The 57,671-nt window shown below is 63.8% G+C and carries 40 protein-coding genes (2 of these 40 cut by a window edge); 30 read left to right on the forward strand and 10 right to left on the reverse strand.

The genetic code is table 11. The features are described 5' to 3' along the window. The 3 genes from B0E51_RS10205 to B0E51_RS10215 all read left to right on the forward strand — a co-directional run. On the forward strand, positions 1-204 hold the end of the coding sequence (locus B0E51_RS10205; protein WP_077444803.1) for an efflux RND transporter periplasmic adaptor subunit. 1,065 nt of this gene lie to the left of the window's left edge; only the last 204 of its 1,269 coding nucleotides appear in the window; its start codon lies beyond the left edge, outside the window; its stop codon occupies positions 202-204. 166 nt (positions 205-370) lie between these two features. Then, the gene (locus tag B0E51_RS10210) at positions 371-3,604 is read left to right on the forward strand and encodes an efflux RND transporter permease subunit (protein WP_077444804.1); all 3,234 of its coding nucleotides are present in this window, start codon (positions 371-373) and stop codon (positions 3,602-3,604) included. Positions 3,605-3,780: 176 nt separating this feature from the next. After that, positions 3,781-6,906: an efflux RND transporter permease subunit gene (locus tag B0E51_RS10215; protein ID WP_077444805.1), complete on the forward strand. Its 3,126-nt coding sequence runs from the start codon at positions 3,781-3,783 to the stop codon at positions 6,904-6,906. Here B0E51_RS10215 and B0E51_RS19215 read toward each other — a convergent pair. Further along, the gene (locus B0E51_RS19215) at positions 6,890-7,273 is read right to left on the reverse strand and encodes a hypothetical protein (RefSeq protein WP_143525874.1); all 384 of its coding nucleotides are present in this window, start codon (positions 7,271-7,273) and stop codon (positions 6,890-6,892) included. The two genes, B0E51_RS10215 and B0E51_RS19215, sit on opposite strands and share 17 nt — an antisense overlap. A 195-nt stretch (positions 7,274-7,468) precedes the next feature. Continuing rightward, positions 7,469-7,852, reverse strand: a complete 384-nt coding sequence (locus tag B0E51_RS10225) for a hypothetical protein (protein ID WP_077444807.1) — start codon at positions 7,850-7,852, stop codon at positions 7,469-7,471. Positions 7,853-8,217: 365 nt separating this feature from the next. On the opposite strand from B0E51_RS10225, the gene B0E51_RS10235 reads away from it, so the two are divergent. Then, positions 8,218-10,443 carry an NADP-dependent isocitrate dehydrogenase gene (locus B0E51_RS10235; RefSeq protein WP_077444809.1) on the forward strand — a complete coding sequence of 742 codons (2,226 nt, stop codon included), beginning with the start codon at positions 8,218-8,220 and terminating at the stop codon, positions 10,441-10,443. A gap of 178 nt (positions 10,444-10,621) precedes the next feature. Then, complete coding sequence (locus B0E51_RS10240; protein WP_077444810.1) at positions 10,622-11,710, forward strand: TraB/GumN family protein; 1,089 nt, start codon at positions 10,622-10,624, stop codon at positions 11,708-11,710. On the opposite strand, the gene B0E51_RS10245 is transcribed toward B0E51_RS10240, so the two are convergent. Both B0E51_RS10245 and B0E51_RS10250 read right to left on the reverse strand, forming a co-directional pair. Then, positions 11,711-12,658: an aldo/keto reductase gene (locus B0E51_RS10245; protein WP_077444811.1), complete on the reverse strand. Its 948-nt coding sequence runs from the start codon at positions 12,656-12,658 to the stop codon at positions 11,711-11,713. 104 nt (positions 12,659-12,762) lie between these two features. Then, on the reverse strand, positions 12,763-12,942 hold the full coding sequence (locus B0E51_RS10250; protein WP_077444812.1) for a hypothetical protein: 180 nt from the start codon (positions 12,940-12,942) through the stop codon (positions 12,763-12,765). Positions 12,943-13,049: 107 nt separating this feature from the next. Between B0E51_RS10250 and B0E51_RS10255 the strand changes: the two genes are divergently transcribed. The 5 genes from B0E51_RS10255 to B0E51_RS10275 all read left to right on the forward strand — a co-directional run bounded on the left by B0E51_RS10255 (position 13,050) and on the right by B0E51_RS10275 (position 17,486). After that, positions 13,050-13,970 carry a LysR substrate-binding domain-containing protein gene (locus tag B0E51_RS10255; RefSeq protein ID WP_077444813.1) on the forward strand — a complete coding sequence of 307 codons (921 nt, stop codon included), beginning with the start codon at positions 13,050-13,052 and terminating at the stop codon, positions 13,968-13,970. 71 nt (positions 13,971-14,041) lie between these two features. Further along, positions 14,042-15,154, forward strand: coding sequence for an S-(hydroxymethyl)glutathione dehydrogenase/class III alcohol dehydrogenase (locus tag B0E51_RS10260; protein WP_077444814.1), 1,113 nt, complete (start codon positions 14,042-14,044; stop codon positions 15,152-15,154). A gap of 102 nt (positions 15,155-15,256) precedes the next feature. Then, positions 15,257-15,919, forward strand: a complete 663-nt coding sequence (locus B0E51_RS10265) for an NYN domain-containing protein (RefSeq protein WP_077444815.1) — start codon at positions 15,257-15,259, stop codon at positions 15,917-15,919. 77 nt (positions 15,920-15,996) lie between these two features. Continuing rightward, on the forward strand, positions 15,997-16,926 hold the full coding sequence (locus tag B0E51_RS10270; RefSeq protein ID WP_217333098.1) for a methyltransferase: 930 nt from the start codon (positions 15,997-15,999) through the stop codon (positions 16,924-16,926). Positions 16,927-16,949: 23 nt separating this feature from the next. After that, positions 16,950-17,486, forward strand: coding sequence for a pseudouridine synthase (locus B0E51_RS10275; protein ID WP_077444816.1), 537 nt, complete (start codon positions 16,950-16,952; stop codon positions 17,484-17,486). 19 nt (positions 17,487-17,505) lie between these two features. Here B0E51_RS10275 and B0E51_RS10280 read toward each other — a convergent pair whose 3' ends face one another. After that, entirely contained in the window at positions 17,506-18,303 is a 798-nt protein-coding gene (locus B0E51_RS10280) for a TatD family hydrolase (RefSeq protein ID WP_077444817.1), read from the reverse strand. A 488-nt stretch (positions 18,304-18,791) separates the two neighbouring features. Here B0E51_RS10280 and B0E51_RS10285 point away from each other — a divergent pair, with 488 nt between their 5' ends. The 19 genes from B0E51_RS10285 to B0E51_RS10375 all read left to right on the forward strand — a co-directional run bounded on the left by B0E51_RS10285 (position 18,792) and on the right by B0E51_RS10375 (position 45,697). Beyond that, a complete protein-coding gene (locus B0E51_RS10285; RefSeq protein ID WP_143525875.1) occupies positions 18,792-19,238 on the forward strand; it encodes a hypothetical protein in 447 nt (148 codons plus the stop codon). Further along, positions 19,235-21,256, forward strand: coding sequence for a PA domain-containing protein (locus tag B0E51_RS10290; protein ID WP_077444819.1), 2,022 nt, complete (start codon positions 19,235-19,237; stop codon positions 21,254-21,256). The genes B0E51_RS10285 and B0E51_RS10290 overlap by 4 nt, the downstream gene beginning before the upstream one ends. Positions 21,257-21,837: 581 nt before the next feature. Then, entirely contained in the window at positions 21,838-23,853 is a 2,016-nt protein-coding gene (locus B0E51_RS10295; protein WP_077444820.1) for a S8 family serine peptidase, read from the forward strand. Between the two features lie 255 nt (positions 23,854-24,108). After that, on the forward strand, positions 24,109-28,398 hold the full coding sequence (locus B0E51_RS19660; RefSeq protein WP_168172621.1) for an ESPR-type extended signal peptide-containing protein: 4,290 nt from the start codon (positions 24,109-24,111) through the stop codon (positions 28,396-28,398). A gap of 269 nt (positions 28,399-28,667) precedes the next feature. Then, entirely contained in the window at positions 28,668-30,656 is a 1,989-nt protein-coding gene (locus tag B0E51_RS10305) for a tetratricopeptide repeat-containing sulfotransferase family protein (protein ID WP_168172622.1), read from the forward strand. Between the two features lie 298 nt (positions 30,657-30,954). Continuing rightward, positions 30,955-32,688 carry a type II secretion system ATPase GspE gene (gene gspE / locus B0E51_RS10310; RefSeq protein ID WP_077444823.1) on the forward strand — a complete coding sequence of 578 codons (1,734 nt, stop codon included), beginning with the start codon at positions 30,955-30,957 and terminating at the stop codon, positions 32,686-32,688. A 1-nt stretch (position 32,689) separates the two neighbouring features. Then, on the forward strand, positions 32,690-33,907 hold the full coding sequence (gene gspF, locus B0E51_RS10315; protein WP_077444824.1) for a type II secretion system inner membrane protein GspF: 1,218 nt from the start codon (positions 32,690-32,692) through the stop codon (positions 33,905-33,907). Positions 33,908-33,941: 34 nt separating this feature from the next. Then, the gene (gspG, locus tag B0E51_RS10320) at positions 33,942-34,367 is read left to right on the forward strand and encodes a type II secretion system major pseudopilin GspG (RefSeq protein WP_077444825.1); all 426 of its coding nucleotides are present in this window, start codon (positions 33,942-33,944) and stop codon (positions 34,365-34,367) included. 3 nt (positions 34,368-34,370) lie between these two features. After that, positions 34,371-34,829, forward strand: coding sequence for a GspH/FimT family pseudopilin (locus tag B0E51_RS10325; RefSeq protein ID WP_077444826.1), 459 nt, complete (start codon positions 34,371-34,373; stop codon positions 34,827-34,829). Next, a complete protein-coding gene (locus B0E51_RS10330) occupies positions 34,826-35,260 on the forward strand; it encodes a prepilin-type N-terminal cleavage/methylation domain-containing protein (RefSeq protein WP_077444827.1) in 435 nt (144 codons plus the stop codon). Before B0E51_RS10325 ends, B0E51_RS10330 begins: the two co-directional genes overlap by 4 nt. After that, positions 35,257-35,925, forward strand: coding sequence for a prepilin-type N-terminal cleavage/methylation domain-containing protein (locus tag B0E51_RS10335; protein ID WP_077444828.1), 669 nt, complete (start codon positions 35,257-35,259; stop codon positions 35,923-35,925). The genes B0E51_RS10330 and B0E51_RS10335 overlap by 4 nt, the downstream gene beginning before the upstream one ends. Then, complete coding sequence (locus B0E51_RS10340) at positions 35,922-36,800, forward strand: type II secretion system protein GspK (RefSeq protein ID WP_077444829.1); 879 nt, start codon at positions 35,922-35,924, stop codon at positions 36,798-36,800. The genes B0E51_RS10335 and B0E51_RS10340 overlap by 4 nt, the downstream gene beginning before the upstream one ends. Next, the gene (locus B0E51_RS10345) at positions 36,797-37,987 is read left to right on the forward strand and encodes a PilN domain-containing protein (protein WP_077444830.1); all 1,191 of its coding nucleotides are present in this window, start codon (positions 36,797-36,799) and stop codon (positions 37,985-37,987) included. The genes B0E51_RS10340 and B0E51_RS10345 overlap by 4 nt, the downstream gene beginning before the upstream one ends. Further along, complete coding sequence (gspM, locus tag B0E51_RS10350; protein WP_077444831.1) at positions 37,984-38,652, forward strand: type II secretion system protein GspM; 669 nt, start codon at positions 37,984-37,986, stop codon at positions 38,650-38,652. The genes B0E51_RS10345 and gspM overlap by 4 nt, the downstream gene beginning before the upstream one ends. Then, the gene (locus B0E51_RS10355; RefSeq protein ID WP_077444832.1) at positions 38,649-39,374 is read left to right on the forward strand and encodes a hypothetical protein; all 726 of its coding nucleotides are present in this window, start codon (positions 38,649-38,651) and stop codon (positions 39,372-39,374) included. The genes gspM and B0E51_RS10355 overlap by 4 nt, the downstream gene beginning before the upstream one ends. Before the next feature lie 3 nt (positions 39,375-39,377). Continuing rightward, entirely contained in the window at positions 39,378-41,789 is a 2,412-nt protein-coding gene (gene gspD / locus B0E51_RS10360) for a type II secretion system secretin GspD (protein WP_077444833.1), read from the forward strand. Between the two features lie 91 nt (positions 41,790-41,880). Continuing rightward, on the forward strand, positions 41,881-44,394 hold the full coding sequence (gene hrpB / locus B0E51_RS10365) for an ATP-dependent helicase HrpB (protein WP_077444997.1): 2,514 nt from the start codon (positions 41,881-41,883) through the stop codon (positions 44,392-44,394). Positions 44,395-44,458: 64 nt separating this feature from the next. Beyond that, on the forward strand, positions 44,459-45,151 hold the full coding sequence (locus B0E51_RS10370; RefSeq protein WP_077444834.1) for a metalloregulator ArsR/SmtB family transcription factor: 693 nt from the start codon (positions 44,459-44,461) through the stop codon (positions 45,149-45,151). A 201-nt stretch (positions 45,152-45,352) separates the two neighbouring features. Next, on the forward strand, positions 45,353-45,697 hold the full coding sequence (locus B0E51_RS10375; RefSeq protein ID WP_077444835.1) for a DUF1161 domain-containing protein: 345 nt from the start codon (positions 45,353-45,355) through the stop codon (positions 45,695-45,697). Positions 45,698-45,786: 89 nt separating this feature from the next. Here B0E51_RS10375 and B0E51_RS10380 read toward each other — a convergent pair whose 3' ends face one another. Further along, on the reverse strand, positions 45,787-46,725 hold the full coding sequence (locus B0E51_RS10380) for a DUF2167 domain-containing protein (RefSeq protein WP_077444836.1): 939 nt from the start codon (positions 46,723-46,725) through the stop codon (positions 45,787-45,789). Positions 46,726-47,059: 334 nt separating this feature from the next. Then, positions 47,060-49,720 (reverse strand): PKD domain-containing protein, encoded by a 2,661-nt coding sequence (locus B0E51_RS10385; protein ID WP_077444837.1) that lies wholly within the window; start codon positions 49,718-49,720, stop codon positions 47,060-47,062. Between the two features lie 793 nt (positions 49,721-50,513). Here B0E51_RS10385 and B0E51_RS10390 point away from each other — a divergent pair. Next, positions 50,514-51,749 carry a TIGR03862 family flavoprotein gene (locus tag B0E51_RS10390; RefSeq protein ID WP_077444838.1) on the forward strand — a complete coding sequence of 412 codons (1,236 nt, stop codon included), beginning with the start codon at positions 50,514-50,516 and terminating at the stop codon, positions 51,747-51,749. 18 nt (positions 51,750-51,767) lie between these two features. On the opposite strand, the gene B0E51_RS10395 is transcribed toward B0E51_RS10390, so the two are convergent. The 3 genes in view from B0E51_RS10395 to B0E51_RS10405 are tightly spaced (at most 7 nt apart) and all read right to left on the reverse strand, a layout consistent with a single transcriptional unit that may run on beyond the window. Then, entirely contained in the window at positions 51,768-53,222 is a 1,455-nt protein-coding gene (locus tag B0E51_RS10395) for an efflux transporter outer membrane subunit (protein WP_254424494.1), read from the reverse strand. Continuing rightward, positions 53,219-56,524, reverse strand: coding sequence for an efflux RND transporter permease subunit (locus B0E51_RS10400; protein ID WP_077444999.1), 3,306 nt, complete (start codon positions 56,522-56,524; stop codon positions 53,219-53,221). Before B0E51_RS10400 ends, B0E51_RS10395 begins: the two co-directional genes overlap by 4 nt. A gap of 7 nt (positions 56,525-56,531) precedes the next feature. Further along, on the reverse strand, positions 56,532-57,671 hold the 3' end of the coding sequence (locus B0E51_RS10405) for an efflux RND transporter permease subunit (protein ID WP_077444839.1). Its footprint extends 1,980 nt past the window's final position; the window shows 1,140 of its 3,120 coding nt (coding positions 1,981-3,120); its start codon lies beyond the right edge, outside the window; the stop codon is at positions 56,532-56,534.

Here is a 57,671-nt window from a genome sequence, read left to right on the forward strand (position 1 = left end):
GAAGTGGGCGCCAGCCACGTGATGATCAGCAAGGGTCTGGCGGTGGGTGACCAGGTGGTCACCGAGGGCCAGTTCCGGCTCAAGCCCGGCAGCAAGGTGCAGGCGCTGAAACCCGGCGAAGTACCGGCAGCGCCTTCCGCCGCCGAGCTGCAGAAGTCCAAGCAGAACGGTCAGAAGGGTGGTGGCCGCCGTGGCGGTGGCTGACAAGCTGCGCTTCGTGTTGCGGGTGATGCCGGCGTATTCGCCGCTCACCTGCAGCGGCCGGCTCATGCGAAATCTGCATCCATGCCGTCCTGATTCGCCCGGATTTGATGCCGTACTTCCATTGATGGTCGACCACGACCACGCCTACTGACGGTTGCGACGCCCCATGGGATTTTCGACGCTCTTCATTCGCCGGCCGATTGCCACCTCGCTGCTGATGGTGGCGATCCTGCTGCTCGGCATCCTCGGTTACCGCCAGCTGCCGGTGTCGGCGCTGCCGGAGATCGAGGCGCCCAGCCTGGTGGTGACCACGCAATATCCGGGTGCCAGTGCCGCCACCATGGCTTCGCTGGTGACCACGCCGCTGGAGCGCAACCTCGGTCAGATCTCCGGCTTGTCGATGATGACTTCCGATTCGTCGGCCGGTCTGTCGACGATCGTGCTGCAGTTCAACATGGATCGCGACATCGATATCGCGGCGCAGGACGTGCAGTCGGCGCTGAACCAGGCACGCGGCACGCTGCCCAGCACGCTGCCGTATCCACCGGTGTACAACCGGGTGAATCCGGCCGATGCACCAATCCTCACGCTGGAGCTCACTTCCGACAGCCTGCCGCTGCGCGATGTGAACAACTACGCCGATTCGATCCTGGCGCAGAAGCTGTCGCAGGTGCAGGGCGTTGGTCTGGTGTCGATCGCCGGCAACGTGCGCCCGGCCGTGCGCGTGCAGGTGAATCCGGCGCAGCTGTCGAATCTCGGCATGACCATGGAGGACGTGCGCAGTGCGCTCACCCAGGCCAACGTGAACGCGCCGAAGGGCACGCTGAACGGCGCCACGCAGAGCTACAGCATCGGCACCAATGACCAGCTGGCCACCGCCGCGGAATACAAGAACACCATCATCAGTTACCAGAACAATTCGGCGGTGCGTCTCTCCGACGTGGCCAACGTGGTGGATGGTGCGGAGAACGACCAGCTCGCCGCATGGGCGAACGGCAAGCCGGCGGTACTGCTGGATATCCGTCGTCAGCCCGGCGCGAACATCGTGCAGACGGTGGAGTCGATTCGGCAGATCCTGCCGCAGTTGCGCGCGGTGCTGCCGGCCAATGTGCATCTGGATGTGTTTGCCGACCGCACGGTGACCATCCGCGCCTCGGTGCACGATGTGGAGTTCACCCTGCTGTTGACCATCTTCCTGGTGGTGGCGGTGATCTTCGTGTTCCTGCGCCGGTTGTGGGCCACCGTGATTCCGTCGGTGGCGGTGCCGCTGTCGCTGCTGGGCACGTTCGGCGTGATGGCCTTCACCGGCATGTCGCTGGACAATCTCTCGCTGATGGCGCTCACCGTCGCTACCGGCTTCGTGGTGGACGATGCGATCGTGATGATCGAGAACATCGTGCGCTACATCGAACAGGGCAAGGACGGCAAGGAAGCGGCCGAGATCGGTGCGAAGGAGATCGGCTTCACCGTGCTGTCGCTGACCGTGTCGCTGGTCGCGGTGTTCCTGCCGCTGCTGCTGATGCCAGGCGTCACCGGCCGGCTGTTCCACGAATTCGCGTGGGTGCTGACCATCGCGGTGACCATCTCGATGCTGGTGTCGCTGACCCTGACCCCGATGATGTGCGCCTACCTGCTCAAGGCCGACCAGTTGCCCGAGGGTGACGACGCGCATGAACGTCATGCCGCAGCCGGCAAGAAGAACCTGTGGACGCGCACCGTCAACGTCTACGAGAGCTCGCTGGACTGGGTGCTCGATCATCGTCCGCTGACCATGCTGGTAGCCGGCGCCGCGGTAGTGCTTACCGTGTTCCTGTACATCGTGATTCCCAAGGGTCTGCTGCCCGAACAGGACACCGGCCTGATCACCGGCGTGGTACAGGCAGATCAGAACGTGGCGTTCCCGCAGATGGAGCAACGTACCCAGGCGGTGGCCGAGGCGTTGCGCAAACAGGCCGGTGTGGCCGGTGTGGCGGCCTTCATCGGCGCCGGTTCGGTCAACCCCACGCTCAACCAGGGCCAGCTCAGCATTGTGCTGAAGGATCGCGGCGATCGCGCCAGTCTGGACACGATGGTGGCGAACCTGCAGGCTGCAGCGGCAGGCATTCCTGGCATCGCGTTGTACCTCAAGCCGGTGCAGGACGTGACACTCGACAGCCAGGTGTCTGCCACCGAATACCAGTACTCGATGTCGGACGTGAACGCTACGGAGTTGTCCGGTTATGCCAACCAGATGACCCAGGCGATGCGTCAGCGCCCGGAGCTGGCCGACGTCGGCAACAATCTTGCTGACCAGGGCACGGCGCTGAAGCTGACCATCGATCGCGACAAGGCCAGTCGGCTCGGCGTGCCGGTGCAGACCATCGACGACACACTGTACGACTCGTTCGGCCAGCGCCAGATCTCGACCATCTTCACCCAGCTCAACCAGTACCGCGTGGTGCTCGAAGTGGCGCCGCAGTTTCGCACCAGCACCTCGCTGCTGAATCAGTTGGCGGTGAAGAGCAACGGCAATGGTGCGCTCACCGGCAGCAATGCGACCAGTTTCGGCCAGGCCGCGTCGAGCAATTCGTCGACCAGCACCGGCATCAATGTCGCCAATACCGGTGTGATCATCGGCACCGGCAGCATCATTCCGATTGCCTCGCTGGCGACGTCGGAGGTCACCACCTCGCCGCTGGTGGTAAGCCATCAGCAGCAGCTGCCTGCGGTGACGGTTTCGTTCAACCTGGCACCGGGCTATTCGCTGTCGCAGGCGGTGGATGCGATTCACGATATCGAGAAGCAGATGAACTTCCCGCCACAGGTGCGTGGCCAGTTCATCGGCAAGGCGGCGGAGTTTTCCTCGAGCCTCGGTGATGAAGTACTGCTGCTGCTCGCGGCGATCATCGTGATCTACATCGTGCTGGGCGTGCTGTACGAGAGCTACATCCACCCGCTGACGATCATTTCCACGTTGCCGCCGGCGGGTGTCGGCGCGCTGCTGGCGCTGATCCTGTGCGGCATGAGCCTGTCGGTGGACGGCATCGTCGGCATCGTGCTGCTGATCGGTATCGTCAAGAAGAACGCGATCATGATGATCGACTTCGCGATCGAGGCGAAGCGCACCGGCCTCAACGCGCACGATGCGATCCGCCGCGCCTGCCTGCTGCGCTTCCGTCCGATCATGATGACCACCGCAGCCGCGATGCTCGGCGCGCTGCCGCTGGCGCTGGGTAACGGCATCGGTTCGGAACTGCGTCGGCCGCTCGGCGTATCGATTGTCGGTGGCCTGCTTTTGTCGCAGCTGGTGACGCTGTACACCACGCCGGTGATCTATCTGTACATGGAGCGTTTCTCCGACTGGCTCGCCGCGCGCCGCGAACAGCGTGCACTCCGGCACGCGAGCCAGGACGCTGCGTGATGCAGCCCATGTTCCACCGGGACCCCGCCATCGCGGGAGTCCCTGGTGGACAATGAAGCAGTTGGCCGCTCATCTCCGTATCACTCAACCATTTTGCGGTTGATGCGTTAGCACGGGATGAGACTTTCACGCGCCGCCTGGCATAACGTCATCCGTACCCTGGTCAAGCTTGATCCATGAATATCTCCGGACCGTTCATCCGCCGCCCGATCGGCACCTCGCTGCTGGCGATCGGCGTCTTCGTGATCGGCGTGATCTGCTACGCGTTGCTTGGTGTCGCCGCACTGCCGGACATGCAGCTTCCGGTGATCTTCGTCCAGGCCAGCCAGGCCGGCGCCAGTGCCGGCAACATGGCCTCCACCGTCGCCGCGCCATTGGAGCGTCATCTGGGCCAGGTACCGGGCATCGACACGATGCGCTCGTCCAGTTCGCTGGGCAGCACCCAGGTGTTCCTGATGTTCAACACCAGTCGCAACCTGGATGCCGCCGCGCGCGACGTGCAGGCGGCGATCAATGCGGCGCAGTCGGATTTGCCGTCCGGACTCAACAACCCGCCCAGCTACGAGAAGGCCAATCCGAACGACGATCCGATCATTGCCTTCGCGCTGACGTCAGACACGCAGTCCACGCGCGACCTGTACGACGTCGCCGATTCGCTGCTGGCGCAGCGGCTGCGTCAGCTCGAGGGTGTGGCTTCGGTGGATATTGCCGGTGCCTCGACGCCGGCGGTGCGCGTCGACGTGAATCTGCGCGCACTCAATGCGATGGGTTTGTCGCCGGACGATCTGCGCAACTCGCTGATCGCGGCCAACGTGACCTCGCCGCAAGGCTTTCTGAGCGACGGCCATACCACCATGGCGGTGACCGCGAATGACGCCCTGCACGACGCCGATGATTTCGCCAAGCTGATCATTTCCAACCAGAAGGGCGTGGCGGTAAGGCTGTCCGACGTGGCCAAGGTGTATGACGGCACCCAGGACGCGTATCAGGCAGCCTGGTTCCAGGGCAAGCCGGCGATCCTGATGTACGTCTACAAGCAGTCCAATGCGAACATCATCGGCACGGTGGATAGGGTCAAGGCCACCATCCCTGAACTGCGCAGTTATCTGCAGCCGGGTACCACGCTGACTTCCTATTTCGACGGCACGCCGACCATCCGCGCGTCGCTGCACGAGGTACAGGCCACGTTGCTGATCAGCCTGGCGATGGTGGTGCTGACGATGGCGCTGTTCCTGCGTCGGCTGGCGCCCACACTGATCGCGGCGGCGGCGGTGCCGCTGTCGCTGGCCGGTGCGGCCACGCTGATGTATGTGCTTGGCTACACCCTCAACAACCTCACCTTGCTTGCGCTGGTGATCGCGATCGGTTTCGTCGTCGACGATGCGATCGTGGTGATCGAGAACATCGTGCGGCATATCGATCAGGGCATGACGCGGATGCAGGCGGCACTGGCCGGTGCGCGCGAGATCGGCTTCACCATCGTCTCGATCACCGGTTCGTTGATTGCGGTGTTCATCCCGCTGCTGTTCATGGGCGGCATCACCGGCATGTTCTTCAAGGAATTCACGATGACGCTGGTAGCGGCAATCGTGATCTCGGCGGTGGTGTCGTTGACCCTGACGCCATCCATGTGTGGTCATTTCATGCGGGGGCATCGGCAGGCCGCCGAATCGTCGCGCTGGGGTCTGGCCATCGACCGCTTTCACGAACACATGCTTGCGGTCTACGTCCGTGCGTTGAATTTCTCGCTGCGACATGCCCTGCTGCTGTCGCTGACGCCGCTGATCCTGATCGGCGTCACCATGTTCCTGTTCACGCAGGTCAAGACCAGCCTGTTTCCGCCGCAGGACACCGGCCTGATCCGCGGTCGCGCGACGTCGGGCGCCACGGTGTCGTTCCAGGATTCGGTCAATCGTCAGCAGCGCCTGATCGACATGCTGCTGAGGGATCATGACGTGGCCACAGTGGGCTCTCGTCTCGGCAGCAGCCGGCAGGGTGCCAGCGGCTTCTTCGACATCCAGCTGAAGACCCATGCCGAGGGGCGCAAGGACGACACTTTCGCGGCGCTGGCGCGGCTCAGCGCTAAGGCAGCGAAGTATCCCGACCTGAACGTGCGTCTGCGCCCGATCCAGGATCTACCCAGCTTCAGCGGTGGCGGCACCAGTCAGGGCGCGCAGTATCAGATCTCGCTGCAGGGCGACGATCTGGCTGAATTGCAGGCATGGCTGCCGAAGCTGGTCACCGAACTGAAGAAGAATCCGCAACTGAGGGATGTGGGCAGCGACGTGGACGATGCCGGCCTCGAGCAGGATATCGTGGTCGACCGCGACAAGGCTTCGCGGCTGGGGCTCTCGATGGGCACCATCGATGGCGCGTTATACGACGCCTTTGGCCAGCGTCAGGTATCGACCATCTACTCCGACCTCAACCAGTACAAGGTGGTGATCAACGCATTGCCGAACCAGACGGCGTCGCCGGCCTCGCTGGACAGCACCTATGTACGTTCGACCAACAACAAGATGATTCCGCTGACCGCGTTCGCGCACCAGCAGGCCGGTCTGGCACCCACCCAGGTGACCCACGAGAACCAGCAGACCACAATGGATCTCAGTTTCAATGTGGCGCCGGGCGTGAGTCAGGGCGAGGCGTTGCAGGTGATCCAGGCCACCGCCAAGAACATGCGCATGCCGGGCGACATCAAGCTCAACGTGGGCGGTGATTTTCGTCGCTTTCAGCAATCGCAGAGCGGCATGCTGTGGCTGGTGCTGGGTGCGGTGCTCACTGTCTATATCGTGCTCGGCATGCTGTACGAAAGCCTGATTCACCCGGTGACGATCCTGTCCACCCTGCCTGCGGCTGGCGTGGGCGCACTGCTGGCGTTGTGGCTCACCAATACCGAGTTGTCGGTGATTGCGCAGATCGCGATGGTGCTGTTGATCGGCATCGTCAAGAAAAACGCGATCATGATGATCGACTTCGCTCTTGTTGCCGAACGCGAGCACGGCAAGAATCCGTTGGAGGCCGCGCGCGAAGCCTGCATCGTACGCTTCCGCCCGATCATGATGACCACGATGGTCGCGATCCTTGCCGCCTTGCCGATCGCGATCGGCCTCGGTGAAGGCTCCGAACTGCGCCGCCCGCTCGGTATCGCCCTGATTGGCGGCCTGCTGATCTCGCAAAGCCTCACCCTGCTCAGCACCCCGGCGCTGTACGTGATCTTCTCGTGTCTCGCCGCTCACTGGAAAAGCTGGCGGTTGAGCCGGCAGGAGCGTTCGCGCCGGATCATCACCGTGCGCGGTTGATGACTCGTGTATGGCACGTCAATTCTGGGTCTGCCCCAGTGGATGTTGTATGTGCGGTTTTGCCTTCATGCACACGGCTTGTTAACCCCATGCTGGGTATCACTACATCCATTCCACCAATGCAGATGCGTTTGTTGTTCGCCCGAAGCAGGAGATTTTCAATGAAGATGACTCGCCATACCCTGATGTGCACCATCTCGCTGGGCGCCATATTGGCCCTGAGCGCGTGTGGCAAAACCGACGACTCGGCTTCGCAAGTACCCGCAACGCCACCTCCAGCAGCCACCGCGGCTGCGCCGACAATGGCGCCGGCGCCCAGCGCTTCCACCCAGTCACCGGCTGCCAGTGGTTCCGCGATGACGCCCATGGGCAGCGGTTCTTCCGCGCAGCCACCCGCCAGCGGTGGGTCTTCAGGCTCGGGGAATTGAATCAAGGCAGCGCGACCAAGGCCGTGATTTCTTCGACGATTGAGCGCCTGAGGTAATTCAAGACAGGAACGCGGCTTGGCCGCGTTCCTGTTTACGCGAGGCGACGTGAATCCCCTTGCGTGGCGAGCGTGGATTCATGGCGTGAAAGCCGCCAACGTCGATGTGGTGGCTTCAGTTTGCAGCGACAGACCGGTGCAGGCGTGGAACTGTGCAGCCAGCTGCCGATGCAGCGTCGCACGTTCGGCCGGTGTGCGGTCGACACTGTGCAGTTCCACGTGCCGCCATGCGGCTACGCTGGCCAGCTGCGGCCCCATCACCTCCGAATGCCGCCGGCTGTCGCCCTGCCAGAACACGGCGACCCAGCCTTCTTCCTGTTCGGCATGCGACTCGTCGACCGGCAGGATCAGCGTGCCGTCCTGCAGCGACAGCGCACATTCGTGGCCATCGGCATGCTGGCAGGTATACAGCGGCTGCAATCCGGCGATGAAATCGACGATGGACTGACTGAGGCGACTCATTGCGTTTCCTTGTCCGTGTGAGAGGTGTCCTGGCGTTGTGGCGTGGAATCCGTCGTACCGAAGTGACTGGTGCGGGCCCTCCATGCCCGATGCATGGTACTGGTACGCCCCATGTTCTCGCGCGGACCCTTGTCTCAATGCAGTGGCTCGATGGCTATTTGCCTGCACGGTGGTGCCAGCGGCGCTTTCCCCGCCCCGACGAAAACGCGACAATGGGAGGCTTCCATGAACTCCGGTCAACCCTGCTGGAGTGGCTTCGGATGATGCCGGGCATTGCAGACATGGTGCGCCATGCGGTCTGGCGCGGCATCAGGCGGCAGCCCTCCATCCCTGAAATGCGCTAGCCAACGAGGTCAATGCAGACAATGTCCACCACGCCAACGATCATCTACACGCTGACCGATGAAGCCCCGTTCCTGGCCACGCAATCGCTGCTGCCGATCATCGATGCCTTCACCAGCACCGCGGGCATCAAGGTGGAGACGCGTGACATCTCGCTGGCCGGACGGATCATCGCGCTGTTCCCGGAATTTCTTCAGGACGATCAGAAAATCGCCGATGACCTGGCAGAGCTGGGCCAGCTCGCCACCACGCCGGAAGCGAACATCATCAAGCTGCCGAATATCAGCGCCTCGATGCCCCAGCTGAAGGCGGCGATCAAGGAACTGCAGCAGCACGGTTACGCGCTGCCGGATTATCCGGATGAGCCGAAGGACGCGTCGGAAAAGGACGTCAAGGCGCGCTATGACCGGGTCAAGGGCAGTGCAGTGAACCCGGTGCTGCGCGAGGGCAATTCCGATCGTCGCGCACCGGCCTCGGTCAAGAACTATGCCCGCAAGCACCCGCACAAGATGGGCGCATGGAGTCAGGATTCGAAGACCCATGTGTCGCACATGGAGTCAGGTGACTTCTATGGCACCGAGAAATCCGCACTGATCGCGCGGGCCGGCAACGTCAGCATCGAGTGGTTCGGCAAGGACGGCAGCCACACCGTGCTGAAGCCGAAGACTGCCTTGCTGGCCGGCGAGATCATCGACGCCGCGGTGATGAGCAAGCGCGCGCTGGCCAGCTTCATCGACGCGCAGATTGCGGACGCGAAGCAGCAGGGCGTGCTGTTCTCCGTGCATCTGAAGGCGACCATGATGAAGGTCTCCGACCCGATCATGTTCGGTGTGGTGATCAGCGAGTTCTACCGCGACGTGCTGGCGAAGCACGCGGCGGTGCTGAAGCAGGTCGGCTTCAATCCGAACAACGGCATCGGCGACCTGTATGCGCGCATCGCCTTGTTGCCGGACGCGCAGCAGGCACAGATCAAGGCCGATATCGACGCGGAGTACGCGCAGCGTCCGGGTCTGGCGATGGTCAATTCCGACAAGGGCATCACCAGCCTGCACGTGTCCAGCGACGTGATCATCGATGCATCGATGCCGGCGATGATCCGCGACTCCGGCAAGATGTGGAATGCCGAAGGCAAGTTGCAGGACATCAAGGCGGTGATTCCGGATCGCTCTTACGCCGACGTCTATCAGGTGGTGATCGACGATTGCAAGGCGCACGGCGCGTACGATCCGGCGACCATGGGCAGCGTGCCGAACGTGGGCCTGATGGCGCAGGCGGCCGAGGAGTACGGCTCGCACGACAAGACCTTCCAGATTGCCGCCGATGGTGCGGTGAAGGTGCTCGACGAAGCCGGCGCCGTGCTGTTGCAGCACGATGTCGAGGCGGGCGATATCTGGCGCATGTGCCAGACCAAGGATGCACCGATCCAGGACTGGGTGAAGCTGGCGGTGAGCCGTGCGAGGCATACCCCGGCGGTGTTCTGGCTGGATGCCGCGCGCGCACATGATGCGCAGGTGATCGCCAAGGTCGAGCACTACCTGAAGGATTACGACATCAGCGGTCTGGACATCCGCATCCTGACGCCGGTGGAGGCGACGAAGTTCTCGCTGGAACGCATCCGCCAGGGGCTGGATACGATTTCCGTCACCGGCAACGTGCTGCGCGACTACCTGACCGATCTGTTCCCGATCATGGAGCTGGGTACCAGCGCCAAGATGCTCTCGATCGTGCCGCTGATGGCGGGCGGTGGCCTGTTCGAAACCGGTGCGGGAGGTTCCGCGCCCAAGCACGTCCAGCAGTTCCTGGAAGAGAACTATCTGCGCTGGGATTCGCTGGGCGAGTTTCTCGCCATGGCGGCCTCGCTCGAGCATCTCGGCAGCCGCTACGACAATGTCGATGCCGGTGTACTGGCGAAAACGCTTGACCAGGCCAATGGCAAATTCCTGAACAACAACAAGTCGCCGTCGCGCAAGGTGGGCGAGCTGGACAACCGCGGCAGTCATTTCTACCTGGCGCTGTACTGGGCGCAGGCGCTGGCGATGCAGGATACGCATGCCGCGTTGAAGGCAAGGTTCGTCCCGCTGGCCAGGGCGCTGGAGGAGAACGAGGCGAAGATCATCGACGAACTCACCCGGGTACAAGGCCAGCCGGTGGACATCGGCGGCTACTACCATCCGGATCTCACCCGGGTCAGTCAGGCGATGCGCCCTAGTGCGACCTTCAATGCTGCCTTGGCGACGCTTTCGGCCTGAGGCGAGTCGTGCCGATATGGTCACCATACGGGTGACGAAAGCAGGGAAACGGGGCGTCTTGTGGCGCCCCGTTTTCATTTTGCGGGTGGTGCATGTGCGTGTCTGCCTGCCGTCGGCAACGTGCGGGTCAGGAATGCCCTGCCACAATGACTGCAGTTGAGAGAGTGGAGTCATCCGGATGCGTCTGTCGCCTGTTGCCTTGCTGTTCGCGCTGAGTGGCTTTGCGCCGTTGTTCGCGCAATCGACAGCGGCCCCTGCGTCATCGGCGGCGGTGCAGCCGGATGCGGCCGAGCTGGCGACCGTGGTCGTCAGTGGTGCGATGCCTGGCCCGGGCATGTGGAAGGTATCCAGGGGCAATCATGTGATGTGGGTGCTGGGCACCTTGTCACCGTTGCCGCGGAACATGCAATGGCAGTCGCGGGATGTGGCACAGGTCATCAGCAAGTCGCAACAGGTGCTGTTGTCACCGAGCATCAAGTTGAAGGTGAATGCGGGTTTTTTCGGGAAGCTCTTCCTGCTGCCTTCGGCGTATAGCGCACGCAAGAACGACAATGGCGAGACGTTGCAGCAGATCCTGCCTGCGCCGCTATATGCACGCTGGGAGGTACTCAAGCAGAAGTATCTTGGCAACGGCGACGCCGTCGAGCGCTGGCGGCCGATCTTTGCAGCGGAGGAGCTGCACAACAAGGCGATCAAGGCCAACGGCCTGAGCAAGTCCGGCGAGATCAATGCCACCGTGGAAGCGCTGGCCAAGCAATACGGTGTGGAGCAGACCGCCGTGAAATACCAGGTAGTCATCGAGCAGCCGCGTGCGGCGATCAGGACCTTCAAGAGTTCCGGTCTGGGCAGCGTGGCCTGTTTCAGCCACACGCTCGACAGCATCGAGCAGGACATGCCTGCGATAAAGGCGCGCGCGAACGCCTGGGCCACCGGCGACATGCAGGCCTTGCGCCAGCTGCCCGACAGCGATCGCCATGATGCCTGTGTTTCCGAGGTCACCAGCGCGGACTTTGCACACCAACTCGGGCTCAACGACATACCGGACCGGCTCAAGGCGGTGTGGCTTGCCGCTGCGCGTGCGGCGCTGAATCGCAACACGCAGACCTTCGCCATGCTGCCGATGCGCGAACTGTTGTTGCCAACGGGCTATCTCGCCCAGCTCAAGGCCCAGGGTTATGCGGTGGAGTCACCGGAAGAGCAGGAGGCAGATCCCGCCACGGACAGCAGTACCAGCGCCCCTGCGAATGCTGGTAGCTCGCCGGAGTGATCAGTCGGCGCTGGCCAGATCCAGCTGCGCGATCTCGTCGTGGCTCAGTTGCAATCGAACGGCGCCGAGCAGTTCGTGCAGCTGTTCCACGCTGGTGGCGCTGGCGATCGGCGCGGTGATGCCCGGTCGCGCGATCAACCATGCCAACGCGACTTGTGCCGGCGTGGCGTGTTGGGCAGCGGCAATGGCGTCGAGCGCGGCGAGCACCTGCAGGCCATGCGGGTTCAGGTACTTTTTCACCGCACCGCCGCGCGCATTGCTCCTGGCCAGATCGGCTTCGCTGCGGTATTTGCCGGTGAGGAAGCCGCTGGCCAGCGCGTAGTAGCTGATCACGCCGATGTTCTCCGCACGGATCAGCGGCTCCAGTTCCTTTTCGTAGCCATCGCGACTGACCAGGTTGTATTCCGGCTGCATGCTTTCGTAACGTGGCAGGCCATGCTGCTTCGATACCGCCAGCGCATCGGCAAAGCGTGCGGCGCCGTAGTTGGATGCGCCGATCACGCGCACCTTGCCGGCTTCGATCAGTCGCGCGAACGCACCCAGCGTTTCGGCCAGCGGCACGCTGGCATCGTCCTCATGCGCCTGGTACAGGTCGATGTGGTCGGTCTGCAAACGCTGCAGCGAGCCGTCTACCGCCTGCAGGATATTCACCGGCGACAGGCCGGGATGCTCCGCCCACTTCGCCACCTTGGTGGCGATCACTACCTGGTCGCGCTTGCCGCTCTGCTTCAACCAGCGACCGATGATGGTCTCCGACTCGCCGCCGCGGTTGCCCGGTACCCGGGCCGAATACACGTCGGCGGTATCGATCAGGTTGCCGCCGGCATCGACGAACGCATCGAGCAGTTCGAACGAACGCTTTTCGTCGGCGCTCCACCCGAACACGTTGCCGCCGAAGGCGAGCGGAGCGACGGACAACGACGATTTGCCAAGTGGACGCTTCTGCACGGGACACCTCGGATGATCGGGAGCAGCAAGCATGCACGTGTCCGGGCAAAAGGAACGTGATGTATCCGGAGGTGGTTGCGTGCCGGACCCTGGTCGGGGGCGGCTCAGCGCGGCCCGACGAGTCGCGGCCAGATGGATGCGCAGCACATCGGCGCGATTGACTTGAGCTTCCTGACGACAGTTTTGCGCCGATCCGGCTCGGTGCGCGTATCGGGCCGCCAGGCCAGATCGGTATGGCTGATGTGACCATGCAGGGACAGCAGATCTTTCCAGAGCGAGTTCATGGGGAGACTCCGGGGAAGCGCAGTGGCTTGTGGTGTACTCAAGATACGCGTGCAGCAGGGCGCCAAAAAGCGATATATTCGCAAGCCAGACTTGAGGAAAATTCAAGATGGGAAAGCTGCCGCTGGGCCTGCTGCAACAGTTCGTGCTGGTCGCCCGGCTGGGCAATCTGTCGCGCGCGGCGACGCAGGCGAATCTCACCGTCAGCGCGCTCAGCCACCAGATGCGCCAGCTGGAAGAGCGGCTGGAGCGGCGCCTGTTCGAACGCGGACCGCGCGGCGTGACACTGACCGTCGAAGGTTGCAGCCTGCTCGAGGCAGTGGGCGAACATTTCGACGGCATCGAACATGCGCTGTCGCGCTATCACCAGCGCCGCCACGACGCGCTCACGCTCAGCGCCAGCCCCGGCATCATCTCGAGCTGGCTGATGCCGCGGTTGCCGCGGCTGGTTGCCGTGCATCCTGATCTGGAGCTCAGCCTGCAGTCGAGTTCGGTCCTGGTGAATTTCGAGCGTGAGCCGGTCGACGTCGGCTTGCGCTATGGACGTGGCAACTGGCCCGGCGTGCACAGCGAGCAGCTGTTCGGCGAATGGATTGCGCCGGTCGCCGCGCCTGCCCTGATGGCGCGGATGGAAGGTGTCGATCCCCATGACCTGTCGCGCTGGCCGTTGCTCGGGGAGCCGAGCTCCTCCACGCGCTGGAGCGACTGGTTCGGCTGTACCGGCGGCACGCCACCGGCGCGTTATGTGGCGCAGTTCGACAGTCTCGACGCGTTGCGCCATGCGGCGCTGGAGGGGCTTGGTGTGGCACTGGGACGGATGGTGACGTCGAAGTCGCTGATCGATGCCGGGCGATTGCAGGTGTTGGGCAAAAACTACCTGGCGGTGAAGGAGGCGTACTGGCTGGTTTATCCGCCACGCTCGCAGGAGCATCGCGGCCTCCAGCTGTTCCGCGAATGGCTGCTGGCCGAGGCGGACGACTACCGCCGGCAGATGTCGGCGTTTCGACCCGACGACACGGCAGTGGGCTGATGCGGTTTCGCAAAGCAGGCGGACACGTCATCATCATGAGTCGTTGCAGATCCGTCGCCAGGAGTTGATCCATGAAGTCACGTGCCGCCGTTGCCTGGGAAGCCGGCAAGCCACTCACGATCGAGCATGTCGATGTCGCGGGGCCAAAGGCTGGCGAAGTGCTGGTGCGCATCGTCGCGACCGGCGTCTGCCACACCGATGCGTTTACCCTGTCCGGTGCCGATCCGGAAGGCATGTTCCCGGTGATCCTCGGGCACGAGGGTGGCGGCATCGTCGAGGAAGTCGGCGAAGGTGTCACCTCGCTCAAGCTCGGCGATCACGTGATCCCGCTGTACACGCCCGAATGCGGCGAGTGCAAGTTCTGCCGGTCCGGCAAGACCAACCTGTGCCAGAAGATCCGCGTCACTCAGGGCAACGGCCTGATGCCGGACGGCACCTCGCGCTTCTCGCTCAACGGCCAACCGCTGCTGCATTATATGGGCACCAGCACGTTCAGCGAATACACCGTGCTGCCGGAGATCTCGCTGGCGAAGATCAATCCGGCCGCGCCGCTGGAGAAGGTGTGTCTGCTGGGTTGCGGCATCACCACCGGCATTGGAGCCGTGCTCAACACGGCGAAGGTCGAGCCCGGTGCGTCGGTAGCGGTATTCGGCTTGGGCGGCATCGGCCTGTCGGTGGTGCAGGGTGCGGTGATGGCGAAGGCAGGGCGCATCGTGGTGGTCGATACCAACCCGGCGAAGTTCGAGATGGCCAGGTTGCTCGGCGCCACCGACTGCATCAATCCCAAGGATTATCCGGACACGCCGATCCAGCAGGTGATCGTGGATCTCACCGACGGTGGTGTCGACTATTCGTTCGAATGCATCGGCAATGTGCATGTGATGCGCGCGGCGTTGGAGTGTTGCCACAAGGGCTGGGGCGAGTCGGTCATCATCGGTGTGGCCGGCGCGGGGCAGGAAATCAGCACGCGGCCGTTCCAGCTGGTCACGGGGCGCGTGTGGCGCGGCTCCGCGTTCGGCGGCGTGAAAGGCCGCTCGCAGCTGCCCGGCTATGTCGATCGCTACATGGCTGGCGAGATCCGCATCGACGAGATGATCACCGAGGTGCTGCCGTTGGAGCGCATCAACGAGGCATTCGAGCTGATGCACGCGGGCAAGGTGATCCGTTCGGTGATTCGCTACTGACAGGAGCTGCCGAAGCTCTAGAATAAGCACGCGCCGCCAGCCCCATTCTGCTGGTGGCGTTCATCCCGCTTCGCCATGCCAGCACATCCATAAGGTTGCCCAATGAACCGCACCGCCATTCTCGTCGACGGCGCTTTTTTTCTTGCCCGCTACCGCAAGGTCTACGGCGAGCGTGATGCAGGTGACGCGCGCACGGTGGCGAAAACCGTATTCAGCATGGCGCTGGAGCATCTGAAGGCGGTCGACCGACCGCGCGAATCGCTGTATCGCATCTTCTTCTACGATTGCCCGCCACTGGAGAAGAGCTTCATCAAGCCGGTCAGCGGCGACAGCATCGACTTCGGCCGCACCGGTCCTGCCGCGTTCCGGCGCGAGCTGCACGATCAGCTGCGCCGCCAACGCAAGATGGCGCTCAGACTGGGTCGGCTGGCCGAACGAGGGGAATGGCAGCTCAAGCGCAATGCCTATCAGCAACTGCGCGACGGCAATCTGCATTGGGACGATCTCGGCGACGAACATTTCGAGCCGGACATGCGCCAGACCCAGGTCGACATGAAGATCGGCATCGACATTGCGGCGCTGACCTACAAGAAACTGGTTGACCAGATCATCCTGATCGCCGGCGACGCGGATTTCATTCCGGCGGCGAAATTGGCGCGCTACGAGGGCATCGATTTCATCCTCGACCCGATGTGGCAGGGCATCGCGCCGGATCTGCACGAACACATCGACGGTCTGCAGTCGGTCTGTCCGCGACCGTTTTGAAGCTTCCACCGGATCTGCACACCGCTGTCGTCAGTATGATGTCTAGTCGGAATGGTCAGCAAGCCAAGGAGTCAACGATGAATCGCGGAACACAAGCGGCAAACGTGGGTCTGGCATTGGCAGTCGCACTGCTCGGTCTTTGCCTGGCCCGATCTGGCGCGGTGGCTGCGCAAATCGTGCCGGCTGCATCGGTCGAGTCGGATCAGCCGGCCAACGAACTGGTGCCGCCGACCAGTGCCAGCGATTTCACCTCCGCCCAATTGGACAGCGTGCTGGCCGGCAGCTGGCGTTCGGCTCCGAACCGTGCCCGTGATGTGTATCGCCATCCCAAGGCCACTTTGCAGTTTTTCGGCATCCGGCCGGATCAGACGGTGATCGAGATCACTCCCGGTGGTGGCTGGTACAGCGAGATCCTGGCCCCGTTGTTGCACGACAACGGACATTATGTGGCTGCGGTGCAGGCGCCTGCCGGCGATGGCGAAGCGAAGCGCGACAATGGCGGGCTTCGCGCGAAATTTGCCGCCGATCAGGCCGAGTATGGCAAGGCAAAGATTGTCGAGTTCGATCCAAAGGCGCCGGTGCTCGGTGCGCCTGGTTCGGCTGATCTGGTGCTGACCTTCCGCAACGTGCACAACTGGGTGATGGCTGATACCGCACCGGCGATGTTCAAGGCGTTCTTCGCGGTGCTGCGGCCCGGTGGCGTGCTTGGCGTGGTCGATCATCGCGCGGATGACAGCGCCTCGCTGGCAACAGTGAAGCAGAGCGGCTATCTGCCGACCCGCTACGTGGTAAAGCTGGCTGCCGAGGCAGGCTTCACGCTGGACGAGAGCAGCGAGATCAACGCCAACCCGAAGGACACCAAGGACTATCCGAAGGGCGTGTGGACGTTGCCGCCCACGCTCACGCTGGGTGAGCAGGACAAGGCCAAATATCTGGCGATCGGCGAATCCGACCGGATGACCCTGCGCTTCGTGAAGCCGTCGACGCCGGCTGCTACGACGCCCTGAGGCAACTGGCGCCGCGTACCGTCATGCTGATCGCCCTGAACAAGCCGTACGGCGTGCTGTGCCAGTTCACCGATGCGGGTGGCCGCCGAACGCTGGCCGAGTTCGTCAGGCAAAAGGACGTCTATGCGGCTGGTCGTCTGGATCATGACAGCGAAGGTCTGCTGCTGTTGACGGATGATGGCCGCCTGGCGCATCGACTGACCGATCCGCGTCACAAGCAGACCAAGACTTATCTTGTGCAGGTCGATGGCGGGATCGACGAGATGGCGCTGTCGGTACTGCGTCGCGGTGTGCCGCTGAACGATGGTCCGACTTTGCCTGCGACTGCCGAGCCTGCCGCTGAGCCGGACTGGCTGTGGCCGCGTGATCCGCCGGTGCGTTTCCGCAAGAGCATTCCCACCAGCTGGTTGAGCCTCACTATTCGCGAAGGCCGCAATCGCCAGGTGCGGCGGATGACTGCCGCAGTCGGCTTTCCGACCCTGCGACTGATACGCGTGTGTATTGGCGAGCATGCACTGGGTGGCCTGGCGCCCGGCGAGATACGTACTCTCTTGCCCTAGAAGCGCACAGGGTGCTTTCCTACATGGTTGCTGACAGACTGAAAAATGCCTCGGCAGTCGCGGTGCTGTTCGCTGCAGTGATTTCCACCGGTTCGCCGCGATCGCGGGCGACCTCCTCGCAGATGTGTTTCAGATACATCGGCTCATTGCGCCGGTGCGCCGGCTGCGGGCGCACCGTGCGTGGCAGCAGATACGGCGCATCGGTTTCGATCATCAGCCGGTTGGCCGGGATCTCGCGTACGAGTTCGCGCAGATGGGTGCCGCGGCGTTCGTCGCAGATCCAGCCGGTGATGCCGATATGGCAGTCCAGCGCGAGATAGTCGCGTAGCGCTTCGCCGGTATCGGTAAAGCAATGCACCACGGCCGCCGGCACCTTGTCGCGATAGCGCCGCAGCAGTGCAATGAAATCCCCGTGCGCATCACGCTGATGCAGGAATAGCGGTTTCTGCGCATCCACCGCAATCTGCAGCTGACGTTCGAAAACCTGCAACTGCACCTCGCGTGGCGAGTAGTTGCGGTTGTAGTCCAGCCCGGTCTCGCCGACCGCACGCACGGCAGGATCCCGGGCCAGTTCGCGCAGCACGGCATCGGTGGCGTCGTCGTAGTCGATTGCGTGATGCGGATGCACCCCGGCAGTCGCATACAACGTGCCCGGATGGGTTTTGGCCAGAGCCAGGGCGTGCCTGCTGCCGTCACGCGAAGCGCCGGTGACGATCATCTGGCTAACGCCATGCGTACGCGCACGTTGCAGCACGGCATCGAAATCGTGGTGGAACGACTCGTGGCTGAGATTGGCGCCGATATCGAGTAACAGCATGGTTTCAGGTCATGACCGGGCAGCCGATTTTCGCAGACGCATGCCTTTGCGCAAGCGCGCATCCCTCTTGCGGCGCAACAGAGTGTCGATAGACAGCCACAAGAAATTGCGTTGACGCACGCAAGAAATTGCTGATAGCTTCGATGACACGGTTCGCAGATTTCGGAATCGCGATTCGGATGGGCCGGGAGCCAGAACATCGACGGCGGTGCAGACGAGTCTGCGCCGGGGCAGATCGTCGACCTCATGGCAGGTCGGGATGTACGGAGGTCGGGACGTGGGTGTGGCAGAGCGGGCCGTGAGGCGACCTCGACACATTCGGGGCAACGGCTATCGCTGACGTGCACGGCGCAACGGGCGCCGGTTCGCGCATGGCGTACTCACGCAAACCAGAAGCTCAAGTCGACGCAATTCAGGGGCGTAGGAGGAGTGCGCCCTGATTTTTGGTGCCGGTTGACGGCGCTTTTCAACGGGAGGGTTTTGCATTGATGAAGAACGTAATGACTCAGGCGGCGGCTGTGATGCTGATCGGCCTGTTCGCCAGTGTGGCGATAGCGGCAGACAAGAAGCCGGCACAGCCGGCGCAGCAGGTGACGGCTTCCGGCGGTTCCATGCAGGTGGCCTTCTTTGATCCGGTCACCAAACAGCTGCGTGCGCCGACGCCCGAAGAAGCGGCGGCATTCGCCAAGTCGGTTGAGCTCAACCGCCAGCGCCAGGCCCTGCTGCCCAGCACCAGTGGTCGGCCGCGCAATGAGCAAGAGGCACTGAAGACACTGCGCAAGGTGCGTGTGAACGGTGTCGAGCTGGAGCTGATGGATACCCCGGAGAGTGAAATGAGCAACGTGGTCGGCAAGCGTGATGCGCAAGGCCAACTTGTGGCCGTGCATCCGGGCGACAGCGTGCAGCATGCCGGCGTCGCGGAGGTGATCCAATGATCCGTCGCAGCAAGCTTTTCAGTGCCTTGATGATGGCGGGCCTGCTCGGTGTGGGCGGCGGCGCGGTAGCGGCCGACATCCAGATCATCAACAAGGACAAGGCCGGCATCGGCCTCAACGATACGACGCCAGCCACACCGGTCGGCGGCAACCAGGGCACTACCCGTGGTGAGCAGGCACGTATCGTCTTCACCTTCGCCGCCAATATGTGGGGCGCCGTGCTCAAGAGCACCGTGCCTGTTCAGGTCGATGCCAATTTCGGCGCTCTGCAGTGCGATGCCAACGGTACCGTGCTCGGTTCAACCGGCACGCTGGGCTATGCCAACTTTACCGATGCCAATACCTTGCCGGCAGGTGCGAAGTTGAACCTGTGGTACTCGGGCGCCCTGACGAACGCGTTTCTGGGCAGCGATGCAACACCGGCACAGTCGGACATGAGCATGTCGTTCAACGGCGCCTTGGGCACCGCTACTTGCCTGCCGGATTCGGGCTGGTACTTCGGCCTCGACGGCAAGACGCCTGCCGGCAAGTCCAACCTGCTCAACGTGATGTTGCACGAGATGGGGCACGGTCTGGGCTTTGCCGGTCGTACCACGCTCACCAGCGGCGCGCTTTCCGGCAGCAAGAACGACATCTATTCGTCTTACGTCTACGACAACACCAACAACAAGTATTGGGGTGATCTGAGCAATGCGCAGCGCAAGGTGTCTGCGCTGGCCGATGGCAAGCTCGTCTTCCGCGGCCCCAACGTCATGGCGGAGGCACCACTGGCGCTGGGTGCGCCGCCGGTGCTGAAGGCAAATACGCCGGCAGGTTCCGTAGGCGAGTTCGAGTACGCGGTGGCCGCGTTTGGTCCGGTACCGACCGCGCAGAACTTCGCCGGCACGGTCGTCGTGGGAGTCTCGGGCGCCGATTCGCAAGGTTGCACCGCACTCGACAATGCAGCGGATATTGCAGGACATGTCGCGATCGTCGATCGTGGCACCTGCAGTTTTCAGCTGAAGTCGGTCAACGCCCAGGCTGCCGGCGCCACGGCGGTGATCCTGGCCAACAACACGACAGGCGTCTTGACCCCGGGTGCTGATGCGGCATACGCCGATCCAGTCATCCCGACGGTGCTGATCAGCCAGGCCGACGGCGCCAGCCTCAAGCAGCACGCTGCGGATGCGTCCGTGAGTCTCGGCTTCGGCAACGGCTTGGCCGGCACGGATGCAGTGGGTGCCGTGATGATCTATGCGCCGACGACACTGGCCTCGGGTTCGTCGTTCTCGCATTACGACACACGTCTGTCGCCGAATGCGTTGATGGAGTACGCCGAGAGTTCGGATCTGAAGGGTCACATCAATCTCGACCTCACCCCGGCGCTGTTCAAGGACGAGGGCTGGCAGCTCAACGAAACCGGACAGATGCTGTTGACCTGCAATACCGGCGTACCGACCTGGATTCCGGGCGGCATCGTGATCGGCGCCAACGTGTATGCCAATGCCAAGGCGATTGCCGCTGCGGCCGCCCATTTCGGGATTTACCGCACGTCGATGTTGGCCTATGCGGCCGATCTTGCCGCTCAGCAACTGATCTCGGCGCCGCAGGCCAGCAGCCTGAATGCCTGCCTCAGCGATGCCGAGTTGCACAAGCAGTTCAATGCCTGGGGCAACGGCGTGGATGATCCGACCGTTCCGACAGGGCCGGTCGCGATCGAGCTGACCAATGCAATTGCGCTCGGTGGTCAGTCCGGTACTGCAGGTGGTGCGAGCCTCTACAAGCTGGAGGTGCCGGCGGGCGCGCTCGCGCTGACCTTGCGTACCCTTGGCGGTACCGGCGACGTGTCGCTGTTCGTGAAGATCGGTGCCGAACCGAGCGAGACCAGCAACGACTTCAAGTCAGTCCATGCAGGCACCAACAGCGAGTCGGTTGCGATCGCCAGGCCGGTGGCAGGGACTTACTACGTCAAGGTGGTCGGGGTGACGGCGTTCTCGGGTGTCACGGTGCAGGGCAGCTACACCAAGACGGTGCAGTAAGTCAGATCGTCGTGGCGAACGCGTTGCGCTGATGCAGGAACGGAAGCTCTTGCATCAGCGCAATCTGCAACAGGCACTCAAGCAGGTACGGGTGTATCGCGCACGACCTGTCGGGGTCATAGGCGCGTGACCTCGCGCTACTTCGCACTGATCCCGTCGCTGTGAATCAGCAGATGGATGCCATTCGCACGCGCACGTTGCGACACGGCATCGATTTCCTGCGAGGCGATCTGTGTGCGGGCGGATGCCGATATTCAACAGCTGTCTGATTACCGCGTGCATCAAAGATCTTCACTGCCACCACTCGTGAACTCGAAGCGTCGTGCCTGGCGTCGCGCTGCAACATTTCGATAGCACAGCGCCTTCAGCAAAATCATGCGGTAAATCGCAATTTCCAATTGACCTTCGCGAAAAGCGGATGCTAGATTCGCAAGACTATGCGATCACATGACGTGATTCGCAAGAAATGACGTATGCACTTCTCAGTGAACGTCAGGGCGTGGAACGGGGGTTTCACGCGGCAGGGTTTCCATCGACATGCTCGCGGAAAAGCCAATCATCAAAATCGGGGATCTATCGCAATGGTGAATAGTTTGGGGATCAAGGGGCTGCTGGCAGCCTCCATCGCAATCACTTTTTCTGTCTCGGCCTTTGCAGGCGATGTAACTCCGGTGGCATCCGCCAGCCCGGGGCTGGTCGCGAAATTCAATGTCAGCGCGTTGCGTACTGAAGGAAGCTACGATCGCTTCATCGTCAGGTATCGCACGGATTCCACTGAGCAGGGCAACCAGGCGGCCGCCGTGCAGAACATCAAGGCGGCTGTCGGGCGTGCGGCACTGAACCACGTCACGCTGTCGAGCAACGTGCCCGCCGTGAGCTACCAGCGAAAACTCGCGACCGGTGCCGATCTGGTGACCACCTCGCGCAAGCTGAGCCAGGCCGAGGCCGCTGCACTCATCCAGTCCATTGCGGCTGATCCGGCAGTGGCCTATGTCGCCCCGGACGTGCTCCGTCATGCCGTACGTGACATCCCGGCGTCTGACACCGTGCAGCCGACTGCCTTCACCCCGAACGACCCAAACTTCGCGAAGTATCAAACGGATTATCTGCCGGGTGACGGCACGTTGACGACGACGAACAAGGTTGCCAACTATGGCGGCGCCAACGTCACGGGCGCCTGGGATCTCGCCGATGGCACCGGCGTCACCATTGCGATACTCGATACCGGCATCGTCAAGCATGCCGACATCAATACCTCGCTGGGCGATGCTGGCTACGATTTCATCATTGATTCCTTCGTGTCCGGACGTACCTCCGATGGCCGCGTAGCCGGTGGCTGGGATCTGGGCGACTGGACCACGGGCACCAAGTACAAGGCGACCAACGGTGGCTGTGTGGATGCCAACAACCCGGCCGAAAACAGCTCCTGGCATGGCAGCCACGTGGCCAGTGCCAGTGGTGCCGAATACACCAACAACAGTGCTGGCATGGCGGGCATTGCCTACAAGGCCAAGGTAGTCCCGGTCCGCGTGCTGGGCCACTGCGGTGGCTACGACAGCGACATCAATGACGCCATCGTATGGGCGGCGGGCGGTCATGTGGACGGGATTCCGGACAATCCGAATCCGGCGCAGGTGATCAACATGAGCCTGGGTGGCGAAGGTGCATGCTCGGCTGAAGACGATGCCGCCATCGCGATTGCCAAGGCCAATGCCCTGGGTGCCTCGGTGGTGGTGGCAGCCGGCAACGATGGCGATGACGTTGCCAACAGTTCACCAGCAAGTTGCCCGGGTGCGATCACGATCGCTGCGACCGGTGTGACCAGCAGGCTTACCTTTTATTCCAACTACAACATCCCGGGCGAGAATGTCGTGACACTCGGCGCGTTCGGTGGCGGCGTCTATCCAGATGATGCGGCAACCGGCGCCCAGTTGAATCCGGAAGGCTTCGCCTGGCAGGCCATCAACACGGGCACAACCACACCAAAGGCCAGCCCGGGTGGCGATACCTACGGTGGCATGGCAGGTACGTCGCAGGCCACGCCGCATGTCACCGGTACGGTGGCGCTGATGCAGAGCGCACGTATCGGCGCAGGCCTGCGTCTGCTGACGCCGGCTGAAGTGCGCAGCATCCTGCAGGCGACGGCTCGTATCCCCAACGTGACCCCGGATGCGGCCAAGACCTTCGGTGCCGGCATTCTGGATGCAGGTGCTGCCGTGGCTGCTGCTGCGACTTATGGCACCGGTGGTGATGGCGGTGGCAATCAGGACAGCTCCATCCCGCTCGCCAATGGCGTCACGTTGACGGGTCAGTCCGGAGCGGCCGGTTCCAGCACCGTCTACAAGCTGGATGTGCCGGCGGGTTCACTTGCATTGACTCTGCGTACCCTTGGTGGCACAGGCAACGTATCCATCTACGTCAAGGCGGGTTCCGCCGGCAGTGCCAGCAACTACGACTTCAAGTCGTCGGCAAGCTCCGGCAATGCCGAGTCGGTGGCGATCTCGCGCCCGGTGGCTGCAACCTACTACGTCACGGTGGTGGGTGAATCCGCTTACAGCGGAGTGAGTGTGCTCGGCAGCTACGTCGTGGCCAAGTAAGCCTCTTCGTCACGGCAAACCCGGGACTCCGCCCGTCTGGGCGGAGTCCCGCATGGTCCAACTGACCAGATACCAATGGCGAGGTTGGCAGCTGCGCCTGTGCACCGTCAGGTCAGGCAGTCCAGACATGCAGGTTTGCGTCATGCACATCACGAAGACCTGTCCGGTGACAGGCACAAATCACGTCATCTGGCGCCTGCTTGCTGCGGCAAGTGCATGCCAGATTCGAAAAACTCTTGGTGGGGGAAGTGTGTCTTGAACAAGATCTACAGCAAGGTATGGAACAAGTCGCTGGGCATGCTCGTGGTTGCTTCCGAGTTCGCCAAGACGAATGGCAACAGTGGCGTATCCAAACGATTGAGGGCCGCTGTGACAATAGCGGGCGTTGCCATGGCACTAGGCGCCGCACCTGCCATGGCTGCCGACCATGTCATCGCACCGGATCGCACGCACGCAGCCTTGGTGCAGCCGAGTGACGCGACGACGACGTCACATCTCTTCTCGGCGGACGGTGCGACGGATGGCAGCGAAGATGCGTTGGCGTTAGGTGAGCACGCGGTAGCCGCGGGAGCGAGCAGCTTCGCGATCGGCGATGAGAGTGCAACCTACGGCTACGGCGCAGCTGCGTATGGCAACAACGGCGTGGCGATCGGTGCGGGCAGCGGTGCACTGAGCGACAACACGACGGCCGTGGGCTGGGGCGCCAATGCGGTCAACGTCAACAGCACGGCACTGGGCTATGGCAGTGCGGCGATGGCGGACAACAGCGTGGCACTGGGTGCGGGCTCGCAAGCGGATCGCGCGAACAGCGTGTCGGTGGGCACGATGGGCAACGAACGCCAGGTCACCAACGTGGCCGCGGGTACGCAATCCACGGATGCGGTGAACAAGGGGCAGCTGGATACCACCAATGCGGCGGTGGCACAGAACACGACGAACATTGCGACTAACGCGTCGTCGATCAACGCGATCAACAGCACGGCGGTTTTCTACACCAGTGCCGGTCGTACGGCGGTGGTGCTGGGCAACGGCACGACGCCGGTGGCTCTAGGCAATGTGGCCGCAGGCGCCGTGAATGCCAGCAGCACTGATGCAGTGAACGGCAGCCAGCTCAACAGCACGAACCAGACGGTGGCGCAGTTGGCTGGCCAGACAGCGATGGCCTCGCATCTGTTTGCGGCGGACGGTGCGACGGACGGTAGCGAAGATGCGTTGGCACTGGGCGAGCACGCGGTGGCGGCGGGAGCGAGCAGCTTTGCGATCGGTGACGAGAGCGCGACCTACGGTTACGGCGCAGCGGCGTACGGCAACAACGGCGTGGCGATCGGTGCGGGCAGCGGTGCACTGAGCGACAACACGACAGCGTTGGGCTGGGGTGCCAATGCGGTAAACATCAACAGCATGGCGCTGGGCTATGGCAGTGCGGCGATGGCGGACAACAGCGTGGCGCTGGGTGCAGGCTCGCAAGCGGATCGCGCGAACAGCGTGTCGGTGGGCACGGTGGGCGGCGAACGCCAGGTGACCAATGTCGCAGCCGGCAATCTCACGGCGGGCAGCACCGATGCGGTAAACGGCGATCAGCTCAACAGCACCAACCAGGCAGTGACGCAGAACAGTGCGAGCATCGCGACCAATACGGCATCGATCAACACGATCAACAGCACTGCAGTGTTCTATACCAATGCCGGTCGCACAGCAGTGGTACTGGGCAACGGCACGACGCCGGTGACGGTGGGCAATGTGGCGGCCGGTACGGCCGGTACGGATGCGGTGAACGTTAGCCAGCTGAACGCACTGACGGCAACGACGACGACGGCGTCGCACCTGTTCGCGGCGGATGGTGCGACGGACGGCAGCGAAGATGCCTTGGCGCTGGGCGAGCATGCGGTGGCGGCGGGAGCGAGCAGCTTCGCGATCGGTGATGAGAGTACCTCCTACGGCTACGGCGCGCTGGCCAATGGCGCCAATACTGTGGCGTTGGGTACAGGCAGTTTCGCATGGGGTGACAACGCCTCGGCCGTGGGCTCGTTGGCCAGTGCGGTAGGCGCGAGCAGCACGGCGATCGGCTACGGCAGTGTGGCTCAGGGCAACCAGAGCGTGGCCACGGGCAGCAATGCACAGGCCAGCGGTGACGGTAGTGTGGCGACGGGCAGTGACAGCAATGCCAGCGCGGACAGTGCTGCGGCCTATGGCAACGCCGCGCAGGCGACGGCTGAGTATGCAACGGCAGTAGGTGCGGAGAGCGAGGCTTCCGGCGAGCAGAGCGCCGCCTTCGGCGCTGGCAGTGTGGCCAGCGGTGACGGCAGCGTGGCGTCCGGCGTGTTGAGCGAAGCCAGTGGCGTGGAGTCGACGGCAATGGGCTACTACAGCCTGGCGTCGGGTCTGGTATCGACTGCGCTCGGTGCCGAGAGCGTTTCCAGTGGCCTGACTTCGGTGGCAGTGGGCTTCAACGCGGTTGCATCAAGTGACTACGCGACGGCCGTGGGTGGCTTGTCGACGGCGTCGGGCCACAACAGCACGGCACTGGGCAACTCCGCGCAAGCGGTTGCCGATGATGCGGTGGCGCTGGGTGCGGATTCGGTGGCTGATCGTGCCAACACGGTCTCGGTGGGGAGTGCCGGCAAGGAACGTCAGATCACCAATGTGGCGGATGGCACTGCTGATACGGACGCGGTGAACGTGAGGCAGCTGAATTCGCTGACGACCTCGACGGCGATAGCATCGCATCTGTTCGCGGCAGACGGTGCGACGGACGGCAGCGAAGATGCGCTGGCATTGGGCGAGCACTCGGTGGCGGCGGGAGCGAGCAGCTTCGCGATCGGCGATGAGAGTGCAACCTACGGCTACGGCGCAGCGGCTTACGGCAACAACGGCGTGGCGATCGGTGCGGGCAGCGGTGCACTGAGCGACAACACGACAGCCGTGGGCTGGGGCGCCAATGCGGTCAACGTCAACAGCACGGCGCTGGGTTATGGCAGCGCAGCGACGGCCGACAACAGCGTGGCGCTGGGCGCGGGCTCGCAGGCGGATCGCGCGAACAGCGTGTCAGTGGGCACGGTGGGTGGCGAGCGCCAGGTCACCAATGTGGCCGCGGGTGAAGTGAGTGACAGCAGCACCGACGCGGTGAACGGAAGCCAGCTCAACAGCACCAATCAGGCGGTGGCGCAGAACAGTGCCGCCATCGCCACCATCAACAGCACGGCGGTCTTCTACACCGACGCGAGCCGCACGACGGTGATGCTGGGCGACGGCAGTACACCGGTGACGGTGACCAACGTGGCGGATGGCAACGCGGCTCATGACGCGGTGAACAAGGGACAGCTGGATGCGGCTGTCGCGGGTATCAGCGATGATCTGGGCACTCTGGCCGACAGTGCCGTGACGTATGACGACGACAGCAATGAGCAGGTGACCCTGGCCGGCGCCAATGGCACGCGTATCAGCAATCTGCAGGCCAGCAGCGTGTGGAGCGATGCCGCGACCGTGGGACAGATCGCCGATCTGCTCAGTGCGCTCGGTGGCGGTGCGATGCTGCAGGCGGGCGGCAGCATCAACATGCCCAACTATGCGGTCCAGGGCGGCAGTTACAGCAACGTCGGCGATGCATTGAGTGCGCTGGATGGTGTGCTCAGCGGTGCGCTGACCAGCATTGCCGGCCTGCAACAGACTGTATCCGGCAGTGCCAATGGCCCTCGCGTGGCGGTTGATGGTGCCAGCGACGGCAGCGATTCGGCCACGGCAGCATCCGGTTCGAGGGGTGTAGCGATCGGCGCCAATGCAGTGGCTGGTGACGATCACGGCACGGCGGTCGGCGGCGACAGCTATGCGGCTGGCCCGAACGACACCGCCATCGGTGGCAATGCTAGGGTGAATGCGGACGGCAGCACGGCAGTCGGCGCCAATACCACCGTTGCGGCAGCAGCGACCAATGCGGTCGCGGTGGGCGAGGGTGCGTCGGTGGCGGCAGCCTCGGGTACGGCGATCGGCCAGGGCAGCTCGGTGACGGCTGACGGGGCAGTCGCACTGGGCCAGGGCTCGGTGGCCGATCGTGCCAACACGGTATCGGTGGGCAGCGTCGGTAACGAACGCCAGATGACCAACGTGGCGGCAGGCACCCAGGCTACCGATGCGGCGAACTACGGTCAGGTGAAGGAAGCCTTGATCACGGCCAAGACCTATGCCGATGCCGGCGACAAGCAGACGTTGCAGCAGGCAAATGCCTATACTGACCAGAGGCTCAGCGGGTTCGCCACCACCGGTGATATCAACACGCTGCGTGATCAGGTGAATGCGCAGTTCCATGCCGTCGACAAGCGCATCAACCAGGTGGGTGCGATGGGTACGGCGATGGCGCAGATGTCGTTCAGTGCGCAAGGCATCAATACGCCAAACCGGGTTGGCGTCGGTGTTGGTGGCTACCACGGCGAGGCGGCATTGTCGGTGGGCTACTCGCGGCAGCTGTCGCCCAAGGCGAACCTGACCTTCGGGGCTGCCGTCAGCGGTGGCGAAACGTCCGGCGGTGTGGGCGTGGGCTTCGGCTGGTAATCCGGCCACGGCCTGCTTTGACGGGTCGCGATGTCTGACAGGAACCGGCGCCCTGGTGGCGCCGGTTTTTTTGTGCGCAATGTTCGACGCCAGCGATCTTGACGGTGAATTCGGCTGCAAAGTCCGGAGTCCGGTTGTCCTGTCCGTGTACCGTATGCGCGTGCCCTCGCATAACATCCGTCGGGACCTGCGCCGTCTCATAACAGTGAAGAACAGCTATGCCGCACGATGAAAAGACCCGGTATGGACCGCACCATGCGGATGCGCTTGTGGCTGGTTCACCGAGCCGGCAGGACATCGATGTGCTGGTCGGTCTGGTCAGCCAGCACCATCATGCTGAAGCGGAAGCGCTGGCGCGCCGGTTGATTGCCGGCTTCCCGCAGCACGGTTTTGCATGGAAGGCGCTGGGCGCAGCACTCAAATCGCAGGGGCGCATGACAGAAGCCGTTGCCGCCCAGCAGCACGCGATCGCGCTCCTGCCGGGCGACGCCGGTGCGCATTACAACCTTGGCAACAGCTTGCTGGCACTGGGACGGCTAGTCGATGCTGCCGGCAGCTATGGTCGGGCTGTTGCGATCAAGCCGGACTATGTCGAAGCGCACTTCAACCTCGGCAATGCGCTGGCTGCGCATGGCAGGCTGAACGATGCAGTCGCCAGTTATCGCGGCGCGCTGGCGATCAAGCCGGATTTCATCGAGGCTCATGCCAAGCTCGGTTACACCTTGATGGCCGCGGATCTGGTGGAAGAAGCCGAACCACACTTCCTGCAGGCGCTGGCGGCACGTCCGGGCAACGCGCAGGTGCACAACAGCCTGGGTATCGTTTATCGCCGTCAGGGGCGCATAGCCGATGCCGAGACCTGCTATCGGCGCGCCATGGCCATCACTCCCGACTATGCCGAGGCGCATAGCAATCTCGGCAACGTGCTCGGGGAGCAGGGACGCAACGACGAGGCCGAGGCAAGTTATCGGCAGGCACTGGCGATCAACGACAGGATGGCGGAGGCACATTTCAATCTCGGCAACATCCTGCGTCAGCAGGACAGGCAGCCCGAGGCGGAGCGGAGTTATCGGCGGGCACTGGAGATCCAGCCGGAATACCTGATGGCGCTCACCAACCTGGGCCTGTGCCTGAAGAGGCAGGGCCGGCTGGACGAGGCAAGCCAATGCTTCCAGGCCGCGATTGCGATCAAGCCGGATTTCCTGCAGGCGCACTGCAATCTCGCGCCGCTGAAGACCTATGCCGTGGACGATGCAGACCTCGGCCTGTTCGAAGATCAACAGCACCAGCTCTCCGCCCTGCCGGTCACGGGGCGCGTCAGCTACTGGTTCGCGCTGGGCAAGATGCGCGAGGACGTAGCTCGCTACGACGATGCGTTTGCCGCCTATGAGGCGGGGAATCACCTGCAGCGTACGCAATTTCCGCACGACGAGGCGCGCGAGGTGGCGCTGGTGCAGCGCCTGCAATCGGTGTTCAGTGCGGCATTCTTTGCCGATCGCAGCAAGCCGGTTCACGCTGGCAAGGTGCCGATCTTCATCGTCGGCATGCCGCGTTCGGGCACGTCGCTGATCGAGCAGATCCTGTCCACGCATCCGGGTGTTCACGGTGCTGGCGAGTTGACCGAACTCGGCGACGTGGTGCATTCGATCACCAGCAGCACCGGCGATCGCGCGATCTCCTATCCGGAAATCGCTACCACGCTGTCAGCAGACGAGTTCCGCCGTTTGGGCGAGGCTTATATCGAACGCGTATGGCGGCTGGCACCGGAGGCCGAACGGATCACCGACAAGTTGCCGGCCAACTTCCAGCACCTGGGCATGATCCATCTGATGCTGCCCCAGGCAAGGATCATTCATGCGATGCGCGATCCGATGGATTCATGCTTTTCTTGCTACTCGCGTCTGTTCGAAGGCGGCAATCTCGATTTCGCCTATGACCTGGGCAGCGTGGGCCGTTATTACGCGCGCTACATCGAACTGATGCAGCACTGGCATCGCGTGCTGCCAGCCGGCACGGTGCTGGACATGCGCTACGAGGACATGGTGACGGATACCGAAGGCCAGGCGCGTCGACTGCTCGAATACCTCGGCCTGCCGTGGCATGAGGGCTGTCTCGCCTTCCACCGGAACAAGCGCGCTGTCAGGACCGCCAGTGCAGCGCAGGTACGCAGGCCGATCTACCGATCATCCGTCGCGCGCTGGCAGCATTTCGAGGCGCATCTTGCGCCGTTGCTGGATATCGTGCAGCGCTATCGATGACGTGCCGTACTGCAATGTCGCAGTGCTGTCAGGATGATCGGAAGATGGCGACAGCATGAATTTGCGCGACCCGGATCACAAGGCTTGCCCGTATCGGGAAATTTTCCTAGATCGCAGGGGTCCATGTAACTGCATGCAGGCCTCACAATAGGCGTTCTTCACGGACATGATTTGTGAATGCGAAGCTGGCTGCCGCCGGACGATGCTCGCCCGGCAGCAGACGAATGTGTTAACTATGGCGTTTGCCGTTTCGCTGAGGGAGCGTTGACGGTTTCGCAGGTACAGAGCGGGGTGGAGGATGTCGGCAGCCATTGAGCCGGCGGTCAACGGCACGGGCATGACGGGAGACGACCGTGAGGCGGAAGTCTGCGCATGGCTGGTTGCGCGTGGTCGTTTGAAGGACAGTGATCTGGGGCGTGCGCGCCGGCTGCACGAGGAGTCGGCCGAAGGCACGCTGACGACCTTGATGGCGCGGCTCGGGCTGGTGTCCGAGCGTGACCTGGCCGAGGCCTGGGTGGATCTGCTGCAGGTGCCGTTGCTGGCCGCGCGCGATGCACCGGAACTGCCGCCGGCCGATCTCGAACTGTCGCTGCGCTTCCTGAAGCAGCAGCACGTGGTGCCGGTGCATGACGACAAGGACGGGCTGGCCCTGCTGGTGGCCGATCCGGCCGATCCGTATCCGCGGCAGGCAGTGGAACTGGCCGCTGGCCGACCGGTGGCATTGCGGATCGGACTGCGTTCGGAAATCGACGGCCTGATCGAACGCTATTACGGCAGCGGCCGTTCGGCGATGGGCACGATCGTGGAGAACCTCGATGGCAGCGCTGCCGAAGAGGACGATGTCGAGCACCTGCGCGATCTAGCCTCCGAGGCTCCGGTCATCCGGCTGGTGAATCTGATCCTGCAGCGTGCGGTCGAGCAGCGCGCCTCGGACGTGCATATCGAGCCGTTCGAGAACCGGCTGAAGGTGCGTTACCGCATCGATGGCGTGCTGCATGAGGTGGAAGCGCCGCCATCGTCTTCCACCGCGGCGGTGATCTCGCGCGTGAAGATCATGGCGCGGCTGAACATCGCCGAGCGCCGGTTGCCGCAAGACGGCCGCATCCAGCTGCGCGTGCAGGGCAAGGAACTCGATCTTCGCGTATCCACCGTGCCGACCAGCTTCGGCGAGTCGGTGGTGATGCGTATCCTCGATCGCGAATCGGTGGTGTTCGATTTCGCCTCGCTCGGTTTCACCGACAGCTTCCAGCAACGTTTTGTCGACGTACTGCAACGTCCGCATGGCATCCTGCTGGTGACCGGGCCCACGGGTTCCGGCAAGACCACCACGCTGTATACCGCGCTGTCGCAGATCAATACGAATGACGTGAAGATCATCACGGTCGAGGACCCGGTCGAGTACCAGCTCGAAGGCATCAACCAGATCCAGGTGAAGCCGCAGATCGGGCTGGATTTTTCCGGTGCACTGCGCTCGATCATGCGCCAGGATCCGGACGTGATCATGATCGGCGAAATGCGCGATCTGGAAACCTGCCGCATCGCGATCCAGTCCGCGCTCACTGGCCATCTGGTGTTGTCCACCTTGCATACCAATTCGGCGGCGGGCGGCATCACGCGCCTGCTCGACATGGGCGTCGAGGATTACCTGCTCGGTTCCACCATCAACGGCATTCTCGCGCAGCGTCTGGTGCGCCGACTCGATCCGGAAACGGCCATTTCCTACGAGGCATTGCCGGAAGTGATCGCGCAGTTCGAGCTGGAGAAATACACGGATGAGCGTCCGATCCGCCTCTGGAAGCCGGGCAGCAGTGCGGCCAATCCCACCGGCTATCGCGGTCGCCGCGCGATCATGGAGTTCCTGACCATGAGCGATCCGTTGCGCCGGCTGGTGATGCAGCGCGCCAACGAAAGCGAGATCGAGAAGCAGGCGCGCGCCGAAGGCATGCGCACGATGTACGAGGACGGCATCGCCAAGGCCGTGGCCGGCATCACCACGCTGGAAGAAGTCCTGCGCGTCACGCAGGAAGGCTGACGTGGCGCAGTTCCGATACAAGGCGGTCAGCGATGCCGGCGAAATGCTGCAGGGGCAGATGGAGGCCGCCAGCGTCGAGGACGTGATCGGCCGGCTGCAGGATCAGGGCCACACGCCGCTGGACGCGCAGCCGGCCGATGGTGTCGGTGGCGGGCGTGGTCTGGCGGCGTTGTTCAAGCGTGGCCCGTTCACCGGGGACGAGCTGGCGCAGTTTACCCACCAGTTGGCGACCCTGCTTGGCGCCGGCCAGCCGCTGGATCGCGCACTCAGCATCCTGCTTGAGCTGCCCGAGGGCGAACACGCGAAGAAGCTGGTCGAACGGGTACGCGATCGCGTACGCGGCGGCAATACCCTGTCCTTTGCGCTGGACGAAGAGCACGGCGTATTCCCGAAGCTGTACATCAGCCTCGTACGCGCCGGTGAGGCGGGCGGCTCGCTGGAAGAGACGCTGCGCCGGCTGGCCGATTACCTGGAGCGTGCGCAGGCGCTGCGCGGCAGCATCGTCAATGCGCTGATCTACCCGGCGTTCCTGATGGTGGGTGTACTAGGTTCGCTGGTGTTGCTGCTGGCGTATGTGGTGCCGCAGTTCGTGCCGATCTTCGAGGACATGCAGGTACCGATCCCGTGGATTACCGAAGCGGTATTGGTAGTCGGCAATACCTTGCAGACCTGGTGGTGGCTGATCCTGCTGGTGGTCGGTGGTGGCTTGTTCGTCTGGCGTGCGCGCCTGCGCGATCCGCAGGCACGGCTGGCCTGGCATACCAAAATGCTGAGCATGCGCCTGGTCGGCCCGTTGTTGCTGAAGGTGGAGACCGCGCGGATCGCCCGTACGCTGGGCACTCTTCTGAAGAACGGCGTGCCGCTGCTGAGCGCGCTGACCATCGCGCGCCAGGTCACCAGCAACCGTGCGCTGGATGCGGCGCTGGATGCGGCGCACGAGCAGGTCAAGGGCGGCGCCGGCCTCAGTTTTGCCTTGGGCCAGTCGAAGCTGTTCCCGCGGCTGGCGATGCAGATGGTGCAGGTCGGCGAGGAAGCCGGCCAGCTCGACACCATGCTGCTGAAAGTCGCCGACACTTTTGAACTTGAGTCCAAACGTGCGATCGATCGCTTGCTGGCCGCGTTGGTGCCGGCGCTGACCATCGTGATGACCGTGATGGTGGCGATCATCATGGCGGCGATCCTGCTGCCGTTGCTCAGCCTGACCAGCAATATCCAGTAGACCCACAATCCTTCGTATCCCTGAGGTAATCGACATGCAGTACAGGCAACCACGACGAATCGGCTCGAACGCCGGTTTCACCCTGCTCGAAATGCTCGCGGTGATCGTGTTGATCGGCATCATCGGTGCGGTGGTGGTGACCCAGGTCGGCAAGAACGTCGACAAGGGCAAATACGGTGCAGGCAAGGCGCAACTGCTGACGCTGAGCCAGAAGGTCGAGAACTACGCGCTGGACAACGGCTCACCGCCGCAGCAGCTGGAGGATCTGGTGGCGAAGCCGGCCAACGCGACGAACTGGCAGGGCCCGTATGCGAAGGAATCCGATCTGAAGGATCCGTGGGGGCATCCCTTCGGCTACCAGTATCCGGGCCAGCACGGCAATTTCGACCTGATTTTCTACGGTCAGGACGGCAAGCCCGGCGGTGACGGTTACAGCGCCGACGTGGGCAACTGGCAATAAGCCATGCGGGCTGCGCGCGCCAGCGGTTTCACCCTGTTCGAGATGCTGGCGGTGATCTTGCTGGTCGGCATTGCGGCGGCAGCGGTATCGATCGCGGTGACGCAGGGCCTTGCCAGCGCACGGGTGCGTGCGGCCAGCAGCGAGCTGGCCGGCGCGTTGCGCGCCACCCGCGCGCAGGCGATCGTGCGCGGCGAGGAACAGACCTTCGATGTCGATACCCGCGCGGACACCTATCGCAACGTGAAGCAGCAGGACGTGCGCCTGCCGAAAGGTTTGCACGTGAGCATCACCAGCGCGAAGGACGATCAGCCCAACGACCATACCGGGCGCATCCGTTTCTTTCCCGATGGCAGCTCCACCGGCGGCCGCATCACCTTGCAGAGCGGCAAGCGCCAGTGGCATGTCAACGTGTCCTGGCTGACCGGTGAAGTACGCGTGGTCGACACGGTGGCCGCGCGATGATCGGCTCCCGCCCGCAATCGCAACAGGGTTTCAGCCTGCTCGAGGTGATCGCCGCGATCATGCTGCTGGCGATCGCGTTTACTGCGCTGATGAAGGTGGCCGGTGCCTCGATCAGTCTCAGCCAGAACGCAGCCGAGCACAGCGAGGCTGCCATGTGGGCGCGCAGCCTGCTCGACACGGCCTTCGTGGGTGAACCACTGCAGGCAGGCAGCCGCTCGGGTCAGTTCGATCGCAAGTACCGCTGGCGGCTCGACGTGTCGCCGTGGAATGAGGCTGGTGCCGCTCCACCGGCCGCGCCGCTGCATCTGTACCAGCTGGATCTGGACGTGTTGTGGGGGCCACCGGCGCATCCGCGCTCGGCGCATTTCCGCACTTTGCGCCTGACCGGTCCGCAAACCGACGGCAGCGGCAATATGCAGGCTCCCCGATGAAGCGGCTCGCCGGGTTCACCTTGCTGGAAGTACTGGCTGCGCTGGTCTTGCTGGCCTTGCTCCTGGTCGGTGTTTACTCTGGCGTACGAACCGCTACCCACAGCGTCCGTTCGGGTACCGAAGCAATTGAACGGATCGACCAGATCCGTGCGGCCGAGGAGTTCCTGCGGCGCGAACTCGCCCAGAGCCTGCTGCAGCCGATCAGCCACAACAATCGCGGCGAGGCGATCTATTTCGATGGGAGCGCCCGCGAGATGCACTACGTGGCACCGCTGCCCGGCTATCTCGGCAAGCTGGGTCCGCAGTTGCAGCAGCTGCGACTGGTCGATGACGGCAACGGTGGCCTGCGGCTGGAACTGAGCCTGGCCATCCTGCCACCGGACGGCCAGCCAGCCAGGCCGCTGGGCGATCCACAGGTATTGCTCGACCATATCAAGAGCGGCAGTTTCAGCTATCGCGGCATCGATACGGACGGCAATGCAGTGCCGTGGTCCGGCACATGGTCCGACGGTCGGCTGTTGCCGCAGCTGGTGCGCATCGAGTTGCAGCCTGTGGGCAACCAGGGCTGGCCGCGGCTGGATGTGCCGTTGCGCACCAATCCGTTGAACAACAATGCACAGAATGGCTTGCCGCGGGCGGGCCTGGGCAACGGAGGCAGGCCATGAACAGGCTGCCGTCGCTGGCGCAGCGCGCCAATCAGCGTGGGGTGGCCCTGCTGCTGGTGCTCTGGGCATGCACCCTGCTGGCGATCCTGCTGGGCGGTTATGCCGCGCTGGCGCGCACAGAGGGTTTGCAGGCGCACTATCAGTTTGCCGAGACGCAGGCGCATTACGCCGCCGAGGCGGGTCTGATGCGCGCGGTTTACGGACTGCAGAATCCGGATCAAAAGCAGCGCTGGATCGGCGACGGGCGCATCTATCCGTTCCACTACGACAACGCCACGGTCATGGTGTCGGCGATCGACGAAGGTGGCAAGGTCGATATCAACACCGCCACACCGGATGTACTGCAGGCGCTGTTCCAGGTCGCCGGCATGGACCCGGCGCAGGCCAAGGCGCTGAGCGGCAATGTGGTCGACTGGCGCAATCCGGTGGGCGTCGAGAGTGCAGCGGCAAGCCAGCATGCGGCCTATGCGGCGGCAGGGCGCGACTACGGTCCGCGCCATGCGCCGTTCGTCAGCATCGAGGAATTGCAGATGGTGCTGGGCATGACGCCGGCGATCTATCGCACGGTGGCGCCGGTGGTCACGATCTGGTCACACAACGTGATTCCGGACGCGAACACCGCGCCACCACTGGCGCTGGCGGCGATTCCCGGGATGACGCCCGAGCAGCAGAGTGCGATCCAGGCTGCACGCTTGCAGCATGCGAACGACCCGAGTCTGGCTCTTAATAACGGAACCACGCATAGTATCCGGTCGGAGGCCACGCTGGCCGACGGCACGCGCGCGATATTGCGCGCCACCATTCGTTTGCAGACGGGACAGCCTGGCGCGCAACCGTATTCGGTGCTGCGCTGGCAGGAGGGGAGTGCGGAATGAGTAGTACGGCAACGCAGTCGCTGCGGCCGCTGATGGATCGGCTGCGCCGTGCCTGGCGCACCTCGCCGTTGCCGGTATTTTTCGGCTGGTGGGGTGGCGAATTGCGCGGGCTGTTGCCGCCGCGCTGGCGCAACTGGTTGCGCAGTGGCGCCGACTGGCATCTGCTGCAGTGCACAGGTACGCAATGGACATTGCATCGCGCCGGTCATGGCGAGGTGCTGGTGCGCTTGGATGACAGCGCCGAGGCATCCGTCATCGACGCGGGCGCCGGGCAGGCTGCATTGAATGCCGTCCTGCGCAAGATCGACCGGGAGGATCTGCGGCTTGCCCTGCTGTTGCCGTCGGCCACCGTGCTGCGGCGCACGCTGCTGCTGCCGTTGGCCGCGCGCGACAACCTGCAGCAGGTGATGGCGTTCGAGATGGACCGGCAGACCCCGTTCAGCGTGGCGCAGGTGTATTACGCGGTACGCGAGTTGCCCGGCCCGGCTGCCGCCGGCCGTTTCAATGCCGAGCTGGTAGCTGTCACGCGCGGCACACTCGATCCCCAGCTGATGCGCTTGCGTGACCTGGGTGTGTCGGTTGACGCCGTGGATCTGGCCGCCGGCAACGACCGCCTCGGCGTCAATCTGCTGCCGCCGGAGCAGACGCCGCGCCATGTGCGGCCACGGCGACGCCTGAACCTGGCACTGGCGGCGGCCTGCGTGCTGCTGCTGGTCTTGCTGCTGAGCCAGTGGCTGCACAACCGGCAGGCGGTACTGACGCAGATGCAGACCGAAGTCGAGGACATGCGCGGCGAGGCGCAGCAGGTGGCGTCGCTGCGCCAGCAGTTGCAGGACAACGCCGGTGCCGCCGGCTTCCTGGTCCAGCGCAAGAAAAACACGATAGCAATGCTGAGCCTGCTGCAGGACGCTACGGCACGTCTGCCGGACAGCGCGTGGCTGGAGCGTTTCAGCGTCGACAATACCGGCCAGATCGGCATGCAGGGGCAGAGCTTGCAGGCGACGAAGCTGCTCGATGTATTGAAGGATTCGGCGTTGATCACACAGGCCAGCTTCCAGGGCAGCATCCAGCCTGATCCATCCACCGGCAAGGAACGTTTCTATCTGACTGCGCAATTGCGTCAGCCTGCAGTAGCCCGTGTGAAACCTGCCGTCGCGGCATCGGCGGGCAACGGTGACACGCCATGAAGATGACCGCACTCAATCCGCGTGACAGTCGCATCGCGGCCATCCTGTTGCTGCTGCTGACACTGCTGCTGGGTTATTTCGTGCTGCTGCATTGGTGGTTCGTGGCGCCGTTGCGGCAGATCGATAACGAGATGGTCGACCTGCGTGACACCCACAGCCGCTACGCCGCGGCGATCGCGGAAAAGCCGGCGCTGCAGCAACGGCTTGCCACGCTCGGCGCCGGTCAGGCGGCCAGCAGTGCATTCCTGGCCGACGACGATCCGAATACGGCGTCGGCAGATCTGATGCAGCGTGTGGTTGACGTGGTCGGCAGCAATGCCAGCGGCGGCAGTTGTCAGGTCAGCCAGAAAATGCCGTTGTCGAATCCGCCGGCGACGCCGGGCGAGCCTTATCGCAAGGCGGCGGTAAGCATCAACCTGAGCTGTGACGTCGAGTCGCTGGCGAATGTGCTGCATGCGCTGGAGCAGGGCATGCCATATGTATTCATCGACGATCTCAGCATCTACCGCAATCCGGTGGCGGCGCAGCAGAACCGCGCCGCGCCGCTGGAGGTGCAGTTCACGCTGTCCGGTTACCTGCGTCCATCGCACGGCAGCCCGGCAGCTGCGCCGCCAGCGAGCGCGCCTGCCGGGATGCAGCAGCTCGGTCAGGGAGCGGCGCCATGAACGCAGCCCATCAACGCAGTCTGACCCCGGTACTTGCCGTGGCCGCGATCGTGCTGGGTGCGCTGTGGCTGCTCCTGCTCGGCGGTGTCGGCAGCAAGGTGAACTGGGGTGCGGTGCGGATACTGCCACCGCTGCCACCGGCCGCGGCCGCGGCCAGCCTGCCCACACCCATGCCACTGGAGCAGTTCGCTGTGGTCTGGCAGAAGCCGCTGTTCAGTCCCGACCGCAAGCCGGCGCCACGCATGGCCAGTGACGGCGCCGGCCTTGGCGATCTGGAATTGACCGGCATCATCCTCACGCCGACCCTGCGCATGGCCTTGCTGCGGGACAAGAACGGCGATCATCGGGAAGTGCGCCTGCGCGAGGGTCAGTCGCTGCCGGATGGCAGCGTGACCCTGCTCGAGGTTCACCCACGTTCGGCGTTGTTCAATACCTCGTCGGGCCAGACCGAATTGAAGCTGCAATCCGGCGCACCCTTCGATGGTCAAAAGACCGATGCAACGGTCGTTTCGCCCAGCCAGGATCCTCCTTCTGGCGCGATGGTGATCGTGCAGCCCAATGGCACGGGACAAGATCAGGGCAGCCATCCCGTCCACGCTCGCGATCCGCAGCTGAAGCCACCGCAAGATCAGCAACACTCAAAGTTCCTTGACCGGTTCAGGGAAAATGTCCAGAAACGTCGTGCCGCCAGTGCTGCCGCGGCCAACGAAGGAGTACGTTGATTCATGTTCCGCACGCTCACTCAGCAAATCCTGCGTACCGGCACGCTCGCCGCCGTCGTCTGTCTGTCTGGCTGTGCCAGCCTGGCGAAGCAGCCACCGCATGACGACGGTGCGCTGCAACGCGAGGCGATGGCCGGCACGCAGAACCCGGCACCGAAACCGTTGCCTTTGAACAACGCCGCGCAGGACAGCAACGCCAGCGTTGCGCAGCCGGAAATCAGCCAGGGCAGCGGGCAGTTCATTCGCCCCACGGCCTTGAGCCAGCCACGACCGGCGGCCAGCGGTGGTGGTTCGGTGACCTTCAATTTCGAGAACCAGCCGGTGCAGGCGGTGGTCAAGGCGATCCTCGGCGACCTGCTCAAGCAGAACTACACGGTCGTGCCGGGGGTGCAGGGCAATATCTCCTTTTCCACCTCCGAGCCGGTAGACGCGGATCAGGCACTGCCGATCCTGGAGACGCTGCTGTCGTGGACACACAATGCGCTGGTCAGGCGCAACGGCGGGTATGTGGTGCTGCCGGAGAAGGAGGCTGTCGCCGGCAATATGGTGCCCAGCCTGGGTGCCAGTGCGCCTGTCGGCGGTCTGCAATCACGGCTGTTTCCGCTGCATTACATCTCGGCTACCGAGATGCAGAAGCTGATCAAGCCATTCGCGCGGCCTGAGGCAGTGCTGCTGGTGGATCCGGCGCGCAACCTGCTGGTGATGTCGGGTACACCGGAAGAACTGGCCAATTACCAGAGCATGGTGCGCACTTTCGACGTCGATTGGCTGCGCGGCATGTCGGTGGGCGTGTTCAACCTGCAATATGCGAATGTCGGCGAGCTGATGCCGAAGCTGGACGACATGTTCGGCGATCACGGCAACACCCCGCTGGCCGGCATGCTGCGCTTCATCCCGATCGAGCGCACCAATGCGCTGGTGGTGATCAGCACCCAGCCGGAGTACCTGCACGAAGTCGGCGACTGGATCACCCGCATCGATCGCGGCGGTGGCAATGAGCCGCAGCTGTTCGTCTACGACGTGCGCAATATCAAGGCGTCGGATCTGGCCAAGTACCTGGCGCAGATCTACACCAATGGTGCCGGCGGCAACGGCAGCGGCGCCGACAACGGCGGCAAGGTGGGACCGGGTCTGAGCGGCGGTACGCTGGGCAGTGCCGACAACGCCAATGGTGCTACCAGCATGGGCAGCACGGCTGGCAGTTTCGGCAGTTCGGCTGGTGCGACCGGCTCAAACGGCCTGGCCGGTTCGACCGGTTCGAGCAGCTTTGGTGGGTTAGGTGGCACGGGTGGCACTTCCGGTATCGGCAGCTCCAATGGTCTTGCCGGCAGCACGACAGGCACGCGTGTCAACAGCGGTGGGGCGAGCGGCACGGGTGGCGAGAACGGAAGTGGCAGCAGTGGGTCGGGCGATCAGCAGTACAGTTCCAGCGATGGCAGTGTGCGCATCAGCTCGGTCGACAGCAGCAACCAGCTGATGGTGCGCGCACGACCCACGCAGTGGGAGGAGATCAAGACCGCGATCACCAAGCTCGACAACGTGCCGCTGCAGGTGCAGATCGAGACGCGCATCATGGAAGTGACGCTCACCGGCGACTTCCAGTTCGGTGTGCAGTGGTATCTGCAGGGATTGACCGGCAGCACTACCAACAGCGACGGCAGCGTCACGCCCGGCGAGCCGTATCGCCACCGGCAGATCGCGTTGGGTTCGGGAGGCAATACCTATACGGCGAGCGATTCGCTGTTCTACTCCTTCATCAACAGCAAGATGCAGGTGGCACTGAGTGCGATGGAAACCAGCGGCAATACCAAGACGCTGTCGGCGCCATCGATGGTCGTGCTCAACAACCAGCTGGCGCATATCCAGGTCGGCAACCAGATCCCGGTCAACCAGACCTCGATCATTGGTCTGGGCACCGCCAGCAGCACGGATGCCACGGCCAGCAGCGTGACGTATCTGCCGACCGGCGTGATCCTCGATGTGCAGCCACGGGTGAATCCGGGCGGCCTGGTCTACCTCAACGTGCACCAGCAGGTCAGTTCGACGCTCGGCACGGCCAACGCCCAGGGCAACTTCACCATCGCGCAGCGTGATGTGGCGACCCAGGTTGCGGTGCAGAGCGGACAGACCGTGCTGCTCGGCGGCCTGATCCAGCAGGACGAGTCCACGACCGACACCGGCATCCCCGGGCTCAATCGCATTCCGTGGCTGGGCCGGCTGTTCGGCACCACCAACCGCAGTCGCGACCGCACCGAGCTGATCGTGCTGATCACGCCACGGGTGATCCGTGGCTCCGAGGACGCCCGCCAGATCACGCAGGATTACCAGGGCAAGTTCGAATCGCTGGCGCCGTTGCGTGCGACCGGGCATGTGGCACCGGCGGTGACCACGCCGTTGCCGAACGCCGCGCACTAATCGGGTCGCCACGCGCCAGGAAAGGCGCGTGGCGACTTGCCAGGCTGTGGCATCGCGGTAGCCGTTATCATCCGCGCGGATGAATGCATCCATGCGCGACTTCCCCATCACCCCGCTGCTGCCGGAGATCCGCGCCGCGCTGGCCGCGCATCCGCGGCTGGTGCTGGAGGCGCCACCGGGTGCCGGCAAGACCACCCAGGTGCCGCTGGCCCTGCTCGATGCGGCGTGGCTGGCAGGGCAGAAGATCGTGATGCTGGAGCCGCGTCGCATCGCTGCGCGTGCCGCCGCGCAGTTCATGGCACAGCAGCTCGGCGAGGAAGTGGGTCGGACGGTCGGTTACCGCATCCGCTTCGAATCAATGGTGAGTGCAGCCACGCGGATCGAGGTGGTCACCGAAGGCATCCTGACCCGGCTGATCCAGCGCGATCCCGAATTGAACGGGATTGGCGCGATCGTGTTCGACGAATTCCACGAGCGCCATCTCGCCGGTGATCTGGGTGCCGCGCTGGCGCTGGACGTGCAGGCTACCCTGCGGCCGGAACTTCGCTTGCTGGTGATGTCGGCGACACTCGATGGCGAACGCATCGCGTCATGGCTGCGGGCATCACGCCTAAGCAGCCCCGGCCGCAGCTTTGCGGTGCGCATCGAGCATCCGCCGGCGCGCACGCAGGAAAGCGTCGAGCATCATCTGGCACGGGTCGCGCGACAGGCGCTGGAGGAAAACGAGGGGGACGTGCTGGCGTTTCTGCCGGGTCGTCGCGAGATCGCACGGACACAGGCGTTGCTTGCAGAGACACTTGCCCACGCTCAGTCCGTGGAAGTGGTCGCGCTGCATGGCGAGCTCTCGCTGGCGGAACAGCAGGCTGCGTTGAACCCGGCTGCGCCGGATACGCGCCGGATCGTGCTGGCGACCAATGTCGCCGAGTCCAGCATCACCTTGCCGGGCATCCGCACGGTGATCGACGCCGGCCTGGCGCGCGAACCACGGTTCGATCCGAACTCCGGCTTCACCCGGCTGGAGACGGTCACCATCTCGCAGGCTTCGGCCGACCAGCGCGCCGGTCGCGCTGGCCGCGTGGCTTCGGGTACGGCGTACCGGCTATGGCCACAGAGCAAGCGGCTGGAGCCGGCGCGTACCGCCGAAATCGTCCAGGCGGAACTGTCCGCGCTTGCACTCGAACTGGCAGCGTGGGGCATCACGGCGAGCAGCAGTGCGGATTTGCCGTGGCTCGATCCGCCACCGGCCGGCGCACTGGCGCAGGCGCGTGAACTGCTGACGAATCTCGCCGCGCTGACGGCGGATGGGCGCATCACGACCCTGGGCAGGCAGATGCTCGAACTCGGCGCCACACCGCGCCTCGGTGCCGCAGCGCTGCGCGCCTCTGCCGAATGGCGCCCGCTGATCGCCGATCTGCTGGCCTTGATGGAGGCACGTTCGCCGCTGCGCGGCTTGCATGCGCGCAGCGATGATTTTCGCGTGCGGGTGGCAGCCCTGCATGCGTGGCGCGATCGCCGCGGCATGGCCACAAGTGGCGACGTCGACCGGGGTGCACTGACCGCGATCGAACAGGTCAGCAAGGGTTGGCGCAGGCGTCTGGACGTCCGTACGGCCGCCAGCGGCATGCCGGACAGCCATGCCGTCGGCGATCTGCTGCTGCATGCGTTTCCCGATCGCATCGCGCGTCGCGATGACAACAATCCGTTGCGTTACACGCTGGCGAACGGCCGTGGCGCGCGCCTGCACGAGAACACCGCTCTTCTCGGCGAGCCGTGGCTGGTCGTGCTGGATCTGCGCTTCGAGGCGCGCGACAGCCTGATCCTCGCTGCCGCGCCGCTCGACCCGCGCGTACTGGAGCGTGATTGCCCGGCGCAGTTCACGCGCGAACGCACGCTGCGCTGGAACGACGAACGCGCCGCGGCCGAAGCATTCGATGAGAGCCGCTTCGGTGCGATCGTGCTGGAACGCCGCAGTGTGCCCGTGCGACCCGAGGATGCGTTGCCGGCGATGCTGGCTGCGGTACGCACGAAAGGTCTTGCCATACTGCCGTGGAGCGCGAATGCGCAGCGCCTGCGCGCACGCATGCAGGCCTTGCGCGCCTGGATGCCGGAACTCGGCCTGCCGGATATCTCCGATGCGGCGCTGCTGGCCTCGCTGGATGACTGGCTGGCGCCGTATCTCGACGGCAAGCACCGGCTCGACGCGCTCGACTCGGAGGAGCTGTCACAGGCGCTGACGGCATTGTTCGACTACGAGCAGCGGCGCACGCTTGACGCGCAGGCACCGGAGAGCCTCATGGTGCCGAGCGGTCAGTCGCGGCGGCTCGAATACGCCGAGAGCGAACCGCCGGTGCTGGCGGTGAAGCTGCAGGAACTGTTCGGCCTGGCCGATACCCCGCGCATCGGCGGCGGACGCATTCCGGTCACCCTGCATCTGCTGTCGCCGGCTGGCCGGCCAATCCAGGTCACCCAGGACTTGAAAGGTTTCTGGGAGCGTACCTATCCGGAAGTGCGGAAAGAACTGAAGGGACGCTATCCGCGTCATCCGTGGCCGGATGATCCGTGGACGGCCACTCCGACACACCGGGCAAAGCCGCGCAGCAGCTGAGCGGACGTAGATACTTCGGCCCGGGTCGAAAGCTTGCACGCGCGGGCCGGCTAGACTTGGTCGCATGAACGATGCCGCGCCACTCAATCGTTATCAGCTGGCCGAACTCGGCAGCCTGCTGGCCGAGCCGGCACGGGCGGCGATGTTGCTGGCGCTCATGGATGGCAGTGCGCGCCCGGCCGGCGAGCTGGCGCAGGCTGCGGGGGTAGGTGCAGCGACTGCCAGTGCGCATCTGAAGCGGCTGCTGGATGGCGGTTTGCTGGGTGTGCGCGTGCAGGGCCGCCACCGTTATTACCGGTTGGCCGATGACGACGTGGCTGCATGGCTGGAGACGATGGCATTGCCGCGTGCAGCGGGCCCGCTGCGGATAGCGGCGACGGATCCGGCGTTGTGTCGAGCGCGCACTTGTTACCGCCATCTGGCAGGACAGCTTGGGGTCGCATTGTGCGAGGCATGGCTGGAACGCGGCTGGCTGCAATCAAGAGGCGATGGCCTGCGCCTGCAACCGTCGGCGGTGGATGCGCTCCTGCGTGCAAGCTGGCCGTTGTCGGCGACAGAACGCTTGCTGCGTCTACGCGGACGTACCTGTCTGGATTGGACCGAGCGGCGCTTGCATATAGGTGGCGCGCTTGGCGTGGCGCTCACCGACGCCATGCTGGACGCCGATTGGTTACGCCGCAGCCGCGACAGCCGTGCACTGTTGCCCAGCGTGGTGGGCCTGCGCCAGCTGACGGGACTGGGGGTATGCCTGAAGTGAGACTTTGCAGGATGCCGGCGTACTCGCTGAAACAGCGCCGCACCCGCATCAGTACGGGTATGTGGGGGCGTGTCTTCTCGCGGGCCTGCTTTGATGACAGCATGGGCGGGCGATCAGTAGCCTGCCCTCGAAGTCATCCGTGCATGCGATGGGTCGCCATCATGATGATGCCTGGAAACTCAGCCACGGAGGAGAAAGTCCATGAACAAGCGTCTGGGAATTGCTGCGGTATTGCTGCTTGCCTTGCCGATGATGGCGCATGCATCGTGCGACGATGTGAAGTCCGGCATCGATGCAAAGATCAAGGCCAATGGTGTATCGGGTTACACGCTCGATGTCGTGCCAGCCGACCAGGCCGATGCCGGCGGCAAGGTGGTCGGTCAATGCGCCGGCAACATGAAGATCGTCTACACCCGCGGTGGTGCGGCGGCATCAGGCGATGCACCTGCCATGTCGAAGCATAGCCATGCCATGAAGAAAGCCGATGATGCAAACAAAAGTGATGCGCCGGCGCAACCGGCGCCGGCAGCATCCAGCGGCGGCTGATGTTGCGGTGAGCTTGCCGAAACGGGGTGCCTTTGGCGCCCCGTTTCATTTCAGTCGGGCAGCGCGTGGCGTGGCCGAGCAGCCTTCACTCAGCGCGCCTTGTTGCGGTTGAATAGCTTGCGGAAGAATCCGGCGAGCGCGGCGATGCCGATGATGATGAACTTCTTGAGCGCCAGCAGCAGCACGCCCAGTTTGGCGAACAAGCCGGCCTTGGCGGCAATGCCGCCGGCCACCAGGGCGGCGATCCCGTAGGTGGCAAGCTTGTCGGTTCCGCTGTTGTAGTCGGCATAGCGTTCGCCGGCGTCGAAATCGGTCATGTCCAGAACCTGCGGCATGTCGGCGCGCACCTTGCCGAGTTCATTGATCGGCGCGACCGCATTGAGCGACAAATAGCCACGGCGGCCGAGTACGCGGATGTCGTAGTTCAATGACCGACCATCGTCGGTGCCGTCCGCCTTCTTGAACCTCAGGTTGCGTGCCCAGTACAACTTGTGCGAGGCCTCGTCGTAATGCGGCGGCTCGGCCCAGCCGATCAGGTCGATCGCGGGATAGCCTTGCTTGAGCCGCTCCGGATTCGATTCTTCCGTGCCTTTCTGCATCTTCTGCAGCAGCTCCGCGTAATCGATCTTCGCAGCGTCGGCGTCGGACACATAGCCATCGGCGACATAGGTCACCACCACGGCCCAGTTGTCGCTGTCCAGCAGGACATGCGGGTCGGTGCTGGGCAGGATCATGCCCAGCACTTTGTCATCCGGCGGGTTTCCCCAGAGCTTCGTGAGTACGCGTTGGGCGTCTTCGGCCGGTAAAAAGCTGTAGCCCGGGGCAAGCAGCAGCGATGCTTTGGCGCTTGCAATGGGTATGTTGCCGGTCTGGAGGTGCAGCGAGCCGAGAAAATTTTCGAACTTGGCGGCATGTGTGCTGGCGCTTGGAGAGTTGTCTCCCGTTTCGGCACGTGCCGGGGAGGCGGGCGTGGCGAAAGCAACGACAGCCAGCAGCGCGAGCGCCAGCAACAGGGATCTGCGGGTCATGAAATGTCCTTGGAATCATCCATTGATCGGCGGCAAATCGATATGCCGCAGCCGGTCACTCCCCCATGGCGTGCCCGCCATGCTTTTTAGCAGCCCGGCGGCTTTTCATGCCAGTCCCTGAGCAAGGGTTGCCCGAATCCGGAATGCTCGCGCACGAAGCGCGCGCGGCTGCGACGACTTCATCCGGGCAGGGACGCAGGCGCGTCCAATAAAAAAAGCCCGATCGTTGCCGATCGGGCTTGAGTACTCCATGGGTTGAAACAAGAGGCGCTGCCTTGCGCATCCTTCGTAACCGTTGGCGACAGCCGCGCAAGGCGACTGCCGCCAGGGTTGCTTACTGCACGGTCAGGGTGACGTCGTCGATCGTGAAGTCGGTGTTACCCGAAGACGAGGTCTCCTTGCCGGTGAACTTCAGGGTCACCGTCTGGCCGATATACGCGGACAGGTTGGCGGTTTCCACTGCATAACCGGTGTTCGTGTTCTTGCTGGTGAACGAACCTACCGTGCCCAGCACCGTACCCGACGAATTCAGCACCTGCACGGTCAAGGTATCGACCGCCGTGCTCTTGGTCGAATCGATATGCAGGTAGTACTGCAGGGTCGCCGTCGTCTTGCCGCTCGGAATCGCTACCTTCTGCGAAACTGTATCGGTGTGCGAAGTGCCATAGCCGTCAAGCCATGCGAACCAGGTACCAGCATGCGAGGTTTCGCCGCTGCCGCAGTAGCTGGACGAGGAGCTGCTGGTGCTGCACAGCGTGCCCGAGCTCATGGTCCACGGCGTCGCCTTGCCGGTTTCGAAGCCGGTGTTGGTGAGGATCTGGGTCGGGGTACCACCGCTGGAGACCGTCACCGATGCCGTCTTGGAGCTGGTCTTGCCATCGACGCTGTCGGTCACCGTCTCGGTGACGCTGTAGGTGCCGGCGGCCGCGTAGGTATGGCTCGGGCTGGCTACGGCCGAGGTGCTGCCATCGCCGAAGGTCCAGGCATAGGTGCCGATGGTGCCACCCGAATCGGTGGAGCTATCGGTGAACGTCGCCGTCAGACCGCTGGTGGTATCGCTGAAGTTGGCGGTCGGCGTGCCACCTGTGGTGCCGCTGGAGACCGTCACCGATGCCGTCTTGGAGCTGGTCTTGCCGCTGACGCCGTCGGTCACCGTTTCGGTGACGCTGTAGGTGCCGGCGGCCGCATAGGTGTGGCTCGGGCTGGTGGCGGTCGAGGTGCTGCCGTCGCCGAAGGTCCACGAATGCGAGCTGATGGTGCCGCCCGAATCGGTGGAGCTGTCGGTGAAGGTTACGGTCAGGCCGCTGACCGAGTCGCTGAAGTTGGCGGTCGGCGTACCACCCGTGCTGCCGCTGCCGCCGACGTTGCTGGACAGGCCGCTGACGATGATGCTGCCCCAGCCGGTGGTGTAGTCCCAACCGGTGGCGGCCGTCTCACCGCTGTTGTTGCCCGAGGTGACGTCGTGGAAGTCCGTCGCATAGTTGGCAGCAGCGGCCTTGTACAGCAGCGGAGCCTCAAAGCCGAGCGCGCCGCCATTGGCGCCCTGGATGCGCGCCCATGCGCCAACGTTCAGCGGCGAAGCGAGGCTGGTACCGCCGATCTGCTGGTTCGACTGACCGTCGACGATGACCAGTGCGCCGGAATCCGGGCTGGCGTCGAAGGCAATGTCGGGCACGCCGCGGAACTTGGAGGTGCCGTTCTGGCCCACGCCCACCTGCCAGCTCGGAATCGGCTCGAAGGTGCTCGGGCTGCCACCGGTGGCACCCTCGTTCTCGCTGAGGTTGTTCCACACCGTCTCGCTGGTCCAGGTCGTGGTGCTGGTGGTGTACAGCTCGGTGCCGCCGGCCGCGACCACGTACTGCGAGCTGGCCGGCCAGCTCGGGGTGATGCCGCTGGTGCATTCGTTGGCGCCGGAATCGCCGGAGGAGACCGAGAAGGTCTGGCCCTGCGCGACGGCCTGCTCGAAGACCGCGTCTTCAGCCGTGGTCGTGCCGGCCGACTTCGCATCGGTTTCGCACTCGCCCAGCGAGACGTTGATCGCAACGGCCTTGTCGTCGGTCACGGCCAGGTTGTAGTCCGTGGTGAGGGCGGCGTCGGAGAGCGAGGCGGCATCGTAAAGAATCAGGCTTTTCAGGCCGCCCGACATCGCAATGATGTCCTGGGTATCCAGATCCCATTCGCCGTCGCCGCTGGCCGAGACGGAACCGGTATTGCCGGTGCCCTCGATGCTCGGGACGAGCGAGGTCAGGCCATTGGTGCTCTCGAAGGACTTGACGTCGCTGAGCACATCGCTCATCTGGCCCGACACCACGTTGCCGACCGTGATCGACGTGGCAGCGGGAAGGCTGCTGGCGCCGTAGATCTTCGGGAAGTCGAGCGGGTTGTGGCCGACCGCCGTGCCGCTGGTCGCTTCAGGGTGTGGCGAGGTGCTGGTCATGCGGCGCGCGAAGATGTGCGACATGTGCACGTTATCGAGGCCGAGCACGGACTGTACCGTGTTCTGCAGCTCTGCCGGGATCTTCACATCGCTGGAGTTGGCATAGGCATCGCGCCCGTCATGCGTGCGCACCTGCACCATCGAGGTGTTGAAGGCGGTCTGCACGGTGTCGGCATGGCCATCGCCCTCGACCAGCATGCGGTTCGGCGAGATCGTGACGTTGGTGAAGCCGGACTGCTTCAGGTAGTTCGCGACCGACTGTGCCTGCGCCTGGCTCGGCGAATACAGCGCGGCGAATTCGGCCGGGGTCAGCGCCTTGTGATGCGGATCGGCGACATAGGCATCGAGCTTCGACTTGTTCTGCAGTTTCAGCGAAATCACCACGTGCATCGGCTGCGAGAACGCGAGCGGGCCCTTGGCAAGATCACCGTTGCGCAGGCTGGTCGCGGGATGCGGCTGCGTCAGCGAGACAAAGGTGGAAGGCGTGGCGAAGACCGATGCAGTGGCGGCCATGCCGATGGCAGCAACCAGCATCTTGAGACGAAAATGGCTTGGCATTTAGAACTCCCGGAATATTTTTTCAAGGCCGAACGAAGCCGATGAGACCGCGTGGACCTCATGAATAAAGTGCACGTGGACAGACACGGCACGACGAGTTTTCTTGGAGATTGCCCAGCGATCCCGAACTCTGCGGTCGACCCTCCCCATGTATCCCTTAGGGTCGATGCGCAGATGCAGATTTCAAATTTGGTTTTGACAGGGTTGCGTCGGGATCATTCGCCAAGCTCCCAATTGACGAACTGCCTGACGGTATGAGTTACACATGAAACCGGTCAATAGGACTTTTTGAAGTGACCGGTGATCGCAATCACATAATCAGGCAATAACCCTGCGCGATGTTTGGCGCAAATATTTTCAATAATCACGCTGCATTGACGCTTGCGTGAAGGAGCTGGTCACCGGGTCGGTGATCTGGCAAGGATTATTGTAATTTATAAATTTAAATCAATAAGTTATATTGATTATCCGGGGGCCGCACATTTGCCATGTCGCCGTGATTGGTGGGAGGAAATCGTTTACATCAATTCCCGGCGGCTTGACTCGTCGCGTAATTACATGCGTTTGTAACGATATTAATAAATTGCCTTTCGAAATATATTGCAGGTCACTTGCCGGATGGGGTCCGCGCGCCACCAGTGAATATCCGCTGGAGTCACTTTAACTGGTTCATTTTGAATTCAGCTGAAGTTGACAGATAGCGACGGATTGGCATCGGGCATTGCCATTCGTCACATGCCAGGTGGTGCTGCACCCGATACATTCGACTGTCCCGGCATGCGACCATGCGCGGATGACCCGGACTGCCCATCCCCGACTGGCGATCATCGGCGGCGGCCCGGCCGGCCTGATGGCAGCCGAAGCCGCACGCGCGAAGGGGGCGACTGTCGACCTGTATGACGCGAAGAGCTCGGTTGGCCGAAAATTTCTGCTGGCCGGCAAGGGTGGCCTCAACCTCACGCATGGCGAGGCGCCGGCTCGCTTCGTCGAGCGTTACGGTACGCGTAAGGATGAGGTCAAGCGCTGGCTGGACGTGTTCGATGCGGATGCACTGCGCGCGTGGTCGAGCGATCTCGGAGTGGAAACATTTGCCGGCAGCTCCGGCCGGGTATTTCCGAAAGACCTGAAGGCAGCGCCGCTGCTGCGTGCGTGGCTGCACCGCCTGCGTGCCTCCGGGGTGAGTTTCCACATGCACCATCGTTGGCTGGGCTGGCAGGCGCACGGTGCCCTGCACTTCGCCACGCCGCAGGGCGAGCGGGCGGTACCGGCGGATGCGGTGATCCTGGCGCTGGGCGGTGCCAGCTGGCCACAGCTCGGTTCCGATGGCGCATGGGTAGCTCCGTTGCAGCAGGCCGGGATCGACATGGCGCCGTTGCAGCCGGCGAATTGCGGGTTCGAGCTGGCGTGGAGCGAGCATCTGTCCAGCCGCTTTGCCGGTGCGCCGTTGAAGAGCGTGGTGGCGCACTGGACGGATCGCCGCGGCGTGGCGCATGCGCGGCAGGGCGAGTGCGTGCTCAGCGAATACGGCATCGAGGGCAGCCTGATCTACGCGCTCGGCGCCGAGCTGCGTGAACAGCTTGCCGAACGTGGCGAGGCCACGTTGCGGCTGGATCTGGTGCCGGGCTACAGCGAATCGGTACTTGCCAATCGACTGGCAACACCCCGCGGCAAGCACAGCATCGGCGACTGGTTGCGCCGTCGCGCCGGTCTGGATGCCGCAAAGTGCGCTTTGGTATTCGAACTGACCGCGAAATCGACCTTGGCCGATCCAGCCGCGCTGGCAGCGCAACTCAAGTCATTGCCCTTGCATCTGCGCGCGCCGCGGCCGGTCGCCGAGGCGATCAGCACGGCCGGCGGCGTGCGGCTTGAGGGTCTGGACGAGAACCTGATGCTGCACATGCGTCCCGGCGTGTTCTGTGCCGGCGAGATGCTGGACTGGGAAGCGCCCACCGGCGGTTACCTGCTCACTGCCTGCTTCGCCAGTGGATTGATCGCCGGCCGCGGTGCGGCGCGCTGGCTGGAAAAATAGCCGGGATGCGTGTCGTGTTCAGCGCTGGGCAGAAGAATTCTGCAAAGACTTCGGCGGCTCGCTCAGTTCGCTCGCCGCCCAGCCACCACCCATGTCACCGATCAGCGACACCGCATCGAGCAGGCGCTGCTGCTGCACATTGAGTGCACTTTGCCGAGTATTCAGCTCGGTCGCCCGGGCAGTGGCCGCCGTGGTGTAGTCGACCGTGCCAGCCTGGTATTCGTTGAACGCGATCTCGGCGCCGCGGGTGGCATCGCGCACGGCAACGTCCAGAACCTCGGCCTGCTGGGCGAGGATGCGCAGGCCGGAAAGGTCATCCTCCACGTTCTGCAACGCGGACAGCACGGTGCCGCGATAATTGGCGACCGCGGCTTCGTAGTTGGCCTTGGCCGCAGCGACTTCGCCATGGCGTGCACCGAAGTCGAACAGGGTTTCACTCGCATCGGCACCCAGCGACCACACATGGTTCGCGATGTGCAGCAGGCCCGCCAGGGGCGACTGCGAAAAACCATCCGCTGCCGACAGCGAGAGATTCGGGTAATAGGCTGCCGTGGCAACGCCAACGGCTGCGTTCTGTGCAGCCATCTGGCGTTCGGCGACGGCGATATCCGGCCGTCGCTGCAGCAGGGTCGAGGGCACGCCGGCGGGTACGGATGGCAGCGTCGGCAGCGTCGCGCTGTGCGGAATGTCGAGCTCTTCCGGATTCTTGCCGACCAGCACCGCGATTGCGTGGGCGTACTTCGCGCGAGCGACGCCAAGCGCAATCAGGCTGGCCTTCGTGTTTTCCAGCTGGGTGCGCGCGGCAATCAGGTCGGAGGGCGGAATGGTGCCGGCCGTATCCTGGTTGGTCACTACGCGCAGGTATTCGGTATAGGCATCGACGGTCTTCTGCAGCAGCTCGGTGTTGGCATCGGCCACGCGCAGCTCGATGACCGCCGTGGCCAGCGCAGTCTGCTCGGACAGTGTGGCGTTGGCCAGGGTCGCTTCGCTGGCCTGGGCGGTTGCCTTGTTCTCCTCGATGGTGCGACGGACCTTGCCCCACAGATCGGGAGCCCAGCTGACATTGCCTTCGAGCGAGCCTGCGGTATTTATCGAACCGTTGTTGCCGGAACCACTGGCGCCACCGCGTTGCTTCGTTGCCGAGCCGCTGATGCCGATGGCGGGGAACAGGCTGCTGCGTGCCACCTGCACCTCGGCAAGCGCGGCCTGGTAGTTGGCGTAGTCCTGGCGCACGGTCTGGTTGGAGACCGACACCATCGGTTCGAGCTGGTTGAGCAGCGGATCGTTGAAGCCGGTCCACCAGTCTCCCTTCGGTGCTTCGGCCGCCGGCGTGGCCGCGGTCCAGCCGGGCAACTCCTTGTATTGCGCTGGCGTCGCCACCTGCGGGCGGTGGTAGTCGGGGCCGACCATGCAGCCGCCGAGCAGCAGCGTCAGCGAACAGGCCAGGGTCTTGGGGGGGATCTTCATCTTCATGCGCTCGCGTCCGATCTGTTCCACGGCAGGGTGTCCGACCACCTGGCGAGCCTGGCGCGCAAGCGGTCGAGATAGAGGTAGATCACTGGCGTGGTGTACAGCGTGAAAACCTGGCTGAAAATCAGGCCGCCCATGACCGTGATGCCCAGCGGCTGGCGCAGCGAGGCACCCTGACCGATGCCGATGGCCAATGGCACCGCGCCGAGCACGGCGGCAGCGGTGGTCATCATGATCGGGCGCAGGCGCATCACGGCGGCATCGTGGATGGCCTTCTGCGGTTCATAACCCTCGTCGCGCTGCAGGTGGATGGCGACGTCGATCATCATGATCGCGTTCTTCTTGACGATGCCGATCAGCAGGATGATGCCGATCATCGCAATCACCGAGAACGGTGTGCCGAAGATCAGCAACGCCAGGGTGGCGCCGATGCCCGCCGACGGCAGGGTGGAAAGGATGGTGATCGGGTGGACGGTGTTCTCGTAGAGCATGCCGAGCACGATATAGACGGCCGCCAGTGCCGCCAGGATCAGCAGTGGCATGCTCGACATCGATTGCGCATAGACCTGCGCGGCACCGGCGAAGTTGCCGTGGATGGAAGCCGGGACACCCAGCTGCTGGGTTACCTGATTGATCGCCGCCGTGGCCTTGCTCAGCGAACCGCCGGGTGGCAGGTTGAACGATATCGTGGCGGCGACCAGGCCGCCCTGATGACTGACCTGGGTGGCGGTATGGTTGCTGACATACGTGGCCAGCTGCGGAAACGGCACCAGGGTTTCGGTCGAAGTGCTGTCCGCACTGCCGCTGGAGCTGCCACCCTTGGCGTTGGAGATGGCGTTGGTGAGCTGGTTGGCCTCGGCATTGGCGTTGCGCGCGTTGGTACTGGATGCGCTGCCTTGCGTGGTACTCACGGCCGACACCGGCGTGACCGGTTTCACCAGGCTGCTCGACACCTGCGTCTGCTGGGTGCCGCTGGCATTGCCTGCCGCCGTGCTGAAACGCATGCGATCGAGCATCTGCGGATACTGCCAATACGACGGTGCCACCTCCATCACCACGTAGTACTGGTTGAGCGCGTTGTACACGGTCGACACGGTGCGTTGGCCGAAGGCATCGTACAACACGCTGTCGATCTGGTTCGGCGCAAAGCCGTAGCGTGCCCCGGTGGTGCGGTCGAAGTTGATGTAGATCTGCAGGCCGTTCTGCTGCAGGTCCGAGTTCACGTCGGTCATCTGGGTGCGGTCCTTGCCCAGCGCGGCCACCAGTTTCGGTACCCACTTGAACAGTGCGGTGGAATCGTCGCTGGTCAGCGTGTACTGGTACTCGGCGGCCGACGAGCGCCCGCCGATGTGCAAGTCCTGCGCGGCCTGCAGGAACAGCTTCGCGCCGGATACGCCATTGAGCTTGGGCCGCAGGCGATCGACCACCTCTGCCGCCGAGAGCTTGCGTTGCGCCAGCGGCTTGAGCTCGATGAAGACATTCGCGGTGTTGAGTGCGCGACCACCGGTGAAACCCGCCACCGAGGCGACCGCGGGGTCCTTCTGCACGATCGCCTGCAACTGCGCGAGCTTCTGTGCCATCGCCTGGAATGAGATGCTCTGGTCGGCGATGATCTGGCCCGACAGGATGCCGTTGTCCTGCTCGGGAAAGAAGGTCGAGGGCACCAGCTTGATCAGCAGGACATTCAGCACGACCAGTCCGATCAGGGTCAGTCCCACCAGCAGCGCGTGATCGAGCACGCTGGTGAGCGAACGGGCGTAGGCGTTCTTGAATCGCTCGAACTGGCGCTCGTACCACAGCGCCCAGCGGGCCTTGGAGTGCAGCGCGTTGCGATTCAGCACATACGCCGCCATGGTCGGCGTGACGGTGAGCGAAATCACCAGCGAGAGCAGGATCGCAATCGACAGCGTCACCGCGAATTCGTGGAACAGCAGGCCGACGATGCCGGGCATCAGCAGGATCGGCAGGAACACCGCGATCAGCGACAGGCTCATCGAGATCACCGTGAAACTGACCTCGGCGCTGCCGCGCAGCGCCGCCTCGTGCACGTCCATGCCGGATTCGACGTGGCGCACGATGTTCTCCAGCACCACCACCGCATCGTCGACCACGAAGCCGGTGCCGATCGTCAGCGCCATCAGCGAGAGGTTGTCGATGCTGTAGCCGAGCAGGTACATCGGCCCGAACGTGCCGATGATCGACAACGGAAGTGCCACCGCCGGCACCAGGATCGCCCGCGGCGATTGCAGGAACACGAAGACCACGCCGATCACCAGCAGCACGGCCATGAACAGGGTGCGCTCGGTATCGTTCACCGCGGCGTTGACCGATTGCGAGCGGTCCACCGCGATACCGACATGCACGTTGTGCGGCAGGGTCGCCTCGATCGTCGGCAGCACCTTGCGGATCTGTGCAACGGTCTTGACGATGTTGCCGCCGGGCAGCGGGTAGACGATCACCAGCACCGCATCCTTGCCGTTGTACAGGCCGGCGTTGCGGATGTTTTCCGCGGAATCCTCGACGTCGGCGACGTCGCGCAGCAGCACCGGCGCATTGTTGCGGTAGGCCACGATCAGGTCGCGGTAGGGCGCGGCCGTGTTGATCTGGTCGTTGGAGGTGACCTCGAAGCGCTGGTCGCCCTGGTCGATGTGGCCCTTGGCGCTGTTGGCGTTGGCTGAGCTGATCGCCGCGCGCACATCTTCCAGCCCGATGCCGTAGCTGTTGAGCTGGTCGGGCTGCAATTCCACCCGCACCGACGGCAACGCGCTGCCGCCCAGGGTGATCTGGCCCACGCCATCGACCTGCGACAGCTGTTGCTGGAGTATCGAGTCGGCCGAATCGTAGAGCTGCGCGCGGGTCATCGTGTTCGAGGTCAGCGCGAGCACCATGATCGGCGAATCGGCCGGGTTGTACTCACGGTAAGTCGGGTTGCTGCGCAGCGTGGACGGCAGGTCCGCGCGCGATGCCTGCAAGGCCGCCTGCACGTCGCGCGCCGCGCCGTTGATATCCCGGCTCAGCCCGAACTGGATGACGATGTTTGCCGAGCCGACCGAACTGGTCGAGGTCATTTCGCTTACGTCGGCAATCGTGCCCAGGCGTCGCTCCAGCGGCGCGGCCACGGTGGACGCCATGATGTCCGGGCTGGCGCCGGCCATGCTCGCCTGCACGACGATGACGGGATAGGTGACGTTCGGCAGCGGCGCGACCGGCAGGTGGAAATACGCCAGCATGCCGGACAGCGCGATGGCGACCGCCAGCAGGGTGGTCGCCACCGGTCGCTTGATGAACAGCCCAGGGATACTCATGGCATGCTCACGGCGCTTGCTCGGTCGCCCGCTCGGTCGGCGATCCGGGGCGCTTGCGCTGGAAGCGCTGCGCCAGGCGGTCAAAGAACAGATAGATCACCGGCGTGGTGAACAGGGTCAATACCTGGCTGAAGGCCAGACCGCCGATGATGGCCAGGCCGAGCGGCCGGCGCAGCTCCGAACCGGTGCCGCTGCCGAGCAGCATCGGCAATGCGCCGAGCATCGCCGCCAGCGTCGTCATCAGGATCGGCCGGAAGCGCAGCAGCGAGGCTTCGAAGATCGCCTCCGCTGGTGGCTTGCCGTGCTCACGTTCGGCCTCGAGCGCGAAGTCCACGATCATGATGGCGTTCTTCTTGACGATGCCGATCAACAGCACGATGCCGATGATGCCGATCACGTCCAGATCGCTGCCGGCGATCATCAGCGCCAGCAGGGCACCGATGCCGGCCGATGGCAGTGTCGAGAGGATCGTCACCGGATGGATGAAGCTCTCGTACAGCACGCCGAGCACGATGTAGACCGCGACGAGTGCCGCGATCAGCAGATAGACCTCGCTGGACAGCGAGTCCTGGAACGCCTGCGCTGCACCCTGGAATGAAGAGGTGATCGACGACGGCAGCTGCACCGCCTGTTCAGCCTGGTTGACCTCGTCTACCGCCTTGCTCAGCGAAGCATCCTTGGCCAGGTTGAACGAGATGGTGACCGCGGGGAACTGCGCCAGATGGCTGACCACCAGTGGCGACTTGGTGACCTTGATGGTGGCGATGCCTTTGAGCGGCACCTGGCCGCTGCTGCTGGTCTGGCTGGGCAGGAACAAGTCACCGAGCGATTCGACCGTCGGCAGGCTCTCGGGCTTGGCGACCAGGATCACGCGGTACTGGCTGGACTGGTCGAAGATCGTCGACACGATGCGCTGGCCCAGTGCATCGTAGAGCGCGTTGTCGATCGTCGCCGCGGTGATGCCATAACGCGCAGCCAGCTGGCGATTGACCTCGACGTCCACGCTGAGGCCGTCGTTGTTCAGATCACTCGTGACATCGGTGATCGAGGTGATCTTCTTCATGCGTGCAATCAAGGCGGGCACGTATTGCATGAAGGCCTGCTGGCTCGGGCCGCGCAGCACGAACTGGTACTGGTTCGGCGACAC

It is taken from the genome of Rhodanobacter sp. C05 (assembly GCF_002001165.1).
Taxonomy (GTDB): Bacteria; Pseudomonadota; Gammaproteobacteria; order Xanthomonadales; family Rhodanobacteraceae; genus Rhodanobacter.

What these genes read in the sequence shown, in the direction of transcription:
- B0E51_RS10210 (WP_077444804.1), top strand. Translation starts at nt 371, where the DNA reads ATGGGATTTTCGACGCTCTTCATTCGCCGGCCGATTGCCACCTCGCTG.
- B0E51_RS10215 (WP_077444805.1), top strand. Translation starts at nt 3,781, where the DNA reads ATGAATATCTCCGGACCGTTCATCCGCCGCCCGATCGGCACCTCGCTG.
- B0E51_RS19215 (WP_143525874.1), bottom strand. Translation starts at nt 7,273, where the DNA reads ATGGGCGTCATCGCGGAACCACTGGCAGCCGGTGACTGGGTGGAAGCG.
- B0E51_RS10225 (WP_077444807.1), bottom strand. Translation starts at nt 7,852, where the DNA reads ATGAGTCGCCTCAGTCAGTCCATCGTCGATTTCATCGCCGGATTGCAG.
- B0E51_RS10235 (WP_077444809.1), top strand. Translation starts at nt 8,218, where the DNA reads ATGTCCACCACGCCAACGATCATCTACACGCTGACCGATGAAGCCCCG.
- B0E51_RS10240 (WP_077444810.1), top strand. Translation starts at nt 10,622, where the DNA reads ATGCGTCTGTCGCCTGTTGCCTTGCTGTTCGCGCTGAGTGGCTTTGCG.
- B0E51_RS10250 (WP_077444812.1), bottom strand. Translation starts at nt 12,942, where the DNA reads ATGAACTCGCTCTGGAAAGATCTGCTGTCCCTGCATGGTCACATCAGC.
- B0E51_RS10255 (WP_077444813.1), top strand. Translation starts at nt 13,050, where the DNA reads ATGGGAAAGCTGCCGCTGGGCCTGCTGCAACAGTTCGTGCTGGTCGCC.
- B0E51_RS10260 (WP_077444814.1), top strand. Translation starts at nt 14,042, where the DNA reads ATGAAGTCACGTGCCGCCGTTGCCTGGGAAGCCGGCAAGCCACTCACG.
- B0E51_RS10265 (WP_077444815.1), top strand. Translation starts at nt 15,257, where the DNA reads ATGAACCGCACCGCCATTCTCGTCGACGGCGCTTTTTTTCTTGCCCGC.
- B0E51_RS10270 (WP_217333098.1), top strand. Translation starts at nt 15,997, where the DNA reads ATGAATCGCGGAACACAAGCGGCAAACGTGGGTCTGGCATTGGCAGTC.
- B0E51_RS10275 (WP_077444816.1), top strand. Translation starts at nt 16,950, where the DNA reads ATGCTGATCGCCCTGAACAAGCCGTACGGCGTGCTGTGCCAGTTCACC.
- B0E51_RS10280 (WP_077444817.1), bottom strand. Translation starts at nt 18,303, where the DNA reads ATGCTGTTACTCGATATCGGCGCCAATCTCAGCCACGAGTCGTTCCAC.
- B0E51_RS10285 (WP_143525875.1), top strand. Translation starts at nt 18,792, where the DNA reads ATGAAGAACGTAATGACTCAGGCGGCGGCTGTGATGCTGATCGGCCTG.
- B0E51_RS10290 (WP_077444819.1), top strand. Translation starts at nt 19,235, where the DNA reads ATGATCCGTCGCAGCAAGCTTTTCAGTGCCTTGATGATGGCGGGCCTG.
- B0E51_RS10295 (WP_077444820.1), top strand. Translation starts at nt 21,838, where the DNA reads ATGGTGAATAGTTTGGGGATCAAGGGGCTGCTGGCAGCCTCCATCGCA.
- gspE (WP_077444823.1), top strand. Translation starts at nt 30,955, where the DNA reads ATGTCGGCAGCCATTGAGCCGGCGGTCAACGGCACGGGCATGACGGGA.
- gspG (WP_077444825.1), top strand. Translation starts at nt 33,942, where the DNA reads ATGCAGTACAGGCAACCACGACGAATCGGCTCGAACGCCGGTTTCACC.
- B0E51_RS10325 (WP_077444826.1), top strand. Translation starts at nt 34,371, where the DNA reads ATGCGGGCTGCGCGCGCCAGCGGTTTCACCCTGTTCGAGATGCTGGCG.
- B0E51_RS10330 (WP_077444827.1), top strand. Translation starts at nt 34,826, where the DNA reads ATGATCGGCTCCCGCCCGCAATCGCAACAGGGTTTCAGCCTGCTCGAG.
- B0E51_RS10335 (WP_077444828.1), top strand. Translation starts at nt 35,257, where the DNA reads ATGAAGCGGCTCGCCGGGTTCACCTTGCTGGAAGTACTGGCTGCGCTG.
- B0E51_RS10340 (WP_077444829.1), top strand. Translation starts at nt 35,922, where the DNA reads ATGAACAGGCTGCCGTCGCTGGCGCAGCGCGCCAATCAGCGTGGGGTG.
- B0E51_RS10345 (WP_077444830.1), top strand. Translation starts at nt 36,797, where the DNA reads ATGAGTAGTACGGCAACGCAGTCGCTGCGGCCGCTGATGGATCGGCTG.
- gspM (WP_077444831.1), top strand. Translation starts at nt 37,984, where the DNA reads ATGAAGATGACCGCACTCAATCCGCGTGACAGTCGCATCGCGGCCATC.
- B0E51_RS10355 (WP_077444832.1), top strand. Translation starts at nt 38,649, where the DNA reads ATGAACGCAGCCCATCAACGCAGTCTGACCCCGGTACTTGCCGTGGCC.
- gspD (WP_077444833.1), top strand. Translation starts at nt 39,378, where the DNA reads ATGTTCCGCACGCTCACTCAGCAAATCCTGCGTACCGGCACGCTCGCC.
- hrpB (WP_077444997.1), top strand. Translation starts at nt 41,881, where the DNA reads ATGCGCGACTTCCCCATCACCCCGCTGCTGCCGGAGATCCGCGCCGCG.
- B0E51_RS10370 (WP_077444834.1), top strand. Translation starts at nt 44,459, where the DNA reads ATGAACGATGCCGCGCCACTCAATCGTTATCAGCTGGCCGAACTCGGC.
- B0E51_RS10375 (WP_077444835.1), top strand. Translation starts at nt 45,353, where the DNA reads ATGAACAAGCGTCTGGGAATTGCTGCGGTATTGCTGCTTGCCTTGCCG.
- B0E51_RS10380 (WP_077444836.1), bottom strand. Translation starts at nt 46,725, where the DNA reads ATGACCCGCAGATCCCTGTTGCTGGCGCTCGCGCTGCTGGCTGTCGTT.
- B0E51_RS10385 (WP_077444837.1), bottom strand. Translation starts at nt 49,720, where the DNA reads ATGCCAAGCCATTTTCGTCTCAAGATGCTGGTTGCTGCCATCGGCATG.
- B0E51_RS10390 (WP_077444838.1), top strand. Translation starts at nt 50,514, where the DNA reads ATGACCCGGACTGCCCATCCCCGACTGGCGATCATCGGCGGCGGCCCG.
- B0E51_RS10395 (WP_254424494.1), bottom strand. Translation starts at nt 53,222, where the DNA reads ATGAAGATGAAGATCCCCCCCAAGACCCTGGCCTGTTCGCTGACGCTG.
- B0E51_RS10400 (WP_077444999.1), bottom strand. Translation starts at nt 56,524, where the DNA reads ATGAGTATCCCTGGGCTGTTCATCAAGCGACCGGTGGCGACCACCCTG.